Consider the following 41,345-nt stretch of genomic DNA (forward strand, 5'->3'; position numbering starts at 1 on the left):
GAGCGGGTGAAGGGAATCGAACCCTCATCATCAGCTTGGAAGGCTGAGGTTTTACCACTAAACTACACCCGCATATCCTTGTAGAATTTTGTCGAATCAACTAATAAAATAATTATATAGCTTAATAGAAAAATATGCAACCGTTAAATGAAATTTTTTCATACCCGCTTGTTGTTTGAAAATAAAAAACGCAAAGCTTCGTTCTCCAGGTAACGAAACCCTGCGTTATGAGTATGTATAGTTGGAGCGGGTGAAGGGAATCGAACCCTCATCATCAGCTTGGAAGGCTGAGGTTTTACCACTAAACTACACCCGCATATCCTTGTAGAATTTTGTCGAATTACTAACAACAAAAATAATTATATAGCTAATTTCACAAAAGTGCAATAGTCTTTTCGAAAAAAATAATAATAATTCCTGGAGATAGAATTAGTATATGTTTCGGCCCAATAAAGATGTTAAAAAGTTCCCGGTAAAAGGATTCTTCCAAACATTAAGACCAGATCACTTCCATAAGCCTTGGATAAACTTGTTCCGCTGTTTCAAGCAACATGATCAGCTTTCGGAATGCCAAGTCCGGTAAAAATTCACCATCAAGGGAATACGAATAGCGAATCGAAATCGTCCCATTTTCCTCATATAACTTTGAAAATCGGAATTGAGCATTATATTCATTCAATAACGTATGAACGGCTGCCTTCTTATCGGGATTCTTTAGCTCCGTTACATTAAAACAAAATAAATCCGCCACTTTTTCATCTTGATTAAATGAAAAGACTAACAGGACCTTCCATCCATCCTTCAACTTCTGTTCCACTCTGAAAAAGGTGATATCTTCCTCTTTGAACTCATTCATATGGATTTTTTCGCGCATTAAAAAATCTCTAAATTTCGCAACATTTGACATCATCTCTCACCCTTTCTGTCTGTATGTACATTTTATAACGAAATATGGCATTTTTACACATATTTCGTGCATTCCCTATAAAATAGTTAACTTGTTCCCTTTCATGGACCATAAAAAAAAGCATAGTAAAGGTCTCCCTCCACTATGCCCAGTATAAAAACTTAAAGAACGGCGTATTCTGGGTCGGCAACTTTGACAAGCTGCTTCCCTAGGTTCTTTCCTTTAAATAAGTCCAAGAATGCCTCAGGGGTGTTTTCGAACCCTTCCACAATGGTTTCTTCGTACTTCAGTTTACCTTGTTGCAGCCACTGCCCCAAATCTGAAGCTCCTTCTTGGAAACGATCTGCATAATTCCCGACCGTGAAGCCTTTCATAAGTGCGCTTGTTTTGATCATGGCCGATTGCAGGCGTGGCCCAAAATCTTTACCTTCTGCATTATAAGAAGAGATTGCACCACATAATGGGATACGCGCATTCATATTCAACAGTTTGAAAACGGCATCCGTTACTTGGCCGCCAACATTATCGTAATACACATCGACTCCATCAGGGACTGCATTCTTCAAATCCGTTTCAAAACTTTCCTTCTTATAATTAACAGCTCCGTCAAAGCCCAGTTCTTTTGTTAAATACTCTATTTTCTCATCCGAACCGGCAATCCCCACTACCTTGGCACCTTTGATTTTTGCGATCTGTCCAACGACAGAACCGACGGCTCCAGCCGCTCCGGAAACGACGACCGTTTCGCCTTCTTGCGGTTTACCGATATCAAGTAACCCAAAGTATGCAGTCAATCCCGTCATGCCCAGTATGCCTAAATGAGTCGTGATTGGTGCCACTTTAGGATCAATCACCCTGACTTGCTTTTCATTCACGACCGTATATTCCGCCCAGTCGATATTTCCCACAACGACATCGCCTTGCTTGAAGCTGGACGATTTGGATTCCACCACTTCAGCCACGACGCCACCAGTAATGACTTTATTCAACTCAAATGGGGCAATATAGGATTTAGTATCTTGCATTCTTCCACGCATATAAGGATCAACGGATAAATAAAGCGTCCGTACTAAAATCTGCTTTTCTTTCGGTGAGGGAACTTCACTCTCCACAAATTTGAAATCTTCTTTGGAAGGCATCCCTTTTGGACGGTTTGCCAGTGTGATCGTTTGTTGCGTTGATTGTGTCATGCATGTTCCTCCTTGATTTTTATTACATACTATAGAAAAGTTAGCGTAGCATTGATGCAGATTAACGGTCAAAGTTTCTGCTTACTTTTTCCATACTATTCTATATGTAGCCCTATTTGTAAATCCTAAACTTTCTTATTTTGCATCAAATGAATTTCCCAATCCACAAAACAAGAAAAATAGCACTATACAGACCATTACCATATCTGGTACACTACTATAGTTACCAAGGGTAACTATTATCGGTGAGGAGGCAATAAAAATCGAGACATATCGTAAATTCTTCCATCAACTAATGTTGTTATATAGACCCTTTGAAAACAACCTCAATATACAGCTTGGTAAACACCATCTATACAGGGCCCAATGGACGATCTTATATCGCCTATTTAATGACGGACCTTCGACGCTTGTAGAGTTATCCAATTATCAAGGTGTGGAAAAACCGACCGTCACAAGGACGATTAACCGCTTAGAAGAACTCGGGTACGTTGAACAGATTCCTGGTAAGGATAAGCGTGAAAAAATCATGCATCTTACTGAGCTGGGGAGAACCGTTTATTTGGAAGTGCGTGTAACGATTGACCGATTCGAACAGGACATCCTGATAGGCGTTTCGGAGGCTGAGCAGCAAGAAGCTATACGCGTCATGGAAAGCATAAGAAATAAACTTATAAAGTGAGGAGACAAAAAATTGCAACAAGCTGCTAAACCAAAATTATGGACGAAAGATTTTATCATCGTTTCTTCCGTCAACTTTTTCATAACGTTAATCTTTTATTTATTAATGGTCACGATCGGGGTCTATGCCGTAGAAGAATATGGTGCTACCACGAGCCAGGCAGGACTCATTACCGGAATTTTCATCATCGGTTCATTGATTGGACGGCTTTTGATCGGTCGCTTCATCAACGCCATTGGCCGGAAGAATACATTATTGATCGGATTAGTCTTCTTCACCTTGGCTACCCTTTTATACTTTGTGGATTTCGGGGTTCCTTTCCTCCTCGCCAACCGCTTAATTCATGGTTTTACAATGGGGATGGCCGGAACTGCATCTGGAACGATCGTCGCCCAGATCATACCGATTACGCGTAAAGCGGAGGGAATCGGCTATTTCAGCATGAGTGCAACATTAGCCACAGCAATCGGACCTTTCATCGGGCTATCTTTAAGTCAGCATACAAGCTTCCAAGTGATATTGATTTTCTGTGTAGCCTTGGGCATCATCGGGGTACTGACGGCTCTTTTCATATATGTACCGAAATTAGAGATCTCAACTAAAACAGCTGAGGTGAAAGGCTTTAAGCTTTCTAGCTTTATTGAACCGAATGCCGTCCCAATTGCAATCATCACTTTGTTAGTGGCATTCTGTTATTCCAGCGTCCTTTCTTATATTAACTTCTATGCGATTGAAATCGACCTGGTCAGCACAGCCAGCTTCTTCTTTCTTGTCTACGCTGTTGCCGTATTGGTATCGCGTCCTTTCACAGGCCGATTGATGGACTCCAAAGGTGCAAACTACATTATGTATCCTACATTCATCATTTTTGCCGGGGGAATGTTACTCCTAAGTACAGCAACAAATAGCTTTACATTACTATTGTCCGGTATCTTGATTGGACTCGGATTTGGGAACATGCAATCAAGCACACAGGCCATTGCAGTCAAACTGACACCGCCTCACCGGATGGGGTTAGCCACATCAACGTTCTTCATTGCACTTGATGCAGGGCTCGGATTTGGGCCTTACCTTCTTGGATACATCATTCCAAAAACGGGATACAGTACATTGTACGTCATCCTGGGTATTACCGTCCTTGTCACTACCGTCCTATACTACTTCTTACATGGTAAAAAAGAACATGCCGCCATGGAAGAACTTAAGAAATCCAAGCTAGCTTGATTACTACCGATATAAAAAAATTAGCCAGAGGAGAATCACTCTCTCTCTGGCTAATTTTTTTTATTTACTTTTCACGTGCGTTTTTAATGAAGAGGGAAACAACCAGTCCGGCGACCGCAAGAAGCAGACCGAAAATGAAAGCATCTTGAACACCTGCTGTCAATGAAGCTCCTATGGCAGCTGGGTCTAATGGATTTTCCAATTTCATCATATAAGATTTTTGGGAAGCAGACATGATGGTGATCGCCACTGTCGTACCAATTGCACCCGACACTTGCTGTAATGTATTCATTAGAGCCGTTCCATCAGGGTACAATTCTTTCGGAAGTTGATTAAGACCATTCGTCTGTGCTGGCATCATGACAAGGGAAACCCCTACCATCAATAAAGAATGCAGGATGATGATCATGGTGATCGTCGTTTCTGTCGTGACGTTCGATAAGAACCATAACACGACAATCATGATGATGAATCCTGGAGTGACCAACCCTCTAGGACCATACTTATCAAAGATACGTCCCGTTATTGGCGACATGATCCCGTTCAGGACACCACCAGGTAAAAGTACAAGTCCAGCTGTGAATGCAGCCAATGCCATACCCGTTTGTAAGTACATCGGTAAAAGAATCATGGAAGACAGGATGACCATGAAAGCAAGGAAAACGGTAATGAGCCCTAACGTGAACATAGGGTATTTCATCACGCTTAAATCGATCATCGGCTTTTCCATTTTCAATTGTCTTAACGAGAATAAGAGAAGGCCGATCAATCCGACAATGAGTGTAATCAAGACGATGGCACTACCCCATCCTTTATCCCCGGCCATACTGAAGCCATATACGATTCCGCCAAAACCAATCGTCGATAAAATAATCGATGGAACGTCAATTTTTGGTTTAGTGATTGGAGAGACATTTTGCATATATATCAAGCCAAATAATAATGCGAACACAAGGAAAGGTAACGAAATCCAGAAAATCCAATTCCAAGTAAGATGTTCAAGAATCAAGCCAGAAACCGTTGGTCCGATCGCTGGTGCGAACATGATGACGAGCCCCATTAGACCCATCGTTGCTCCCCGTTTATGAACTGGGAATATCAATAATATCGTATTGAACATAAGAGGCAATAACAGCGCTGTTCCAATTGCCTGAATCACACGGGCTAGTAGCAAAAGACCAAAACCTGGCGCTAATGCGGCGATGAGCGTTCCAATGATGGAGAACACCAATGAAGCAAAGAATAATTGGCGAGTACTGAACCACTGGATCAAAAGCCCTGAAACCGGAACTAATATTCCAAGGGTCAACAGATAGCCTGTCGTTAACCACTGGATCGTGGAAGGGCTGACACTGAATTCTTGTATTAAATCGCCCAGTGCCATATTTAAAGCTGTTTCACTAAATAATCCGATGAATCCCGCTATTAGGAAAGCGATCAAAATAGGGGTCGTTCTAATGACGGGTGTCGAATTTTGTTGCTGTGTTGCATCTGACATAAAAATAATTCCCTCCAATTACTAACTGAATAGACCTAGCTAATCATAGTTTTTCTGTATCTCTTACTTGTTCATGAATAATGACGGAATAAGCTTGGAAATTGCTTGTAGGGGTTCTGCGCTTTTCGCTGTTAACGATAACAGGATGCCCCCTTCGATCAAAGCGTTAATGGCAAAACTTAGCTCCTTCGACCGCTCTCTACTATATCCCGCATCCAGAAACTCATTCACATAAATGGATTGCCACTGTGTAAACGCATCTTGACAGGCCAATCTTATTGGCTCACTCGTGGAATATGTCTCGCCCGCTATCGTACCTATCGGCAAGCCAACGAGATCCCCATTCTCACCGAATAACTTCGATAATTCATAAACATGATCTTGAAGTGCTTTGACAGGATCATCATTGCTGTCGAATACATGTTTTATCTCCCGTAAGACTAGATCCTTAGCATGGTTAATCGCTTCAATAGCCAGTTCTTCTTTCCCCTTTGGAAAGTAATGATAAAGTGAACCCTTGGGAATACTGCTTTCCTCAATGATTTCCTTTAGCCCTACACCATAATAACCTCGGATTCTGAAAAGACGAGAAGCCGCTTCAATAAGGATGTCTTTGGAAGTTGGTTTTTCAGACAATACTGAATCACTCCTTGAAAATTATAACAACCGGTCTACTAGTACAATAAGGGTAGCCCTGTGCTTTGTCAATCCAGAGTGAGGTGCCTTTATATAAAGAATCCATAGCCAAGCCTATCGCACAGGGCTGGTGATCCATATCCACCCATTCAAGAATTCTTATCATGATTTTTAAAATCAAGAATCGCAATGACAAACATCCCAAAACCAAGCATGAGAGACAGAACTTCAAAAGTGCCCATTCCTTCATCGCCTCCTTTCTTTCAGCATTTACGGATACAAGATTGTCCTATACAAAATAAAGAAAAAAAAGCAAACCCATTTGGAGTCTGCTTTCGTAAGGATCCTAACCATTCACTTAATAAGTCCTTCAATCAAATCGATGCCAGGGAATATGCCCTATTGAAGATACTTCGAAGATTAAATTTGCGGGTATTGCAAGTAACGATCGGGTGAATGCCTTTTACTCTATAATTAAAACAAATCAATGAAGTGTTTAGCCGTCTTAGAAAGGTAGCGGTCTTTCCGCCAGATCAATGCGATTTTCGATTGAATCGCCGAATCGATAATTTCAAGCACCCTTACGCCTTTTATACCGTGTGGTGAGACGGCAGATTTCGGGACGATGCTTGCGCCGATACCCGCTGAAACCAAAGAAAGCAGTACATTTACATCATGGCACTCGCACAGAATATTGGGCTTCAATTCATTTTTCTTAAACTCCTCAATAATCTCTTCATAGATCCCCAACCCTTTTTCCCTATGTACTAATAGCAAAGGCGTATTTTCCAAATCGTTCAACGAAATTTTATCCTTAAAATGAAAGTCCTCCCATTCTTCAGGAACAACAAAAACGTTCGGTACCTCCCCTATATTCTTGATGAAAACTTGATTACTATCCACAGGTAAATAAACAATTGCGAGCTCGATATCCTGATTCTCCATATAATTGTTGATCTCATAGGGATCTCCTGCAAATAATTTAAAAGTAACAGAAGGATATTTATCGTTAAATTGTTTGACTTTGCTTGGTAAGTAAGACATATAAGCAAGTACTGCTCCAATGGCTAAAGTACCTTGTATCCCCTCACCTGTCTCCTTCACTTCGAGCATGGAGTCATCGAATAATTCCAACAGCACCTTAGACTTCTCATATAGCGCTCTTCCAGCCTCAGTTAACTCCATCCTTTTTCCATTTCTTTTCCGATCAAGCAACGTCACGCCCAGTTCTTCTTCCATAAGATTAAGTTGCTGGCTTAACGGTGGCTGAGACATATTCAATCTTTTGGCCGCACGAGAAACTTGCCCCTCCTCCGAAAGGGCAAGAAAATAGCGTAACTGTCTAATATCCATATTTCACCTCGAATTTTTATATATGACAAACATATATAAAAGTAATAATATAGGTATTTTTAATTAGTTGCAAACCATGATAAACTCATTACGTTTCAATAAAAAAGGGGTGGATGGAATGAAAACTATCAAAGATTTAAACAAAAGCTTCATTAATGGAGAATGGGTAGAAGGATTAAGTTCACGTAGATATGATATCTTAAACCCATATGACAATTCAGTAATCTCGAACGTTAGCTTGGCTACAGCAAAGCAACTGGAAGATACTTTTGAAATAGCGAAACAAGCTCAAAAAGACTGGGCAAAAGCTTCTGCAGACACACGTCGCCAGGTTATGATGAAAGTCGGGGAATACCTACAGGAAAATCGTGAAGAAATCATCGAGATGATCGCTCGCGAAACGGGTGGATCACTTATCAAAGCGACTGTAGAGTTTCAATTGACTGCAGAAATAGTAGAAGCTTCGGTCAATATGGTCGATGAAATTCATCAAATGCATGAAGTGCCATCAGCCATCGATGGAAAGGTCAATCATATACATCGTTTGCCTTTGGGAGTTATTTCTTCTATTTCACCATTTAACTTCCCTATGAATTTATCAATGAGAACCATTGCTCCAGCGATTGCATTAGGAAACGCAATCGTTCATAAACCCGATGTTCAAGTTGCATTTGCAGGCGGAATCTTCATTGCCGCAGCCTTCGAATATGCTGGACTACCAAAAGGAATCTTCAATATGATTCTTACGGATTTAGAGGAAATCGGTGACGGTATGCTGACAAATCCGATTCCTAGACTAATCAGTTTTACAGGTTCTACTCCTGTCGGAAAACATATCGGGGCCATCGCTGGACAAAACCTGAAACGAGTTGCACTAGAACTTGGTGGGAACAACCCATTCGTCGTCTTGTCCGATGCGGATGTGGATCGTGCTGTTGATGCTGCGATCTTTGGAAAATACATTCACCAAGGGCAAATTTGCATGGCCATCAACCGCCTGATTGTCCACAAAGACCTTTACGAAGAATTCATCACTAAATTCGTAGAGCGGGCAAAAGCTCTTCCATATGGTGATCAATTAGATCCTAAAACCGTGATTGGACCACTTGTGAACGAACGCCAATTAGAAAAGGTTCAACAAGTCATCGCAGATGCTAAAGCAGCCGGCGTGAATGTAGCATTAGAAGGAGAACGCGTTGGCAATGTATTGACTCCAACCATTTTCCGAGATGTTAAAAATTCAGATGCCATTGCCCAAACGGAATTGTTCTCTCCTGTCGTTTCCATCATTGAAGCAGAAACAGATGAAGACGCCATCGAGATTGCCAATGACACAAAGTATGGACTAAGCTCTGCCATCTTCTCTTCGGATTTGGAGAAAGCGGAACGGTTAGGTCTTCAAATCGACAGTGGCATGACACACATCAATGACCAAACGGTTAATGATGGCACGAATGTACCATTTGGCGGAAACAAAATGAGTGGCTTAGGAAGGTTCGGTAACCCATGGATTGTCGAAGAATTCACTGTGACGAAATGGATTTCCCTTCAAACAAATTATCGTGAATTTCCCTTTTAATTAAAATCTCTACCATAAAATCCCCTGACAATTTTACATTGTCAGGGGATTTTGTTTAAAGGGACTTTACTATCAGTCAACTGCTCACCCTGACTCTGAAGAATTCTCTTTATTTTTTCGGATTGTAAGTCACCACATCCCTTGTAAGGGTTTCACCCTTACTCACTATTATTTTCCTTGTTTGTTACAATTAGATTAAAATTCTCCCTAATGAAGGATTGCCATGAATTATGTGGAATTTATTACAAAACACCTTTAAGGATGAAAAAACATGAAAAATAAAGACTTACATGATTTCGATACGCTTGACTACCGCGAACTCATCCCAAGGAATGGGTTTATATTTAAATTCAGAAAAGAAGATAACCGCTTCGTTCATACTTTCGTTGAAGGTTCGTTCATTACAGATGCGATAACCCCTTCCGCCACGGTTGTTGGTCATACCTTAGAGGACTTCTTACCTCAGGAAACAGCCTTGGAGAAGCTAACATACTATGAAAGGGCATGGAATGGGGAAAGCGTTACATATGAAGGGCGTATCGCTGACGTACAATATGTTGCCTCATTAAATCCAATCATGAGGGATGGACAAGTCGTGGAGGTCATTGGGACATCCATCGATATTTCAGATCAGAAAAGAAGCGAAATAAAAATACAAGAATTAGAGAAACTATCAGTAGTTAGTGAGTTGGCAGCGGGAATCGCTCATGAAATCAGAAATCCATTAACTTCACTATTCGGGTTCACCCAAGTCATTAAAGAACATGTGAATGATGATTCCATCCAAGATTATCTGGATATCATGAGGAACGAATTAGATAGAATCGACGACATTGTCAATAAATTCATGTTTATAGCACAACCTGATAAAACTATGAATATTAGTGAATGCTCCATTAACTCTATCATCGCTTCTGTTATAAAAAGTCTGGAAAGTCAGGTTGCTATAAAGGGCATTAAGCTCAACTTTCATAACCAAACGATGATTACAGCAGAATGTGATCAAAGCCTCATCGCAAAGGTTTTGAAGAATCTTATCCAAAACGCTTTGGAAGCAACCAACGAAAATAGTGGGGACATAGAAGTATCATTGAAAGACATCAACCAACAGCACTATTTAATCCAAATAACGGATAAGGGCTCAGGCATGACGAAAGAAAGGTTAAAAAGGCTATTTGAACCTTTTTATACGACGAAGGAAAAAGGAACAGGATTAGGCCTGATGATTGATAGACGCATTATCGAGCTACACCAGGGAATCATTGATTTTAAAAGTGAGGTAGGGAAAGGAACGGAAGTGAACATCACTTTACCTAAAGTCCTTAAACCTAAATAAGGTAAAATCGAAGGCTGCAGAGGATGAATATGGACTCCATTAAGCTCAAGAGGCTAGCGTAACGAAAGAAAATTAGGAAAAATTAAATCCAAAAAGGAAGATGAAATCATATAAATAGCATAAGGGCCTATCAGGGCCCTTTTCAACTTTCCTTGAATGATTCCTTCCTGCCTATGGATAGGCTGAAGTTAGTCAAGGTATAGATTCTAGCGGTTAAGATGAATAAATCTTGATAGTTATTTTCAACATATTCATCGATGATGGCCATTCCTTCCCTAAATCTATCAACCAATAAATATGTGTACGTTTCATCCCAAGTGAATCGATTTATTCTTTGGAGCTCATCCGCTAATATTTGAAACTTATACTCTTCTATTAGAAGCTTCACCTGATACAGTTTATCCCGATTCAATGTAAAGCAATTACGTTCGTCTTGGTACTGTTCTTGGACAAACTTCACAAAACCATCTATATTTTCAGCCAGCATTCTCGCCATTTGCATCTCGAAATTCATATTTCCCCTTCCCTTCTTTCCTTTCCATCCTAATAAGAGTGTATGTTCTAAGATATTATTTTAATACTAGCAATATACTTAATCCTTCATGATTCATAAGAAAGAAAAAAAGATGACACTCCGTATAAAGCACGGAGGTCATCTTCTTGTTGCCTTGTATAGATACTTTTAATGAATATCTTGCTTCCTGAAACTGCCGCCTTTGACTTCAGCTACGTCATATACGGTCACAAAGGCATTCTTATCGATTTCATAAATGATTTCTTTCATTTTACTTTCTTCCAAACGGTTAATGACACAAGTGATTTCCTTGAATAGCTCATTTGAATAACCGCCATAAGCATCATTATAAGTAGCACCACGACCTAAGCGATCGCGAATCGTCTCTACCATTAATTCTGGTTGTTTCGTAATGATTTTGAAAGTTTTTGAACCACTTAAACCCTCTTCCACGATATGAATGACTTTAGATGCAATAAAGTATGCGATTGCCGATAGAATAGCCCCTTGTAGTCCGAATACTGTGGAAACGACAATAAACACGAACGTGTTCAAGAATAGGATAAGGTCACTTGTTCCGAAAGGTAATTTTCTAGAAAGCAATACGGCCAACATATCGATTCCATCCAATGCCCCACCATTACGCAATGCTAGACCCATACCAAAACCGATGATGATCCCTCCGACAACGGTAACGAGCAATGTATCACCCTCAATGATTGTAGGGACATGATGCATCAGGACCGTACCGACTGCCAACGAGGCAATGCCGATAACGGAATAAAAAGCAAAACTCTTACCGATTTGCTTATACCCTAACCAAACAAAAGGAATGTTAATGATTCCAATCAGAACGCCTAACGGTAATCCAAACAATTGGGAACCAACGATGCTTAACCCTGTTACGCCTCCATCCGATACGTTATTCGGGATCAATACGGCTTCCAATCCGTATGCTGCAATAAGCGCACCGATTATGATAAGGATTACTTTGGAAACGACCTTCAGTTTATTACTTCTTTTCTTTCTACTATGCATTTGATTTCCCCGTTTCATTTCGCTTCGTTCCTACTTATTTTTCAGTCTCCAGCCCATGGTGCAAGTGGCTTTTAACGATAACATTTTTTATTGTTCTGTTATAAAGTATAGCGTAAATCAATAAAAATCAAAAATAATAAGGCAAAAAAACTCGGAATTTGTCATGGTAGAGAAGAGGTTATCTGTTGATGCAAAAGGCTTCATAAAAAAGTTCTCCATCGCAAAAACGGCAACTTCCCTTGAGGGTAAGTTGCCTTCCTTAAAACGCATCGTTTTCGCTACACATCGACATCAGCCCCCTAAACGAAGCCCTTTCTATTAAAGCACCTTGCTTAGGAAGGATTGGGTGCGCTCATGCCGAGGATTTCCAAATAATTCATTTGGTTCGTTTTCTTCGACTATATACCCACCGTCCATGAATAGGACACGGTCCCCGACTTCCCGGGCAAAGCCCATTTCATGGGTGACCACAACCATGGTCATCCCCTCTTTGGCCAGCTGTTTCATGACTTCTAGAACATCCCCCACCATTTCAGGGTCAAGTGCGGAAGTCGGTTCATCAAAAAGCATGATTTTTGGATTCATGGCTAGTGCCCTCGCAATGGCCACCCGTTGTTTTTGTCCGCCTGATAGCTCTCCGGGATAACTTTTCGCTTTCTCTCTAAGCCCTACCTTATCCAGTAATCCATATGCGAATTCTTCCGCCTTTCCTTTCTCGATATCCTTTATTTTAATGGGCCCCAATGTAATGTTCTCCAAAACGGTTTTATGCGGGAATAGATTGAAATGCTGAAAAACCATCCCTACCTCTTGTCTCACTTTATTTATATTGATTTTCGTTTTTTTATTCGTTATCTCATGCCCGTTAATCACTACCTCCCCACCCGTAACATCCTCAAGGAGGTTAAGGCAACGAAGGAATGTACTCTTTCCAGAACCCGAAGGACCAATAACGCAAATCACTTCTTTTTCCTGCACAACTGCATTGATATCTTTCAGGACTTCCACCTGACCGAAGGATTTCTTCAAATTTTTCACCGTGATCATGCTCATCTTAATTGGACCCTCCTCTCTATGAAATTAGCAAGCAAGGTTAACAGGTAAATGATGATAAAGTAGACTACACCGACAGTCAGCCAAATCTTGAACGCTTCAAATGTCGCCGACGCCTGAATCTGCCCTTGCTGGGTCAAATCCGCAATGCCTATGATCGATAGAAGCGAGGTGTCTTTTAAACTAATGATCGATTGGTTCGTGATAGTAGGGAGCATTCTCCTGAAAGCTTGCGGAAGAACGATGTAGCGCATCGTTTGTGGACTGGTGAATCCGATGGATCTCGCTGCTTCCGTTTGTCCTTTATCAATGGATTGTATGCCCGCTCTTATTATCTCGGCAAAGTATGCCCCTGCATTGATTGCAACGGTGATGATCCCAGCCGTTGTATTATTCAGGGAGATCCATTGCAGGGAGTTTATCCCGAAGTAGATGAAAAACAATTGAACGATAAAAGGAGTTCCCCGAATCGCGTCTACATAGATCTTCGCTATCCAATTCAATATCTTGAGTGGGGCCAGGCGCAGCATGGCCACGACTAAACCGATTAAAAAACCTAATATGATGGCAATCACAAATATATATAGCGTCACTTGCAGTCCTTGTAATAAATAGGGTAACGCCGAAACAATGATATCCATTCTTTTCATCTCCTTTCAAAAAAGAAGGCGCGCTTTAAGCGCGCCTTAAGCATCCTTTATTCACCAAGATATGTTTTTAAAATCTCATCGTATGTTCCGTCTTCTTTAAGGTTGGCAAGTCCTTTATTGATTTGTTCAAGCAACTCCTGATTCTTCCCTTTCAATACGGCAATGCCATACTGATCACCATTCAAACGATCTCCCACGATTTGTAGGCCTAGGTCCTTCTGAGTGATTGCATAGGAGATAACCGGGTAATCTTCGATAAGCGCCTCTGCATTTCCGTTCGACACTTCCTGAAACATAGCTGGGCTGTCATTGAATTGAACGACTTTAATTCCTAGTTTCTTAGAATTATCTTGTGCATATTTGGCACCCGTCGTTCCTTTTTTCACGGCCACGGTTTTTCCTTTAAGGTCATCAACAGATTTAACGGCCGTATTATCCTTATTGACGACCACCGTCAATCCGGCATCGAAATATGGCTCCGAGAAATCCACTACTTTTTTTCTTTCATCGGTGATGCTCATTCCTGCAATGGCCACATCAAGCTGATTCGCTTGCAGTGCCGGGATGATCCCACCAAAATCCATTGGGGAAAGTTCAATCGTAAAGCCTTGGTCTTTCGCTATCGCCTGGATTAAATCAATATCAATACCCTTATAATCATTTCCATCTTTAAATTCAAATGGTGGGTAGGTTGTATCCACACCCACTTTGTAAACCTTTTCATTTTTCTCTTCTGTGGCGCTACCATTCCCTTTCTCTTTCACTGTTGTGTCACTGCTTCCACAAGCAGAGATTAAAAGAGTAAGAATGAAAAACAAACTAAGTACACCAATTTTCTTCATAAAATCCCTCCGATATACCTTTTTAGGTATTTTCTCACTAACTACTTATATCCTATAATATAACATAAATATAAAAAAATGTTATATTTGTAGTCTGGATAAATATAAAACATCCGCTGGATATCCATTACTGGTTCAGTAGAATCTTTTCGAGGATGGGCTAGATTTCTTATGAAAAGTTTTTATTTACTAGGGAGGAGTACACTCGTACCGGTGAATAGTACGATAACCCTACTAGACGGGTAGATACCTATATGCCTTGTCCCTTCTTCCAGAATTCATCCCCATAAGAAAAAGGACGATCATAAATGACCATCCCTGGATTATTCTTTTTCGTAAAGTTTTCACTCCATAATAAAAACATTTGCGCTTTATTTATTGGGTCTATACTGGATTGGGTCTTGTTTCAGTCTATCTTGTTCCCCAACAAACTCAATACTAATGACATTTGCCAAATTTATATGTTTGCCGCCGACTTGAAGCCACGTCGCATTCTGAATTAACTGCAAGTTAATGATGCTCGCATGATCAGTTAATGGCTCATTTGCCTCTAACTCTTCCGTTACTCCATTTACATAATAAAACTTATATTTCTCTTTACTCATTTTTCATCATCCTCTTTTCACCTAACGTACTTTATTCGACAGAGATACATGATAGTCCTGCTTATATGGTGAATATAAAAATAAAAACGTTTATTCCTGGTCTCTTTTTCTCTTGCGGGTTTTTATGGAGTTTGATATAAATGGTCATATTTCAATTTATACAAAATCAACCTGAGGCAGGAGGATTTTTACTATGAATGATTTACTGATGAAAGTTTTCACATATCGAAAAGCGAGAAGATTTGAAGATGCTAAAAACGTAATGAAAACATTAATAAATAAAGAACCTGACCATGCCATATTTCAGTATCAAATGGCTTGGTGCTACGATAATTTGGGATTGGAAACTGAGGCAGTCCCTCATTACGAAAAAGCCATTCAATTAGGACTCCCTCCTAAAGACTTAGAAGGAGCCTATTTAGGATTGGGAAGTACTTATCGATCAATAGGAAGATATGTAGAGGCACAGAACCTTTTTGAAGAGGCGCTATTATTATTCCCAGACTCTGAGCAAATAAAAGTTTTTTATTCCATGACCTTATATAATTTAAAGCAATATGAAAAAGCGATGGCAGTCCTTCTAAACACTTTAGTCGAAACGACATCTGACGAATCCATATTACAGTATAAAGAAGCCATCGTTTTTTATAGTGACAAATTAAATCAGACATGGTGATACGCAGGTCATGTTAGCCTATCACCATTTGCATCATTATCCGAAGTATTGGTTCAGTATCTCTTTAAAACGTTTCTCATCGACTTCCTCTTTTTCTACTTTCCCGTCTGCCCATCGGGTAAAGGAGGTTTCCGTCAACGTGATACTCCCATTGTCGGTAAGTCGTGTGATCAGTCGGCTTTTGTTAAAAGGTGAATTCGGATGTTGCCTGATGATGGTTTGTACCTCATTCAATTCCCTCATATGTTCTACAGGATGTGCCGTATCAAAGGCATATCCTATTCTCCATTCAGGATCTTTATGCTTCAGCTTCAGTTCCAGGATATGATTGCCATGATCGGTATCCATCCGTTTCACCCGGAATTCCCCATTGTTAGAATGAACGGTTTCCCCGTTTAACGGTACTGGCCTTAATGGTAAGTTGCCTCCAAAACCCGTATCCACTAAATAGGGTTCACCTTCATGCATTAATAGTATGGCTACATGTGTTCTTCCGGTTATCGACCATCCTTGGTTGTATATCACTCCGCGAACCAAGGAGACCTCCAATCCATTTTCGAGGAAGAAAAAATAGAGGGCCGCATTCAGTTCATAGCAAACGCCCCCCTCATTCCTCATCAGGACTTTCTCCATAATGTTTTCTTCGGAGATATCACTTGATTGTTTGGCAAGGACCGATGAGTTTTCAAAGGGAATCGTGTTGGCCGTTTTCTCAAGTATATTGGGAATATTTCCAAACGTTACTTTTTCACTTTCCGAAATTCCAATTCTTTTTCGAAACAATTCATTGATTTGTCCCATGTTCGACTCTCCTTATTCAATGTTTTGATAAGATGTGTGGTATATGTCTTGTACCTTATCATATCCCCCGTGAAATCGAAAAATATTAAATATGAATATTCATACTTTGATTCCTTTAATCATTCTAAAAATGTATACGTGCAAAAAACATCCAAAGAACGTTCTCTTTGGATGTTTTCGGTTTATCCCATTCATTTCAATCTATTGATGAATGGACCATAATTACGGCTGTTATGTTGAACGGACAGCCATTTTAACGTCGTGAATTCTTCAAGTACCCATTCTCCATTGAAGCGGCCAAGACCTGAGTCTTTTTCTCCTCCGAAAGGCATGTGTGGCTCATCGTTAACGGATTGATCATTAACATGAATCATGCCCGTGTGGATTTTATGAGCGACTTGTGTGCCACGTTCAAGATTTGAAGAATGAACGGATCCGCTTAGGCCGTATGGATACGCATTGACCATTTGGATTACGTCTTCATCATTTTCAAAAGGTATCAAGATGGCAACCGGTCCAAAGATTTCGTTCTCAGCAAGTGGCATCGTATTTGTCACTCCAGTGATCACGGTCGGCTGAAGAACATTGCCATTTGCTTGTCCGCCCAAGCGAATCTTGGCTCCTTGCTCAACGCTTCCTTCTATATCTTTTAAGATACGATCGACCTGATCTCGGTTGATGAGCGGTCCTACATTGGTATCCTCATTCGCAGGATTTCCGTATTTAAGTTTTCCTGCAAGTTGGGTGAATCGTTCAGCAAATTCGTCATAAATGTCTTTATGGACAAAAATCCGATTGATTGCCATACAGATTTGTCCTTGGTGATAGAATTTCCCGAATAATGCGGAATCGACGGCTTGCTCGATATTTGCGTCATCAAGCACGATGAAGGCATTATTTCCGCCCAATTCCAATGCTGTTTTCTTAAGTCCCCGACCTGCAAGCTCTCCAATATGCCTACCCACTTCCGTGGAGCCCGTAAAGGAAATCAGGCGTGGGGTCGGATGGGTAACGATATCATCACCGATTTCAGATCCGCGCCCGACAATGACATTCAACAAGCCTTTTGGAAGGCCTGCCGCTTCAAAAATGCTGGCAAAGATCAAACCGCCAGTGACCGGTGTATCTGTAGCAGGTTTGATGACGACCGCATTTCCGGTAGCTAGTGCCGGGGCTATAGATCGAATCGCCAGATGGAAAGGGAAATTCCATGGGCTAATGATGCCGATTACGCCTAATGGATTTCGGTACACACGATTTTCTTTTCCTGGTACTTGTGAAGGAAGGATTTTCCCCTCCATGCGATATGGATAAGTGGTAGCCTCTTTCAAGATGTTGAGGGAAGCTTGGAATTCAGACTGAGCCTTCATGAAGGTACTTCCTGATTCTTTAATGATCCACTCGGTGATCAGGTCCTTATTATCCTGCATGACAAGGATGGCTTTTTCCAACACTGCCCGTTTAACTTGCGGAAGTTCGTTAGCCCACTTTTCCTGTGCAAGGCTTGCTGCTTCATAGGCCCTGTTCAGATCTTCTTTTGTAGCGGCCTGGATGGTGAAAAGTTCTTCACCTGTAAAAGGATTGACGTTCGTCATCGACTTGTCACTATTCCCTGTTTGCCATTCTCCATCTATATACATACGAGTAAAATCTATATTCATCATTTATGTTTTCTCCTTTACATGTATCTATTGTGTCATTCACTTCGAGGGGATTGTTCATGTGCTTAAGCAACCGCCCAACACTTTAGACAAAATAGATAGATAGTGTCTAAAGTGTTTATATTCATACTTTAAACCTCTTACGTCTTTTTGTAAACTTATCCGCCTCAAGGCATGGAAAATGGGAGTATGATATAATTTTCGTATTGAAGGGGGTGTCGTTTTTGCGAAAAATCGCACCTGAAGAAAAACAATTATTGAGAAAATCCTATGTAAAAAGAATCATGAACGTGGTACGTACGAAAGGGTTCCTATCCCTGACCATTTCAGATATGGCCAAATTGATGAATATAAGCCGGGCTTCTTTATATAATTACTTTTCCTCAAAAGAAGAAATCCTTTTAGAAGTGATCGAATACTACCTTGCCTACATCCATGAAGCCGATCAGATGATTGCCGATGAGTCCTTATCGTATCAGATCCGGCTTCAAAAGGTGTATGAGCAAACGGTCTTATCGGCGCTTTATGCCTCTGACATATTCATGAGTGACTTAAAGATTGGCTGTCCCGCACTCTATTCAAGAAAGATGGAGGCGAGAAAAGAACGGCTGGCTACCGTCCACTCGTTCTATTCACAGGGAATGGCAGATGGAATTTTCCATGAGCTGAATCCCACAATCCTGATCATTCAGGATGAAGCTGCACTGAAAGTCATGACGGACTCCTCCTTTTTATTAAAAGAAGGACTTTCCTTGAAGCATGTCCTTTATGATCATTATCAAGCGAAGACAGTACAAGTGCTAAAACCTGAGGCAATTGACGGCGAAGTGGATGAACAGATCCATGAAGTGATCGAACGCATCCTTCAAAAGCTTGCATCGACATTCTGATGATCATGAAAAAGGGGCTGACCAAGAAAACTCCTGGTCAGCCCCTTTGCTTCTATTCATGTACCTTCATGACTATTTTCCCTGTATTCTTATTCTGTTCCATATGTCGGTGGGCCTCTTGGACGCCTTCAAACGGGAAGGCTCGATCCACTATCGCCCTGATTTTTCCTTGTTTGAATAACGGCATCGCTTTTTGGACGAATTCTTCTGTCAGCTCTTTTTTATACGCATCGCTTCTTGGAGTCAATAAGGTACCCTTCAAATGGACCCTCTTAAGCAGCAGATCCATCAGGTTCACTTGATTCACCACGGTTCCGCCCAGGATGCCGATTAACACCCAGCGTCCATCCGTGGCTATACTTCTAAGATTTTTCTCCCAGTATGAAGCACCGACGAAATCAAGAATTACATCCACGCCTTTATTATCAGTAGCCTTCAGTACTTCTTCGTCGAACGATTGTTTTTTATAATTGATGCATACATCCGCCCCAAGGGATTGGCAAAACTCCAGTTTTTCTTCCGAACCGGCGGTTGTGATGATCTTTGCTTGGGTCATTTGTTTAGCCAATTGGATAGCGGCCGTACCGACTCCGCTTCCTCCGGCATGAATCAACACGGTATCCTGATCTTTTATTTGTCCTAACCAGAACAGAGTTTGATAAGCTGTCAGAAATACTTCGGGAATGGCTGCAGCTTCTTCAAATGTCAGGTTTTCCGGTACCAACATTGCCCGGTCCGCGGGCATGACGGCGTATTCTGCATATCCCCCACCATTAACGAGTCCCATTACCCTTGTTCCTAAATCGATACGAGTTCCAGGTGCTGCTTCCACTACTTCACCGGCCACTTCGATGCCTAAAATGGGATTGGTCATGTATCCTGCTTTTCCTTCCCTGGCTATGATATCCGTTCTGTTGATTGCAGAGGCCTGCACCTTGATCAACAAATCACCAGGACCTATACGTGGAATGGAAAATTCCTCAAATTCTAATTGATCCGCACCTCCAGGTTGCTTCACTGTCACTGCTTTCATTTATAATCTCCCCCAGTCCTTTTTGTGAGCTATATGCTACTCTAAATAAAAGCATCAGGCAAATCATTGAATGTCAAAACTAGGAAAGCGTTAAAATAAGCATGATTCCCTTGCTTCCTAATCAGAAAAAACCTGCCCCCCAAGGGACAGGTTACAAAACCTGATAATTAAAAGGTCTTATTTCAATACGGCCTTACCATCCAGATCATGATGCAATTGAGTAGCGGGAACCTTTGGATTAGGGATTTGACCTTTTGCAACGGGCTCGGCTACATAGACAAAATCTCCTGTTCCATCCGGAGCGCTTCCTGTCGCCCATAGACCTTCTGCTGATTCTTGTCCTTCTGAAAGGTTCCAGAATTCATAGGCTTCCTTCTGTGATTCCAATTCGGCTTCAGGTGGGAAGGAAGCCGGCACGACTACACCATTTTTCTCTTCTAACTCTGCAATGGCCGCCATCCATTGATATTGGTGATAACGGTCGCGTGCAAGCATTTTACGGAAGGTCGCACGTACACCCTCATCTTTTGTCATATGGTACAAACGCGCTACCTGCAGACGTCCTTGACTCTCAGCATGCAGGTTTGAACGCATGTCCGCTAATAAATTACCACTTGCTACGATGTAGGAACCGTTCCAAGGAACACCATTTGAGTTCGTTGGCAGTCCTCCAAGTCCGCTTACAAGCAGATGCTGTGGATTGATGCCGCCCATGATGGCTGCTGTTACCGGGTCTTTGGCTGCTTCTGCTTGATCTTCGGGTGAAGCTCCATCCAGCAATTGACTAATCAAGGAACAAAGCATTTCAACGTGTCCAATTTCCTCCGTACCAATGTCCATCAACATGTCCTTATACTTTTCTTCTCCACGACAGTTAAAGCCTTGGAATAAATATTGCATCATGACTGTCATTTCCCCGAACTGTCCACCCAATACCTCTTGGATTTGACGGGCAAGCATAGGATCCGGACGATCTGGTTTTACTTCAAATTGCAATTCTTTTTGATGACGAAACATAATGATTCCTCCTTTAATTTTCTAGAGTTTTCATCCGTGCTATTTTATGAATCTTTCTTTGCTGTTAGGTTGACATCGTCCCTTCCTTTTTCCGAATGGAAGGTTACTAATTACTGTCACGTTTATTTTATTACCCGGATTTCCTGCCCCAAAACCACAAAAATCTTCACAAAAAAATTTGTGAATACTGGTTGAATAAGAGGTTCATTTTGTCCTTCGGGTGGTATAGTAGAAACAATTGATATTATCAATATATGGAAGATACTTAACTGTAGGGGGACTTATAGTTTCAAAAAAACTGAGAGGATTCACGGTTTAGTATACCTACGATTCATTGAAGGAGGATACATATATGGACGTTAGACCACGGCACCATAAAAATAAATCCATGTCGGAAAATCGCTATATCCATTCGTCCCGCAATCTTTGGTCGGGCATCTTATTCGGCATTGGCCTTGTCGCCTTCATAGATGAAATGGTTTTTCATCAACTCCTGCATTGGCATCATTTTTATGATAAGTCGACGACCAATATCGGACTCGTTTCTGATGGTTTATTTCATGCTTTGAGCTGGTTTGCGACCATCGGTTCTTTATTCATGTTCGCTGACCTTCGCAGACGGAATGCCTTATGGTTGAAAAGATGGCAAGGCGGTGTGTTTCTAGGGGCTGGTGGCTTCCAATTATATGACGGGACCATTCAACATAAGCTGATGAGGCTGCATCAAATTCGTTATGATGTGGATATCCTCCCGTACGATATGATTTGGAATATAATTGCTGCGGCATTGATTGTAGTCGGTGTCTACCTTATCTATCGAACAAGACGAAGCACGATAATAAGAGCGAAAGAATCTAAATCATCATGACAAAGGATGAACATATGCACCATATCACGAGTGGGCCTGCTTCCGGACTCTCTCTGGTGATTCTACTCGTCATCATTTTGGTCCTATATATAGCAGCGATGATCCTTTCCAACCGGAAGCATAAAAAGTGGCCACTTTACCGAATGTTCTTTTGGGTGTTCGGAGTGACTTGTGCTGCCGCTTCAGTGATTGGACCCATAGCAGACCGGGGTCATATGAATTTCACCGCACATATGGTCAGCCATTTGCTCCTTGGCATGCTTGCTCCACTGCTGATGGTCCTTGCAGCACCCATGACTCTTCTGCTCCGCACATTAAAAGTACCTCACGCAAGGCGACTTTCACGTCTGTTGAAAACCTGGCCAGTGCGCATTTTGAGTAACCCCATCACAGCATCCACCTTGAATATCGGAGGGCTTTGGGTGCTTTATACGACGGAATTGTATGCGGCCATGCACCAACATGCCTCTCTCTATCTGTTGGTGCATATCCATGTATTCCTTGCCGGCTATCTTTTCACGGCTTCCATGGTTTATATCGATCCGGCCCCGCACCGGTTCAGTTTCGTATTCCGATGCATTATCTTCGTCCTTGCTTTAGCCGGTCATGGAATCCTATCCAAGTACATCTATGCAAAACCTCCAATCGGGGTCATGTCTAACCAGGCGGAATCCGGAGCCATGCTCATGTACTATGCCGGGGATGCGATCGACCTCGTACTCATTGGTCTGCTTTGCTTTCAATGGTATAAAACCGCCAGACCCCGTTCGGCACTAAATACTGAATTTTAATCCCTATGGTTTTATGTTTAATCATCCCTATTTGGCTCATACTAATTTCTAGGAAAAGAATATTAGGGATGGAGCTGAATGGAACTTGGAATATGAAACGAAGAATACGACAGAAGCCACTCTTCATGAATATAAAGCTGGAATTGGCTCTTTTACGGAAAAGATGCCTGAACTTGCAACAAAGTTCAATTCTTTAACGGAAGAATGTTTTAAAGAAGGCACCTTATCGAAGAAGCAGAAACAACTGATAGCTTTAGGGATAAGCTTATATTCCCAGGATGAATATTGCATTATCTATCATACGAAAGGCTGCCTCGATCAAGGTTGCTCGGAACAGGAAATACTTGAAACAATAGGAGTAACCGTTGCATTTGGTGGTGGTGCAGCGATGAGCCAAGCGGTCACGCTCATCCAAACATGCATTGATGATTTGAACCAGCTCAAACAATAACAATCGAAACCATGTAAGGCGAGCATCATGCATGCTCGCCTTCTTTAATGATTATGGTCCGATCAATGGGTCATATTGTTGTTGGTATTGGCTGGATTCCCGCTTGCAGGAGCAAATGAGTTTATCATTTGTTGCATATCCTGCTGTTGAAGCTGTGGTACTTGGTAATAATGATGTTTGTTTTGATAAAGCGAAATCTCATAGGCCATCTCTATGCAATTCGGAACGGAATCAGCGATGACCCGACGCAGTACTGGATTTGTCATCTCAAGTGCGGACATGGCTTTTAACGTTGCACTGGATTTCAAAGCCCCTAGCATCAAGCCCGAAATTCCTTGATCATTAATCTCTGACACCGATTGGTAAGGTTTCTTCGGCTTCGATGGTTTTAGGCCATAAATAAAATCATTGCCTTGATTCATATTGTAGGTTTGGGTTGGGACGGAAGGTTTTTGCCCCGTCTGGAAAGCCTCTAAGGAAGTATTATATTCCTGTTGGATGAACTGATATTGACGATCAAGGATATCCAATAATTCTGGGTCCTGTACATGTTGACGGAGCAACATATAGGTATCCAAAACACTAATCGTCCCCGCTAGCACTTCGTGTGCATCAAATAGTTCATGACCACCATGATTCATTTGCGGAGGTACCGCGCCTGTTTGCATATTTTGATGTGTTTGACCCTGTTGTTGATTTTGATTTTGCACTTACATCCCCTCCTTGTATGATGTTGGAACCAATATTAGTATGGGTAAACCGATAGGGAATATTCATGCCTGTTCCCTTCCATTGACCAAATTTCTCATGGATATATCGTTCTTCGTTGCGATGAATAACGGTGTGGAAACAGAGTACATTACAGTATGATTGCCTATTTCATAAGGAGGTTGACGATGGGAATATTAAGTGGAAATCCAAAAGAAGAACCGATGCACTACGGAGAAGTATTTGGAACGTGGACCTATTTAGCAACCACAAAGGGCTTGTATCGCTTGTCATCAAACCTTGCTCAACCATGCTGGTGATGAAGATCTGCGTAAATTGATTGAAGAAAAAATCGAAAGAGGGAAACAGGAAATCGCCAAAGTGGAGGCACTATTGAAAGGAAAATGGTATCGGATTACCTCCAACGCCACCTGATCGATCAAAAGTCGATATTGAAGAAATCCCCGTTGGCGCCCGCTTTCAGGACCCGGAAATCGCCGCTTCCATATCCATGGATATTGCCGCCGGTTTAATAGCTTGCAGCAATATGATAGCCCAATCCATACGGGAGGACATTGCAGGGATGTTCGAACAATTCCATACTGAACATGCAGCTATGGGTGCCAATTTCCTTCATTTGAACAAGAAAAAAGGATGGTTGGTCCCGCCACCCCTCCATTTTAATAAAACGAAATAAAATGAATCCCCCAGATAAAGGGGGATTTCTGTTTTATTCTTTTAACCCCTCAAGAATGGGATATAGTTCTTCTAGATGTTTGATTTCATAGGAAGGGATGACTTCATTCCGTTCCTTGTCATGACGATTGATCCATACCGACTGAATGCCGGCACGTGTGGCACCAAGAATATCCGTCATTAAATTATCACCGACCATGAGCACTTCATCCTTATCAAGATTCATGAGTTCAAGTGCATGCTCAAAAATGGAAGCATCCGGTTTTCCGCGTCCAAACGCACCGGAAATGACAATCTGATCAAAATATGGGACAAGTTCAGGCGTGATTTCAAGCTTCGTATTTTGAAGCTGGGGTGAACCATTCGTCAGCAATAACAATTTGTACTTTCCTTTTAACTCATCCAACACGCGGAAGGACTCTTCATAGATGAACGGCTTTTTCCGTCTCTCAGCCGGAAAGCGTTCTGCAAGTTCCGCCCCGAATGCCTGATCATCAATACCTAGGGCCTTCAACCCTCTGGTCCATGCCTCTTTCCGGTATGTCGGCACAATCTTGGCCATTTTCCGGAACTCATCATGGTCATCCTGAAAATCTCCCCAAAGCCCTTCGAAAGGATTGATTCCAATCATTTTCGTAAACTCGTATGTATCATAAGAAGAATAAAGCTCACGTGCTTCCTTGCGCACCGCTTCCTCAAACTCGCCAATATTCACGTCATACTTCGCCTTTGCCACTTCACATGTTGCTACAAAAGCTTCTTTCACACTTTTCTGATCCCAGAGTAATGTATCATCCAAATCAAAAAATATAGCTTTCACCAAGACGTTCACCCTCTTTTCCATTCGTTATATTCGAAAAAATTGCACTATTACAATAATAAACCACAACGGTTGGAAAAAGAATAACTATTGGGGAAATTACCTACATCTTTTTCTGGAATAATAAAAAGATTTTCGCATTACTTACACGGATACAAACCACCCATACCACTATCATTGTGGCCCCTTACAAACTATTTTTCACTTATTTAGGAAAGGGGACCTTTTCGAACATATATAACCTCCCATTGCTGGCGACTGCATACTTCGGACCAGAGAACCCCCTTCGGATCAACTCTTTCCTTATATACACCATGAGAGCCGCATGACTCACGATCAGGGTATCTTGCTCCCCATTTGCCAAGATTTGATCCAGTGCTTGATTGATCCGCTTTTCAGCTTTCTTGATTTCCAGTCTCGTTTGCTTGTTCAAGAATGAGGAGCACCGAATCCAGATGGCCCATAGAATGAAGGGCAGTTTCACTTTCCCTTTAAGAGGGGGCGAAGGAATTTCACGCAGTTCCTTCATTTGAATGATTTTATCGGGATAAATATGCTCGGCCGTCTTCACTGCCCTCGACATATCGCTTGTGTAGCAAGCCTTCCACTCCACATCCAATAGTGGAGTTTCCCCATAAACAATATCCGCTTCATCATAATCCTTGAACCATTGGTCCATGAAATCGGCCGTCACATACTTTCCGGTTGGAAAATCATGATTGACCTTAAAATGTCGTACAAGTCCAATTTTCATCCTATTCCCCTCATTATCTTTTGAAATAATTGTTATATAAAAAACACTATCTAATTGATTAAAGCCCTTATATAATGAAGACTCTGAAATTATTACATAAGGAGAATCACACATGACAACCAAAACCTTCTCTAAGGTCGCCCTCGCACTCATTCTGACTCTATCAATCCTTCTCTTACTTCCTGCTAACAGGTAGATCTGTTTCCGCAGCCACTACCGAAAACGCAACGGTCCATACGAAGAACAGTGATCGGTCCTTGGACCAACTATAAAAAAGTGGGCTCCCTAAAGAAAGGAAAATCCGTGACCGTCTATTCCAGAACCAAATCGGGATGGTCGGAAATTCGTTACAAAGACAAAAAATCCTATGTATCTACTAAATATTTTGCGTTCAGCCCCGTGAAGATTACCAAGAAGAAGTATAAAAGTATCAGTGACTTATCGTATCCTCAAGTATCCGGACTAAAAAGTAAAACAGCCCAGGAAAAAATCAACCGAACATTCACTAAACATGCCAAAGAAGCTTATACATCCTATTTAAAAGTGAAACAAGCGGATAAGGAAGATAAAAATGAAGAGTGGTGCAATGGGAAAACGTGTAACTATATGTATGCGACCCAATATAAAGTGAAGTACAACCAAGACGGAAATCTAAGTATCTTGCTCTACAATTATGTATATGAGGGCGGGGCACACGGAATCGGCGCTGTAACATCATATAATTTCAAGATATCTTCCGGCAAGCAAATGAAAATTGCCGACATCCTCACATCGAAACAGAAATATAAGAAAGTACAGAAGTACGCTTACAAATACATGAGCAAACATGAAGACTTTTTTGTCGATAAACAAAGTGATGTTCCCGTAAACAAACATTCCCAGTTTTATTACGCTAAAGACGGAATTTATCTAATTTTCCAGGAATACTAAGTAGCTCCCTATTCTTCCGGAAATCCATCCGTAAAATCCCGGGGTTGGTTTATAAATGATGTAGTTTGGCATGGGGGTTGGCTTTAACTCCTATGCCTTTTTACTACCCTTTATTCATTCTCGCTAACATATGATAAAGAATAGACAGATCCATCTCAATCTGTTACGATTTTTGGCGAGCGAGCATCATAAGAAATCGCATAAAGGGGTATTTCCATGTCAGATATATTAAATAATGTCAACACGTACCAACTGTTGGATAAAATAGAAGAAAACATCTTTTTAACGGATTCCGACCATACCATTGTTTGGTTTAACCAATATGCGAGGGATCTTTTAGTAACCATCGGTCCCTATGTGAGAATAACAAATCCCGATGATTTCATTGGACTAAACGTCAGTACCTTTCACGGGGAGCGACAGGAAAAAATACTTCGGGATGGTCCTTTTCCACACTCGGCACAAATCGTTCTTTTCAAAAAATTCAGTGCCAATATCATGGTGGATGAAATACTGAATGAAAGTGGAAAGCGAACAGGCTTTATCCTCTCATGGCAAGATGTAACGGAATATGAGGAAACGATCAAGGAAGGCAAAAAACTGCTTATGGAAATCGATACACCGATAATCCCAACCGTCCACGATTCAACGGCTTTAGTGCCTATCATAGGAAAAATGACGCCCGACCGTTTAGAAACGATTCAATCTAAAATCCTGAACTATTGTAGAGATCACCAAATCGAGTATATCATCCTGGATTTCACTTCGTTTAAACATGACTTTGATATGTTCGAATTGGATGGTATCAATAAAATATTCAAGGCCCTGTCCTTAATGGGTGTGGAACCCGTCGTGGTCGGCATCGGACCAAAACTTGCTCAGTCGATTCTCCGAACTCGGATAGATATCGATTTTCGTCCCTTCAATTCCTTTAGGCAAGGCATTCAATATATCTTGGATACCAATGGATTTAAATTAATTAAAGAATAAAGAGAAGGCGACATCGCCTTCTCTATTATTTTGTTCACTTTTCAAGGTGAAAGTCCGTTATCGTGCATATTTTTCTGAATTTATATTTCCCGCTCATATCGCTGAACTGGTAATTCTTCAGCACGGTTTCAAGTTGACTCTTTAATGTATCTTCCGCCAAATATGAATCCATCTTTTCTTTCCAGTTTCCCGTTCCGATTAATGCATCGAATGGAACCGTGTTCAATACCTCATCATAAACCTGGATACTTTGGTCAATGCCAAAGCTGCCATAAATGGACCCATTTTCAGCAGCATAGATATGCTCCGATTCAAGTTCCTCGACCAGGATCTCGAAATACCCCTTGGATTCAACGGGGCAAACGGTAATCTCCGCTTCCGCCTTTACAGGACCGAATCTCTTATCTAGGATGTCAATCGTTAATGTAACATGTAACGGCTGGTACACCTTCTCAACTTCTGCACACAATTCTGCTACAGTATTCACTATCATTCACTTTCCCCCTTACTTTTGCTATTATTATATAACATTTTCTCCCCCTGACGCGTCTATTCAATCTCCCTTCGAAGCGATTCTTTCTTAATAACAGTACATTTTTCTCTTTAGCATAAAAGTGAATGTTGATAGTCTCTTCCTCACCTGGCCCCAATCTGCCAGACAACATACGAAAATGTCCATTTCCCATATCGACCATACTGGAATAACCGGACCTCGTATACTCGTATTTTCATCCTCTGCACAAAAAAAGCCAATGGATAGACGCATTGGCTTTTGGCATGCATGAAGCATTTTTATGGTTTTAACACGACTTTGATGCATTCATCTTCATGGTCGTTAAATATTTGATAAGCGGCACTCGCTTGGTCGAGCGGGACTTTATGTGAGATGATTTCTGTCGGATCGAACTCACCTTTTGTAATTTTATCAAAAAGCATCGGCATGTAGTGAATGACCGGGGCTTGTCCCATTTTCAGGTTAATGTTCCGTTCGAATAAATTACCAAGCGGGAACATATTATATTTGGATCCGTAAACGCCAGTCAGTTGAATCGTACCGAATTTCTTGACTGAGTTCATCGCAATCTCTATGGCACTTAATGTTCCGCCCTGAAGCTTGAGTTTTTGCTCGATGGCTTCAATGGTTGATTTTTTTCCGTCCATTCCGACGCAGTCAATGACGATATCCACTCCGCCTGAAGTGATTTCCTTAATATAGGCACCCATATTATTATACTCATCGAAATTATACGTCTCCACCTTGTTCATCTGTTTTGCCCGGTTCAGCCTGTAGGGAAGGTTATCGATGGCAATCACACGCTTGGCGCCTTTCATCCAGGCAAACTTCTGGGCCATCAAACCGATTGGTCCACACCCTAGAATGGCGACCGTGCTGCCTTCCTTCACACCCGCATTCTCCACACTCCAATAAGCGGTCGGGAGCACGTCCGACATGAACAGAAGCGCCTCATCCTCTAGTTCACACGACTCCGGGATCACGAATGGCATGAAGTTTCCGTATGGTACCCGCAAATATTCAGCCTGTCCGCCTGGATAGTTCCCATAACGTTCCGTAAAGCCGAAATATCCACCCGTATCGATTTCTTCATTACGGTTCGAATTATCACATTGGCTTTCCATATCATGTTCACAATAATAACAATGTCCACACGAAATATTGAAAGGAAGGACGACCCTGTCCCCTTTCTTTACCTTCGTGACTTCCGGTCCGACTTCCTCCACGATTCCCATCGGCTCATGGCCAATGACGTAATCCTTATGTGTCGGGAGCGCTCCCTGATAAATATGAAGATCGGACCCACAAATCGCCGTCGATGTCACCCGTACGATGATATCATCCTTCTGCTGTAATTTCGGATCCTCCACTTCTTTTACTTTTATATCCTTTGCACCTTGAAAAGTTACCGCCTTCATATTCAACCTCCTAATGGATTCTTATTACTTTTTTATACCCGTCCATCTTACTAATATGTCCCCATTTGCAAATTTTCAAAGAAAATTTTGTAAAAAAAAACTTCCACGATTCAATCAGGGCATACATTCCTACCTATTCCTATTGCCGCCTAACAACTTCCTTACAGACCTGCCTTTCATACTCTAGTAATAGACAGGAAATCAAAAGCTGAACACACACCTTATCTTTTCTGATTTACAAAGAACCAGGAAAAGATTACTATTAATTAAATAGAATTTTTAGAATAAGGTGATGTATGTTAAAAAACCATCAGTATTTTCAAAACCAACAACGATTCATTCTTAAGAGTTTCATGATTGTGTTGTCTTTATTACTAGTGGTGGGCATTTCCGTATCGCCAATAAGCTGGAAACATGACCCTATCGATATGTCTATACAAGTTATCCTGATATCCAGCATCATACTCTCTTTGTTTTTTTTCATAAAAAAAGACGAAAACAAATGGAAAACGATTTTCATTCTTCTCATGACGATTTACCTTTACCTGAAATTCTGGTTGTATCCAGATACCGCCATCATGATGGCCATGTTTGCCATGGCACCCTTAATCCCCATATTTTTATTTGATAAAATCGGATTTTACATTGTAGCTGCATCAAATGCCATACTTGGTCCAATTTCCATCCATCTTATTTCTCATACAGATTTACAATATACATATAAGTACGTCTCTCTTGATAGTTTCGGAAATATCTTGAATTTCATCGCAATCCAGATCATCTTGACCTTTGTGTTCATCAGTACGAACAACAGGATGAATTCCATAAATGCCTTTCATACCGAATTACAACAAGCCAAGCAATTGGATTCGGTCGGTCAGCTTGCTGCCACCATCGCCCACGAGATTCGAAACCCAATTACGGTCGTAAAGGGATTTGCCCAGCTATTGGATCAAGAAAAGGAATTGAGCAAAACGGAAAAATTCTACGTACAAACGATGCTTACCGAACTGGAATTCACACAGGTCATTATCAATGACTATCTATCATTGGCAAAACCCCATACCGATAATATTGAGGTCATCCAGCTGAATCAGGAAATCCAGAAGACCTCTGACCTTTTGACCAGCTTTGCAAACAATCGTAATATAGGATTCCAACTACGATTCAAGGAAGATTTAATCATAAAGATCAATCCCATTGAGCTCAAGCAACTACTGGTCAACATTATGAAAAATGGCATTGAATCCATGAACAATCCAGGATTTATCATCGTCGAGACCAGTCAGGAACGAGACATGGCAAAAATCAAAATAACCGACACAGGCGTCGGTCTATCCAAAGAACAGCTTGAAATAATCGGCACCCCCTTTTATTCACTGAAAGATAGAGGAACCGGTATCGGTCTGACAGTCTGCTATACCATTGCCCAAAAGTACAAGGGGAAAATCGTCGTTGAAAGCCAAGTGAATAAAGGAACTTCCTTTATTATTTATTTCCCTGTATATAAGGGATGAGTGTATTGATACTAAAGGTAAAAAAGGGTGACCCTCTTCATAAGGTCATCCTTTTCTATTGGACGTTAAAATGATCTTGCCTTTTATTCCAACTAAAACTATAAGAATAATATAAAAGTTATTGACAAACTCATCTAATCATTGGTAAGATGCATTCATACACAAACCAATTTCCAGAATAGACCATATAGTTAGACGTTCGGAATCAACTGGTCTACCAGAGATTCAACAAGAGGAAACTCTTTGTTGGATCTCTTTTTTGTTTCTTACGTCTTAAAAGTCGACTATTCGAGTAGGTAAAGTGTAATTTAAAACAAGGAGGGGACTTATTGAAGGAATGGTACCAGTTAAAAAGGTCTCTCGATTAGTATTAGCGGGATGTATTGTAAATGTCAGTGAAACCTCACTAGAAAATCAACCTATCTAAAAAAGCGGGACTTCTTGTTATTGGAAAGAAAAAAGAAATTTTTCAAAGTGGATTTTTCTGAAACATCATGCAGCGATAGAGCGTAGTGATTTTTTCCAGTGGTCCCCCACTTTATCATATTTTTAGTTTATAAAGTTATATCAAGGAGACATTCATTTCAAAAATAGAGGAGGAATATAGTATGACTGAAGTTAAGACAAAACAAGTGAAAGTGGTACCAGTAGCAGGAAGAATCGGAGCGGAGATTCAAGGTGTTCAATTAAACGGAGACCTGGACCCGGCTATTTTTAACGAAATCAAACATGCACTGAACGAGCATAAAGTGATTTTCTTCAGAGGGCAACACCACTTAGACGATGCAGGCCAAGAAGCATTTTCCAGTCTATTGGGTGAACCCTACGCTCATCCAACCGTACCCGTAAAAGACAATACCAACTATATCTTCGAGCTCGATTCCAAACAAGGTGCCAAAGCCAACCATTGGCATACTGACGTCACGTTCGTTCCCGAAGTTCCCAAATACTCCATTCTAAGAGGCGTCACCATTCCAAATGTGGGTGGAGACACGGTTTGGGCGAATACGAATCAAGCATACGAAGACCTTCCGGTAGGTTTGCAAAAGCTTGCAGATGAAGCATGGGGTATTCATACAAATGAATATGATTATGCACAATTCAAACCAAGTGAAACGATTGATGATGAAGTGAAAAAGAACTATCGTGCCGTATTTGCATCGACCGTTTATAAAACAAGACATCCCGTAGTTCATGTGCACTCCGAAACAGGTAAAAAACATCTGTTACTAGGAGGATTTGCAGGCAGGATTGAAGGCTATTCCACAAGCGAATCCGAAAGACTACTAAGCATCTTTGATTCTTACGTCACGCGCTTGGAAAACACCGTACGCTGGCAGTGGACTGAAGGGGATGTCGTAATCTGGGATAACTTGGCCACTCAACATTACGCAATAGCAGACTACGAAGACCAACGCGTCGTACGCCGTGTCACAGTCGGAAAAGATATTCCCGTAAATCAGCAAGGCGAAGCCAGTAAGTTAATTAATAAGAAATAAGTGATAGTACGAGCCTCCCAGATATTTGTTTCTTCTCAGTATGTTGATAGGACTCCATGATCTTCATTTGAATTGTAAGACATTAAATCCGATTATTTTTCTATCCCTGAATTGTTTGTTAACCCCAAATCATTTAGAGCTAAAAAAAACCAACCTCCGATATTCCTATATCGGAGGTTGGTTCGTAGTTATTTCCCAACTTTAACTTTCGCCACTTTTGACTTATTCTTCGCTGCATCCTGGACGACAACATGCAATGTCGTATTGGCTTTTTGCTTTGGCACCTTGATTGAGAATGTGCCTTTCGCATTGACTTTACCCGATGCTACTTTTTCTTTTCCTTTATATATGGTGACCGTGGCTTTTTTCTCAGCTTTTCCCTTCGCGATAGTAGTTGCCGTTGTCACTTTTTCTACAGTCGCTGCTTTTGGAGCAGTTCGATCTAATACAACGCCTATTTTCTTCGTTTTATTCCCGGCTTTGTCCTTGACGATCAATGTCCATTTCGTCTTGGCAGGGAGTTTGGCGATTTTTAATGTATACTTTCCATTTTTATAAACAGGCTTTGTATACGTCATTCCTTTTGCAGTGAATGTCATCGTCACATTTTTTTCGGTAACGATCGTGACAGCAGTCGTTTTATCTGTCACTGTAATGGGCTTAACGGTTGGCGCGGTGCGGTCGAGCACGGTAATCGTTTTTACCTTACTAGCCGTATAGCCTTTTAGTGTCGCAGAAAGAGATAACTTTGTACCCGCTTTTTGCTTGGAAATCTTCATTGTGTATTGCCCATTTTTATCCGATTTTGCGGATTTGATATTCTTTTTACCATTTTTTAAGGTCACAACCGCATTAGGCGTCGTTTTTCCTTTGACCACGGTTGTTTGGTCGGTGACCGGTGAGATAGTCGGTACCTTTACTTCCTCTTTGATGCCCGGAACCGGTGCTACGATCTCCGCATCTTTACCGATTTGGAATAGACCCGTATTCTTCGCTGATGCGATTGGTCCTTTAGGACTTGCGGCCAGTGCCAATTCTGCACGATATTGACCGTCCTTCAATGATACATCCTTATCATCGATATGTCCGTAATAATCCAGACTGGCGTCTTCGAATACCTTATGATCCGCTTTATCGTAAATGCGCAGTACAGGCTTGACACTTGATGCTGAAGCCGTTGTTCCACCATGACTAATCGTATAGTCGCTCTTCACTGCTTTTTCAACAATTTGGCCGTTCGCTTGTTTTTCATAGGCAATGAGTGCATCGTCGGCTATGCTGAAGTCAGTCGACTGATTGACTAATACCGATGATACGGTATTCCCATATGCATCCTTGATGGAAGTATGACCGGAAAGCTTGTCTCCCTGTAGCAGTTTAGTTTTTGAGAGGGCAATATTAGCCTTGAAGTCGCCTCCAACCTGCCACTGGACTTTCTGCCCTTTTTGGAATGTTTGTTCACCTTTTGATAGGAAGTAGTTCCAAATGATATTCGCTGATTCATTGTCGCCAAGACCTAGTTGAACTTGTAAATCCATTTTTAAGTTGGACGGTACATAAAAGGTATGACCAACGCGTAATGTTTTTATAAAGGACTGACTATATTCGTTGTACGGATAAATAATGGCCCCTCGTACATCGCTGTAGCCTGTTGCGTCAGCTGAGACCTTCACTTGGGCTAATTTCTCTTTATCGAAAACCACTGTATTCGTTTGGCCATCTTTCACTTGTACTGTTGGTTCAAGGAAATAATAGTTGGCCTTCTGGTTGTTTTCATCCGGTAATGAAACATAGTTCCCTTCCATGACGAAGTTTCCTGGTTCTAGATAAATTGAATCATACTTATAATTTTGTAAATTATTCGCCGTTACATAGGTTGTTTGACCACCTATTGTAACAGGCTTTTTAATCATCCAAAGTCTTGTAGAGACACCATCAAGCTTTTTGTCCCCATCCATCGCCGTCACCGCAACCTTTTGCATATTATCCGGAATGGAGATGTTCTTTAATTCATCTAAACTGGTGAACTGGCGGAATATATACGAGTATTCACCTGATGGCTGCATATAACGAATAATCGCCATGTTACCATTTTCTTCATCGCTTAATTCGAGATTGCTTGGTAATGATAAACTTTTCGTCGTATCCGTATTCTGACCCAGAGATTGAACCCATTCCGAATCGCCATCTTCCGTTTTCTCTAAACGATTGATCGTAATGTATGATGGAACATTATCTCCTTTTTCATTTTTCACCTGCATCGTCGTGCCTGAATCCTGCATGTCAATATGGATTGCCTTGTATAAGCCCTTTTTCGCTAAAGGATTTTCATCCAACGTCAGTGAAATTTCATATTTCCCTTCCGTCACGTCCGAACTGCTCGTCACCCAGAAAGAATAGAAATAATATTGGCGGTTGGCTGGGTTTGTTGCGTTTTTCGCATGGCTATCAAGCATCACTTTATTATCAGATAGTCTCATAACTTTGTACTTCGAATAGATGTCACCGAAGTTAATCGTTTCGATTTGTGCTTCGTCATCCACAGTGGTCACGGTTTTTCCTGTATTCACATCTTTTTTATACAAAGCATCTTCTGAATATAGGGAGCCTCGGTACATGCCCGCTAATTTATTGCCGTAATCATCACCAAATGTTTGCTTCGTGTAAAATGCTCTATCTAGTTTATACGCAATATTTGGATAAGGACGTTCAATGTACGTTAAGCCCCGTTGCTTGTAGTAATTTTTAAGTGATTCTTGATCCGGTTCAAATTTTGTAATATCGATTGAACCACCGGCTTTAATCACCGTCTTTTTATTTTTTTTGATGACGGCTTTTGTTTTATCATTCGCAAGGACGTAAACCCAGTTTTCCCCGCCATCCGGATCCTTCACTTCCGCATCAACCATATAATCGTAGTCACCCGGTGTGACAAAGAATTTTTGACCAGTGATGACTTCGTCTGAACCGATTGCTTCTGAAATGGCATCATTATATAAATACAACACGCCATTTTCCAGTCCCTTATCACGATTATCAATGGCCACTTCCCCAGCTTCACGGCTGTCAAAATTCAAAGTCTTCGTATCGTTCCCTACTTGGGCTGCTGTATTTGATAGGAAGTACGTTTTCCCCTCGGCCTTATGGTAGGAGAAAATGTTATATGCGCCCTTATCTAAATAGACAGTCGGTGCCTCTTTCGCACCTTCCTCATTAATCATTGTCGTTGAACCTAATGTCATATCCTTTGCATCTTTCATGGCGATGAAGTATTGTGCACCTGGCAAACCTTTTCCTTCTTCATCCACCGTATTCAATGCGACTGGTACGGTATTTTCACTTTTTAACGTAATCGTTCCTGATGAAGCCACCTCACGTGAATACATGAACCACGAGCTACCTTTTGCCGTATCGAATTTCCCTTGGACAACAACTTGTAAGTTTTTCAAATCCGTACCCACATGGCTCGGTACACGAACGGCTCCTTCCGTATCTGTCGTGCCTGTCCACAATTCATTGTAGCCATAAGCATTTGTGTCATCCTCTTGTTCCACTTTTTCATACAGTTTAACGGATGCACCTTTTGCAATCGTACCGCTTGGTGTCGTAACCGTGAACATGTAGCCTGATTGCGGGGCATTCACTACCTTCACCGATGTTTGAGTACGGGATAGTTCTTTACCATTCGAATCGAGTGCAACGGCCGTTACTTGATGTGACCCGTCTGTCACCTTAGTCGTATCCCATTTGAATTGCACCGAGGTTTGACTCGCTGTCTTTACCTCCCCAATGACATTTCCATCTTTTACTTCATCTGTATAGAAAATAGTCTTACTTGTATTCGCATCATTAATCGCTACTTGTACAGTCGTGGTGCCAACGACATTCGCATTCTTTTTCGGTAAGACGAATGCTAATGCGGGAGTTTCCACATCATCCGCTAATGCGGCTTTCGCGTTTAGCTTACCATGGCCCGTTTTCTCATCCCAGCCCTCTTCGTTCAAATCAGTTGCCGTTGATGTTAATGCTTCTTCGACTTGACTCGAAGTCGCTTCTGGATGGTTGAGCTTATACAGCGCCGCAACGGCAGCGACATGCGGGGCAGCATAGGATGTACCAGAACCAGTGGAATAGTGGCCTGCATCCGTACCTAAATCACCAAGTAATGATGTACTTAAAACATTGACGCCTGGTGCCACGATATCTAACGTGCTCCCATAATTCGAGCGCTCATACACTTGATCTTTTGTAGCAATGGCACCAACCGATAAGACATTCGGAAGAGCGGCAGGATAGGATGCATCTGCATTGCCGCCACCGTTACCTGAAGCAGCTACAACGACGACACCTTTGTCCGCCGCATTCTTTACGGCCTTTTCTATTGTCTCGCTATATTCACCGCTTATGCTCATATTGATGACATCAGCACCTTGCTCAACTGCATAATCAATACCTTGTGCAATATTGAAGGCATCCCCGACACCTGATTTATTCATGACCTTAACAGGGAGTATTTGGACATTCTTCTCACCTGCTATACCTGAAATCCCTTTTCCATTATTAGCATTCGCGGCAATGATCCCGGATACGAATGTGCCATGACCTTGGTCATCCCCTTGAAACGCTGCATCATATCCTTCTACGAATGTTTTCCCCTCTAGTACACGGCCTGCTAAGTCTTCATGAGTACCTTGAACACCTGTATCAAGCACAGCTACTTTTACTAGATTGCTATTATCCTTGACGTTTTCCCATGCGCCCTGTGCATCGATGGCACTTAAGTTCCATTGGTTTTTATAATATGTATCATTTACATCTATAGTTTCAGCGGTTTGATATGTAACATTTTTCTCAACATATTCGACGTTATCCATCTTTTCAAGCTTTGTAATGGCAGTATTTGCTTCTTCAGCTTTTACATCATACAGCCCCAGTTGATTTTCCTCTTCTACATCTTCAACGCCTATGTTTTTCATTTGTTTTTTTGATAAGGCGGCTTTATTCGTTTTATATTTAACTATTAATTGATCGGTCTCTGTATTGGATTCCTCCTCCGCAGAAGCTATTGAACCGACTGGTAGAATTGCAGATGTGGCAAGCGTAATTGCCGCCATCGTTTGAAGCCAAGTTTTTTTCTGTCTCATAAAATAAGCTCTCTCCCTACTCATTACCGTATATGTGGTGGACCACACCAAATCATCATAGTCGAGAATGATTATCATTGTCAACGCTTTTTTCGAAAAATCTAGCAGTATCATCCCTAATACCTAGATTCACTATTCAGCCCCATGCCATAATATAGCCCATAGCTTGGAAAACAAAAAAAGCCCTATACTAAGAGGGCCAATCTGTAGAGATTTTCAATACCTTCATTATAATTTCAAGTAATGATTTCTCTTTATCCACCATTTTTTAAAAATTAGGAATATTGAGCTTAGGATAGCCTAGCATTCTTATTTATTTAGTCATCCCTTCTAACTTTTCAATCGTCTTATTGAATATGGATTGAGTGTCGATGATTTTTTTTTGTAAATCTTCTGTTATCTCACTAACCTTCTCTACGTCTAAAGTAATATTTTCTACATTGGAATTTATATTTTTTATGGCTTTATCAACATTTCCTGCTAATCTTCTAACTTCGTCTGCAACAACTTTAAAACCTCGACCTTGTTCCCCTACTCGAGCTGCTTCGATCGCTGCATTTAAGGCCAATACATTTGTTTGGAAAGAGATGGTTTGTATGATTTTAGATACATCACTTATTAAACCCGTTTGTTTTTTTAGTGACTCCACTGCTTGAATTTTCTCATTGGAATTCTCAACAACGATATTCACTAATTTTTCAGGCATATCTTTTAGCTGAGAAATGATTTTTATTGTGTTGTTTTCACGCTCTGTAATATCTGTTGCGATTTTAAGAACAGCATGGACCTTACCTTCTTCATTTAGGATGGGTATATAGGTGGCTTCGAGCCATAGGAGATTCCCGGTTTTACCGACCCTTTGAATTTTTTCTTGAAACCTTTTTCCATTTTTGAGGGTAACCCATAATGATTCATATTCTCGGGTATTCCTGAATTCCGTTGTACAAAATTGATGATGCTGCATATTTTTCATTTCACCAATTGTATATCCCAAGGTCATTGCAAAGTTTTCATTTACCCATATTACTTCTCTATTTAGATTGAATTCTATCATTGCTAAATTTGACTCCAGTGCAGCTAAAACGGATGTTTCATCCAATACTTGAGTGCTTATGTTAGTCCTTAAAGAAATGCTCATATCAAAAACCCCCTGTTATTACATTTAGTAATAATATTACAGGATAATGGGTAAGAACGCCTATACTGAACTCTTTATTTTTCAAATTAATCATGTCATTAGAAAATTTCAGGGCAAACCACCTAGCGTTTCAACCTATTTCAATAAGTTTCGTTCACTAAGAGCATTGCGTTTAACGCTTTGTTAAACACATATAAAAACATTATGGTTCGAATTTTTGATAATCCAATCACCATAGTAAATAACAAGTAAGGGGAATGTCTTAAGTTATTGAAGAAAGAATTGCATAACCTGAATGGAGAATGGACATATTTCACATCCTTTCTGACGTATAATCTAAATCTCATGTTTATTAAATACAAAAAGGACCTCAACAATTAAGTTGAGATCCTTTTTGTATTTAATATCTTCGACCGTATGATACCCGAGGCCGGGGTCGAACCGGCACGCCTTGCGGCACTGCATTTTGAGTGCAGCGTGTCTGCCATTCCACCACTCGGGCAAAATTTGTTGGAGGCGGCAACCGGAATTGAACCGGTGATAAAGGTTTTGCAGACCTCTGCCTTACCGCTTGGCTATGCCGCCAACATTTTTGGAGCGAAAGACGGGATTCGAACCCGCGACCCCAACCTTGGCAAGGTTGTATTCTACCACTGAACTACTTTCGCATATGGCTGGGCTAGAAGGGATCGAACCTTCGCATGACGGAATCAAAATCCGTTGCCTTACCGCTTGGCTATAGCCCATTAATGTTATATTCATAATACCATCATTTTATTGAAAATGGGGCGACTGATGGGAATCGAACCCACGAATGCCTGAACCACAATCAGGTGCGTTAACCACTTCGCCACAATCGCCATAACAATAAAATTGGCAGGGGTAGTAGGACTCGAACCCACACCGGAGGTTTTGGAGACCTCTGTTCTACCTTTAAACTATACCCCTGTAAGATGGTGGAGGGGGGCAGATTCGAACTGCCGAACCCGAAGGAGCGGATTTACAGTCCGCCGCGTTTAGCCACTTCGCTACCCCTCCACGGATGAAACATGGTGCCGGCAAGAGGACTTGAACCCCCAACCTACTGATTACAAGTCAGTTGCTCTACCAGTTGAGCTACACCGGCACTACTATGGTGGCTCAGGACGGAATCGAACCGCCGACACAAGGATTTTCAGTCCTTTGCTCTACCGACTGAGCTACTGAGCCAAACAATTAAAAATGGCGGTCCCGACGGGAATCGAACCCGCGATCTCCTGCGTGACAGGCAGGCATGTTAACCGCTACACCACGGGACCATAGATTGCGGGGACAGGATTTGAACCTGCGACCTTCGGGTTATGAGCCCGACGAGCTACCGGACTGCTCCACCCCGCGATAATAATAATGTTGCTATATGCCTCAAGTTTTCGTGTTAAACGTTTCATTCATAAAGAAACAACTTGATGGTTTTTAAAAGAAATGGTGGAGGATGACGGGATCGAACCGCCGACCCTCTGCTTGTAAGGCAGATGCTCTCCCAGCTGAGCTAATCCTCCAATAAGTTATCGAAATGGTGACCCGTACGGGAATCGAACCCGTGTTACCGCCGTGAAAGGGCGGTGTCTTAACCGCTTGACCAACGGGCCAGGTATTAAATGGCGGAGAGCAAGGGATTTGAACCCTTGAGACAGGGTTACCCGTCTACACGATTTCCAATCGTGCTCCTTCGGCCACTCGGACAGCTCTCCAATATGGCTCCGCAGGTAGGACTCGAACCTACGACCGTTCGGTTAACAGCCGAATGCTCTACCACTGAGCTACTGCGGAACAATACAAGCTTGGCGACGTCCTACTCTCACAGGGGGAAACCCCCAACTACCATCGGCGCTGAAGAGCTTAACTGCCGTGTTCGGAATGGGAACGGGTGTGACCTCTTCGCT

General features: G+C 41.5%; 36 protein-coding genes, 17 tRNA genes, 1 rRNA gene and 1 pseudogene. 14 read left to right on the plus strand and 41 right to left on the minus strand.

Translation table 11 applies throughout. From position 1 onward, the window contains the following. Position 1: 1 nt before the first annotated feature. From ACIQXU_RS15805 to ACIQXU_RS15820, 4 genes are all read right to left on the minus strand, one after another. Positions 2-72, minus strand: a tRNA-Gly gene (locus tag ACIQXU_RS15805). Positions 73-242: 170 nt separating this feature from the next. Continuing rightward, positions 243-316, minus strand: a tRNA-Gly gene (locus ACIQXU_RS15810). 177 nt (positions 317-493) lie between these two features. Continuing rightward, positions 494-907: a YbjN domain-containing protein gene (locus ACIQXU_RS15815; RefSeq protein WP_402955227.1), complete on the minus strand. Its 414-nt coding sequence runs from the start codon at positions 905-907 to the stop codon at positions 494-496. A gap of 161 nt (positions 908-1,068) precedes the next feature. Next, on the minus strand, positions 1,069-2,097 hold the full coding sequence (locus ACIQXU_RS15820) for an NADP-dependent oxidoreductase (RefSeq protein WP_402990722.1): 1,029 nt from the start codon (positions 2,095-2,097) through the stop codon (positions 1,069-1,071). A 295-nt stretch (positions 2,098-2,392) separates the two neighbouring features. Here ACIQXU_RS15820 and ACIQXU_RS15825 point away from each other — a divergent pair, with 295 nt between their 5' ends. Beyond that, entirely contained in the window at positions 2,393-2,779 is a 387-nt protein-coding gene (locus tag ACIQXU_RS15825; protein WP_402867495.1) for a MarR family winged helix-turn-helix transcriptional regulator, read from the plus strand. Positions 2,780-2,791: 12 nt separating this feature from the next. After that, positions 2,792-4,003: an MFS transporter gene (locus tag ACIQXU_RS15830; RefSeq protein ID WP_402867494.1), complete on the plus strand. Its 1,212-nt coding sequence runs from the start codon at positions 2,792-2,794 to the stop codon at positions 4,001-4,003. A gap of 64 nt (positions 4,004-4,067) precedes the next feature. Here the strand turns inward: ACIQXU_RS15830 and ACIQXU_RS15835 are convergent, their stop codons facing one another. From ACIQXU_RS15835 to ACIQXU_RS15850, 4 genes are all read right to left on the minus strand, one after another. Continuing rightward, complete coding sequence (locus tag ACIQXU_RS15835; RefSeq protein ID WP_402990725.1) at positions 4,068-5,501, minus strand: DHA2 family efflux MFS transporter permease subunit; 1,434 nt, start codon at positions 5,499-5,501, stop codon at positions 4,068-4,070. A 63-nt stretch (positions 5,502-5,564) separates the two neighbouring features. After that, a complete protein-coding gene (locus ACIQXU_RS15840) occupies positions 5,565-6,137 on the minus strand; it encodes a TetR/AcrR family transcriptional regulator (protein WP_402867492.1) in 573 nt (190 codons plus the stop codon). Positions 6,138-6,286: 149 nt separating this feature from the next. Then, positions 6,287-6,379: a putative holin-like toxin gene (locus ACIQXU_RS15845; protein ID WP_402867491.1), complete on the minus strand. Its 93-nt coding sequence runs from the start codon at positions 6,377-6,379 to the stop codon at positions 6,287-6,289. A gap of 232 nt (positions 6,380-6,611) precedes the next feature. After that, positions 6,612-7,490: a LysR family transcriptional regulator gene (locus ACIQXU_RS15850; protein ID WP_402990728.1), complete on the minus strand. Its 879-nt coding sequence runs from the start codon at positions 7,488-7,490 to the stop codon at positions 6,612-6,614. A gap of 118 nt (positions 7,491-7,608) precedes the next feature. Here ACIQXU_RS15850 and ACIQXU_RS15855 point away from each other — a divergent pair, with 118 nt between their 5' ends. Both ACIQXU_RS15855 and ACIQXU_RS15860 read left to right on the plus strand, forming a co-directional pair. Further along, complete coding sequence (locus ACIQXU_RS15855; RefSeq protein ID WP_402867489.1) at positions 7,609-9,069, plus strand: aldehyde dehydrogenase family protein; 1,461 nt, start codon at positions 7,609-7,611, stop codon at positions 9,067-9,069. Positions 9,070-9,340: 271 nt separating this feature from the next. Beyond that, the gene (locus ACIQXU_RS15860) at positions 9,341-10,405 is read left to right on the plus strand and encodes an ATP-binding protein (RefSeq protein ID WP_402990731.1); all 1,065 of its coding nucleotides are present in this window, start codon (positions 9,341-9,343) and stop codon (positions 10,403-10,405) included. Between the two features lie 142 nt (positions 10,406-10,547). Here ACIQXU_RS15860 and ACIQXU_RS15865 read toward each other — a convergent pair whose 3' ends face one another. From ACIQXU_RS15865 to ACIQXU_RS15890, 6 genes are all read right to left on the minus strand, one after another. Continuing rightward, entirely contained in the window at positions 10,548-10,919 is a 372-nt protein-coding gene (locus tag ACIQXU_RS15865; RefSeq protein ID WP_402867487.1) for a hypothetical protein, read from the minus strand. A 168-nt stretch (positions 10,920-11,087) separates the two neighbouring features. After that, positions 11,088-11,975: a YitT family protein gene (locus tag ACIQXU_RS15870; RefSeq protein WP_402867486.1), complete on the minus strand. Its 888-nt coding sequence runs from the start codon at positions 11,973-11,975 to the stop codon at positions 11,088-11,090. A 300-nt stretch (positions 11,976-12,275) separates the two neighbouring features. Further along, a complete protein-coding gene (locus tag ACIQXU_RS15875; protein ID WP_402867485.1) occupies positions 12,276-13,010 on the minus strand; it encodes an amino acid ABC transporter ATP-binding protein in 735 nt (244 codons plus the stop codon). Then, complete coding sequence (locus ACIQXU_RS15880) at positions 13,007-13,651, minus strand: amino acid ABC transporter permease (protein WP_402867484.1); 645 nt, start codon at positions 13,649-13,651, stop codon at positions 13,007-13,009. Before ACIQXU_RS15880 ends, ACIQXU_RS15875 begins: the two co-directional genes overlap by 4 nt. Before the next feature lie 56 nt (positions 13,652-13,707). Further along, on the minus strand, positions 13,708-14,502 hold the full coding sequence (locus ACIQXU_RS15885; protein ID WP_402990734.1) for a transporter substrate-binding domain-containing protein: 795 nt from the start codon (positions 14,500-14,502) through the stop codon (positions 13,708-13,710). Positions 14,503-14,873: 371 nt separating this feature from the next. After that, positions 14,874-15,107, minus strand: coding sequence for a hypothetical protein (locus ACIQXU_RS15890; RefSeq protein ID WP_402867482.1), 234 nt, complete (start codon positions 15,105-15,107; stop codon positions 14,874-14,876). A gap of 193 nt (positions 15,108-15,300) precedes the next feature. Between ACIQXU_RS15890 and ACIQXU_RS15895 the strand changes: the two genes are divergently transcribed. After that, positions 15,301-15,783 (plus strand): tetratricopeptide repeat protein, encoded by a 483-nt coding sequence (locus tag ACIQXU_RS15895; RefSeq protein ID WP_402867481.1) that lies wholly within the window; start codon positions 15,301-15,303, stop codon positions 15,781-15,783. Positions 15,784-15,819: 36 nt separating this feature from the next. Here ACIQXU_RS15895 and ACIQXU_RS15900 read toward each other — a convergent pair whose 3' ends face one another. Then, positions 15,820-16,584 (minus strand): arylamine N-acetyltransferase family protein, encoded by a 765-nt coding sequence (locus ACIQXU_RS15900; protein WP_402867480.1) that lies wholly within the window; start codon positions 16,582-16,584, stop codon positions 15,820-15,822. Positions 16,585-16,775: 191 nt separating this feature from the next. Further along, positions 16,776-18,245, minus strand: a complete 1,470-nt coding sequence (locus ACIQXU_RS15905; RefSeq protein ID WP_402990789.1) for an aldehyde dehydrogenase family protein — start codon at positions 18,243-18,245, stop codon at positions 16,776-16,778. Positions 18,246-18,469: 224 nt separating this feature from the next. Between ACIQXU_RS15905 and ACIQXU_RS15910 the strand changes: the two genes are divergently transcribed. Beyond that, the gene (locus tag ACIQXU_RS15910; protein ID WP_402990740.1) at positions 18,470-19,135 is read left to right on the plus strand and encodes a TetR/AcrR family transcriptional regulator; all 666 of its coding nucleotides are present in this window, start codon (positions 18,470-18,472) and stop codon (positions 19,133-19,135) included. A 52-nt stretch (positions 19,136-19,187) separates the two neighbouring features. On the opposite strand, the gene ACIQXU_RS15915 is transcribed toward ACIQXU_RS15910, so the two are convergent. Both ACIQXU_RS15915 and ACIQXU_RS15920 read right to left on the minus strand, forming a co-directional pair. Next, positions 19,188-20,168, minus strand: a complete 981-nt coding sequence (locus ACIQXU_RS15915; RefSeq protein WP_402990743.1) for an NAD(P)H-quinone oxidoreductase — start codon at positions 20,166-20,168, stop codon at positions 19,188-19,190. 177 nt (positions 20,169-20,345) lie between these two features. Beyond that, positions 20,346-21,185 (minus strand): manganese catalase, encoded by an 840-nt coding sequence (locus ACIQXU_RS15920; RefSeq protein ID WP_402867477.1) that lies wholly within the window; start codon positions 21,183-21,185, stop codon positions 20,346-20,348. A 352-nt stretch (positions 21,186-21,537) separates the two neighbouring features. Here ACIQXU_RS15920 and ACIQXU_RS15925 point away from each other — a divergent pair, with 352 nt between their 5' ends. From ACIQXU_RS15925 to ACIQXU_RS15935, 3 genes are all read left to right on the plus strand, one after another. After that, complete coding sequence (locus ACIQXU_RS15925; RefSeq protein ID WP_402867476.1) at positions 21,538-22,053, plus strand: DUF2243 domain-containing protein; 516 nt, start codon at positions 21,538-21,540, stop codon at positions 22,051-22,053. A gap of 14 nt (positions 22,054-22,067) precedes the next feature. Beyond that, positions 22,068-22,844, plus strand: a complete 777-nt coding sequence (locus ACIQXU_RS15930) for a cytochrome c oxidase assembly protein (protein WP_402990746.1) — start codon at positions 22,068-22,070, stop codon at positions 22,842-22,844. Between the two features lie 85 nt (positions 22,845-22,929). Continuing rightward, positions 22,930-23,295 (plus strand): carboxymuconolactone decarboxylase family protein, encoded by a 366-nt coding sequence (locus ACIQXU_RS15935; protein WP_402990749.1) that lies wholly within the window; start codon positions 22,930-22,932, stop codon positions 23,293-23,295. Positions 23,296-23,357: 62 nt separating this feature from the next. Here the strand turns inward: ACIQXU_RS15935 and ACIQXU_RS15940 are convergent, their stop codons facing one another. Beyond that, complete coding sequence (locus tag ACIQXU_RS15940) at positions 23,358-23,963, minus strand: spore coat protein (protein WP_402990792.1); 606 nt, start codon at positions 23,961-23,963, stop codon at positions 23,358-23,360. A 228-nt stretch (positions 23,964-24,191) separates the two neighbouring features. Between ACIQXU_RS15940 and ACIQXU_RS15945 the strand changes: the two are divergent. Continuing rightward, positions 24,192-24,700, plus strand: a pseudogene (locus ACIQXU_RS15945) (DUF3231 family protein). Positions 24,701-24,733: 33 nt separating this feature from the next. On the opposite strand, the gene ACIQXU_RS15950 reads toward ACIQXU_RS15945, so the two are convergent. Then, a complete protein-coding gene (locus ACIQXU_RS15950) occupies positions 24,734-25,522 on the minus strand; it encodes an HAD family hydrolase (RefSeq protein WP_402990752.1) in 789 nt (262 codons plus the stop codon). A 202-nt stretch (positions 25,523-25,724) separates the two neighbouring features. Then, a complete protein-coding gene (locus ACIQXU_RS15955; RefSeq protein WP_402990755.1) occupies positions 25,725-26,273 on the minus strand; it encodes a histidine phosphatase family protein in 549 nt (182 codons plus the stop codon). A 246-nt stretch (positions 26,274-26,519) separates the two neighbouring features. On the opposite strand from ACIQXU_RS15955, the gene ACIQXU_RS15960 reads away from it, so the two are divergent. Further along, positions 26,520-27,203 carry a PdaC/SigV domain-containing protein gene (locus ACIQXU_RS15960; RefSeq protein ID WP_402990758.1) on the plus strand — a complete coding sequence of 228 codons (684 nt, stop codon included), beginning with the start codon at positions 26,520-26,522 and terminating at the stop codon, positions 27,201-27,203. Between the two features lie 216 nt (positions 27,204-27,419). Beyond that, positions 27,420-28,193 (plus strand): STAS domain-containing protein, encoded by a 774-nt coding sequence (locus ACIQXU_RS15965; protein ID WP_402990761.1) that lies wholly within the window; start codon positions 27,420-27,422, stop codon positions 28,191-28,193. Between the two features lie 34 nt (positions 28,194-28,227). Here ACIQXU_RS15965 and ACIQXU_RS15970 read toward each other — a convergent pair whose 3' ends face one another. Both ACIQXU_RS15970 and ACIQXU_RS15975 read right to left on the minus strand, forming a co-directional pair. After that, positions 28,228-28,686, minus strand: coding sequence for a hypothetical protein (locus tag ACIQXU_RS15970; RefSeq protein WP_402867469.1), 459 nt, complete (start codon positions 28,684-28,686; stop codon positions 28,228-28,230). A 299-nt stretch (positions 28,687-28,985) separates the two neighbouring features. Beyond that, on the minus strand, positions 28,986-30,125 hold the full coding sequence (locus ACIQXU_RS15975; protein ID WP_402867468.1) for a zinc-dependent alcohol dehydrogenase: 1,140 nt from the start codon (positions 30,123-30,125) through the stop codon (positions 28,986-28,988). Positions 30,126-30,484: 359 nt separating this feature from the next. On the opposite strand from ACIQXU_RS15975, the gene ACIQXU_RS15980 reads away from it, so the two are divergent. Continuing rightward, complete coding sequence (locus tag ACIQXU_RS15980; protein ID WP_402990763.1) at positions 30,485-31,642, plus strand: ATP-binding protein; 1,158 nt, start codon at positions 30,485-30,487, stop codon at positions 31,640-31,642. Between the two features lie 608 nt (positions 31,643-32,250). Further along, entirely contained in the window at positions 32,251-33,141 is an 891-nt protein-coding gene (locus tag ACIQXU_RS15985) for a TauD/TfdA dioxygenase family protein (RefSeq protein WP_402990766.1), read from the plus strand. A 188-nt stretch (positions 33,142-33,329) separates the two neighbouring features. On the opposite strand, the gene ACIQXU_RS15990 is transcribed toward ACIQXU_RS15985, so the two are convergent. The 18 genes from ACIQXU_RS15990 to rrf all read right to left on the minus strand — a co-directional run. Then, a complete protein-coding gene (locus tag ACIQXU_RS15990; protein ID WP_402990769.1) occupies positions 33,330-38,285 on the minus strand; it encodes a S8 family serine peptidase in 4,956 nt (1,651 codons plus the stop codon). A 313-nt stretch (positions 38,286-38,598) separates the two neighbouring features. Then, complete coding sequence (locus ACIQXU_RS15995; RefSeq protein WP_402990773.1) at positions 38,599-39,423, minus strand: methyl-accepting chemotaxis protein; 825 nt, start codon at positions 39,421-39,423, stop codon at positions 38,599-38,601. A 421-nt stretch (positions 39,424-39,844) separates the two neighbouring features. Then, positions 39,845-39,925 (minus strand) — tRNA-Leu (locus tag ACIQXU_RS16000). Positions 39,926-39,934: 9 nt separating this feature from the next. After that, positions 39,935-40,008 (minus strand) — tRNA-Cys (locus ACIQXU_RS16005). Between the two features lie 8 nt (positions 40,009-40,016). After that, positions 40,017-40,091, minus strand: a tRNA-Gly gene (locus tag ACIQXU_RS16010). A gap of 3 nt (positions 40,092-40,094) precedes the next feature. Further along, positions 40,095-40,169, minus strand: a tRNA-Gln gene (locus ACIQXU_RS16015). Positions 40,170-40,207: 38 nt separating this feature from the next. Beyond that, positions 40,208-40,283 (minus strand) — tRNA-His (locus tag ACIQXU_RS16020). A 14-nt stretch (positions 40,284-40,297) separates the two neighbouring features. Next, a tRNA-Trp gene (locus tag ACIQXU_RS16025) sits at positions 40,298-40,371 on the minus strand. Positions 40,372-40,377: 6 nt separating this feature from the next. Beyond that, a tRNA-Tyr gene (locus tag ACIQXU_RS16030) sits at positions 40,378-40,461 on the minus strand. A gap of 12 nt (positions 40,462-40,473) precedes the next feature. Next, positions 40,474-40,549, minus strand: a tRNA-Thr gene (locus ACIQXU_RS16035). A 7-nt stretch (positions 40,550-40,556) separates the two neighbouring features. After that, a tRNA-Phe gene (locus ACIQXU_RS16040) sits at positions 40,557-40,632 on the minus strand. A gap of 13 nt (positions 40,633-40,645) precedes the next feature. Further along, positions 40,646-40,721 (minus strand) — tRNA-Asp (locus ACIQXU_RS16045). A gap of 5 nt (positions 40,722-40,726) precedes the next feature. Beyond that, positions 40,727-40,800: transfer RNA gene (locus tag ACIQXU_RS16050), tRNA-Met, on the minus strand. An 85-nt stretch (positions 40,801-40,885) separates the two neighbouring features. Continuing rightward, a tRNA-Val gene (locus tag ACIQXU_RS16055) sits at positions 40,886-40,961 on the minus strand. A 15-nt stretch (positions 40,962-40,976) separates the two neighbouring features. Beyond that, a tRNA-Glu gene (locus ACIQXU_RS16060) sits at positions 40,977-41,051 on the minus strand. 10 nt (positions 41,052-41,061) lie between these two features. After that, positions 41,062-41,153 (minus strand) — tRNA-Ser (locus tag ACIQXU_RS16065). A gap of 4 nt (positions 41,154-41,157) precedes the next feature. Next, a tRNA-Asn gene (locus ACIQXU_RS16070) sits at positions 41,158-41,232 on the minus strand. Positions 41,233-41,241: 9 nt separating this feature from the next. Continuing rightward, a 5S ribosomal RNA gene (gene rrf / locus ACIQXU_RS16075) occupies positions 41,242-41,345 on the minus strand; the annotation flags it as partial.

Source organism: Peribacillus sp. NPDC097284 (assembly GCF_044761765.1).
Classification (GTDB): domain Bacteria; phylum Bacillota; class Bacilli; order Bacillales; family DSM-1321; genus Peribacillus.

Coding starts and splice junctions, on each gene's coding strand:
- ACIQXU_RS15815 (WP_402955227.1), bottom strand. CDS start 907: ATGTCAAATGTTGCGAAATTTAGAGATTTTTTAATGCGCGAAAAAATC.
- ACIQXU_RS15820 (WP_402990722.1), bottom strand. CDS start 2,097: ATGACACAATCAACGCAACAAACGATCACACTGGCAAACCGTCCAAAA.
- ACIQXU_RS15825 (WP_402867495.1), top strand. CDS start 2,393: ATGTTGTTATATAGACCCTTTGAAAACAACCTCAATATACAGCTTGGT.
- ACIQXU_RS15835 (WP_402990725.1), bottom strand. CDS start 5,501: ATGTCAGATGCAACACAGCAACAAAATTCGACACCCGTCATTAGAACG.
- ACIQXU_RS15845 (WP_402867491.1), bottom strand. CDS start 6,379: ATGGGCACTTTTGAAGTTCTGTCTCTCATGCTTGGTTTTGGGATGTTT.
- ACIQXU_RS15850 (WP_402990728.1), bottom strand. CDS start 7,490: ATGGATATTAGACAGTTACGCTATTTTCTTGCCCTTTCGGAGGAGGGG.
- ACIQXU_RS15855 (WP_402867489.1), top strand. CDS start 7,609: ATGAAAACTATCAAAGATTTAAACAAAAGCTTCATTAATGGAGAATGG.
- ACIQXU_RS15860 (WP_402990731.1), top strand. CDS start 9,341: ATGAAAAATAAAGACTTACATGATTTCGATACGCTTGACTACCGCGAA.
- ACIQXU_RS15865 (WP_402867487.1), bottom strand. CDS start 10,919: ATGAATTTCGAGATGCAAATGGCGAGAATGCTGGCTGAAAATATAGAT.
- ACIQXU_RS15870 (WP_402867486.1), bottom strand. CDS start 11,975: ATGAAACGGGGAAATCAAATGCATAGTAGAAAGAAAAGAAGTAATAAA.
- ACIQXU_RS15875 (WP_402867485.1), bottom strand. CDS start 13,010: ATGAGCATGATCACGGTGAAAAATTTGAAGAAATCCTTCGGTCAGGTG.
- ACIQXU_RS15880 (WP_402867484.1), bottom strand. CDS start 13,651: ATGGATATCATTGTTTCGGCGTTACCCTATTTATTACAAGGACTGCAA.
- ACIQXU_RS15885 (WP_402990734.1), bottom strand. CDS start 14,502: ATGAAGAAAATTGGTGTACTTAGTTTGTTTTTCATTCTTACTCTTTTA.
- ACIQXU_RS15890 (WP_402867482.1), bottom strand. CDS start 15,107: ATGAGTAAAGAGAAATATAAGTTTTATTATGTAAATGGAGTAACGGAA.
- ACIQXU_RS15895 (WP_402867481.1), top strand. CDS start 15,301: ATGAATGATTTACTGATGAAAGTTTTCACATATCGAAAAGCGAGAAGA.
- ACIQXU_RS15900 (WP_402867480.1), bottom strand. CDS start 16,584: ATGGGACAAATCAATGAATTGTTTCGAAAAAGAATTGGAATTTCGGAA.
- ACIQXU_RS15905 (WP_402990789.1), bottom strand. CDS start 18,245: ATGAATATAGATTTTACTCGTATGTATATAGATGGAGAATGGCAAACA.
- ACIQXU_RS15915 (WP_402990743.1), bottom strand. CDS start 20,168: ATGAAAGCAGTGACAGTGAAGCAACCTGGAGGTGCGGATCAATTAGAA.
- ACIQXU_RS15920 (WP_402867477.1), bottom strand. CDS start 21,185: ATGTTTCGTCATCAAAAAGAATTGCAATTTGAAGTAAAACCAGATCGT.
- ACIQXU_RS15925 (WP_402867476.1), top strand. CDS start 21,538: ATGGACGTTAGACCACGGCACCATAAAAATAAATCCATGTCGGAAAAT.
- ACIQXU_RS15930 (WP_402990746.1), top strand. CDS start 22,068: ATGCACCATATCACGAGTGGGCCTGCTTCCGGACTCTCTCTGGTGATT.
- ACIQXU_RS15940 (WP_402990792.1), bottom strand. CDS start 23,963: ATGCAAACAGGCGCGGTACCTCCGCAAATGAATCATGGTGGTCATGAA.
- ACIQXU_RS15955 (WP_402990755.1), bottom strand. CDS start 26,273: ATGAAAATTGGACTTGTACGACATTTTAAGGTCAATCATGATTTTCCA.
- ACIQXU_RS15965 (WP_402990761.1), top strand. CDS start 27,420: ATGTCAGATATATTAAATAATGTCAACACGTACCAACTGTTGGATAAA.
- ACIQXU_RS15970 (WP_402867469.1), bottom strand. CDS start 28,686: ATGATAGTGAATACTGTAGCAGAATTGTGTGCAGAAGTTGAGAAGGTG.
- ACIQXU_RS15975 (WP_402867468.1), bottom strand. CDS start 30,125: ATGAAGGCGGTAACTTTTCAAGGTGCAAAGGATATAAAAGTAAAAGAA.
- ACIQXU_RS15985 (WP_402990766.1), top strand. CDS start 32,251: ATGACTGAAGTTAAGACAAAACAAGTGAAAGTGGTACCAGTAGCAGGA.
- ACIQXU_RS15990 (WP_402990769.1), bottom strand. CDS start 38,285: ATGAGACAGAAAAAAACTTGGCTTCAAACGATGGCGGCAATTACGCTT.
- ACIQXU_RS15995 (WP_402990773.1), bottom strand. CDS start 39,423: ATGAGCATTTCTTTAAGGACTAACATAAGCACTCAAGTATTGGATGAA.